Source organism: Streptomyces sp. NPDC096046, assembly GCF_040303285.1.
Taxonomy (GTDB): Bacteria; Actinomycetota; Actinomycetes; order Streptomycetales; family Streptomycetaceae; genus Streptomyces.
This window is the reverse complement of the sequence record NZ_JBEOSZ010000001.1, coordinates 110583-165657: the sequence shown is the minus strand read 5'-3', so window position 1 is coordinate 165657 and position 55075 is coordinate 110583. Positions and strand designations below refer to the sequence as shown.

General features: G+C 72.8%; 51 protein-coding genes and 4 pseudogenes (1 of these 55 running past the window's edge). 24 read left to right on the top strand and 31 right to left on the bottom strand.

What is annotated here, in order from left to right:
• The 5 genes from ABTX62_RS00805 to ABTX62_RS00785 all read right to left on the bottom strand — a co-directional run.
• Positions 1 to 365: the 5' portion of an LURP-one-related/scramblase family protein gene (locus tag ABTX62_RS00805; RefSeq protein ID WP_352114166.1), read on the bottom strand. It extends 127 nt beyond the left edge of the window; 365 of the gene's 492 nt are visible here — the first part of the coding sequence; its start codon is at positions 363 to 365; the stop codon falls past the left edge of the window.
• Between the two features lie 513 nt (positions 366 to 878).
• On the bottom strand, positions 879 to 1133 hold the full coding sequence (locus tag ABTX62_RS00800) for a DUF6458 family protein (RefSeq protein ID WP_283968321.1): 255 nt from the start codon (positions 1131 to 1133) through the stop codon (positions 879 to 881).
• An 88-nt stretch (positions 1134 to 1221) separates the two neighbouring features.
• Positions 1222 to 2568 (bottom strand): M18 family aminopeptidase, encoded by a 1347-nt coding sequence (locus ABTX62_RS00795; protein ID WP_352114165.1) that lies wholly within the window; start codon positions 2566 to 2568, stop codon positions 1222 to 1224.
• A gap of 76 nt (positions 2569 to 2644) precedes the next feature.
• A complete protein-coding gene (locus ABTX62_RS00790) occupies positions 2645 to 4471 on the bottom strand; it encodes an acyl-CoA dehydrogenase (RefSeq protein WP_283968319.1) in 1827 nt (608 codons plus the stop codon).
• 134 nt (positions 4472 to 4605) lie between these two features.
• Positions 4606 to 5430, bottom strand: a complete 825-nt coding sequence (locus tag ABTX62_RS00785) for an intradiol ring-cleavage dioxygenase (RefSeq protein WP_352114164.1) — start codon at positions 5428 to 5430, stop codon at positions 4606 to 4608.
• A 179-nt stretch (positions 5431 to 5609) separates the two neighbouring features.
• Here ABTX62_RS00785 and ABTX62_RS00780 point away from each other — a divergent pair, with 179 nt between their 5' ends.
• On the top strand, positions 5610 to 6077 hold the full coding sequence (locus ABTX62_RS00780; protein WP_283968317.1) for an SseB family protein: 468 nt from the start codon (positions 5610 to 5612) through the stop codon (positions 6075 to 6077).
• A gap of 248 nt (positions 6078 to 6325) precedes the next feature.
• Positions 6326 to 7303, top strand: coding sequence for a pirin family protein (locus ABTX62_RS00775; RefSeq protein WP_352114163.1), 978 nt, complete (start codon positions 6326 to 6328; stop codon positions 7301 to 7303).
• 6 nt (positions 7304 to 7309) lie between these two features.
• Here the strand turns inward: ABTX62_RS00775 and ABTX62_RS00770 are convergent, their stop codons facing one another.
• Positions 7310 to 7951 (bottom strand): hypothetical protein, encoded by a 642-nt coding sequence (locus ABTX62_RS00770; protein WP_352114162.1) that lies wholly within the window; start codon positions 7949 to 7951, stop codon positions 7310 to 7312.
• Complete coding sequence (locus ABTX62_RS00765) at positions 7948 to 10086, bottom strand: SpoIIE family protein phosphatase (protein WP_352114161.1); 2139 nt, start codon at positions 10084 to 10086, stop codon at positions 7948 to 7950. The genes ABTX62_RS00770 and ABTX62_RS00765 overlap by 4 nt, the downstream gene beginning before the upstream one ends.
• 180 nt (positions 10087 to 10266) lie before the next feature.
• Here ABTX62_RS00765 and aspS point away from each other — a divergent pair, with 180 nt between their 5' ends.
• Positions 10267 to 12030 (top strand): aspartate--tRNA ligase, encoded by a 1764-nt coding sequence (aspS, locus tag ABTX62_RS00760; RefSeq protein WP_352114160.1) that lies wholly within the window; start codon positions 10267 to 10269, stop codon positions 12028 to 12030.
• Between the two features lie 191 nt (positions 12031 to 12221).
• Here the strand turns inward: aspS and ABTX62_RS00755 are convergent, their stop codons facing one another.
• Positions 12222 to 12530, bottom strand: a complete 309-nt coding sequence (locus tag ABTX62_RS00755) for a hypothetical protein (RefSeq protein WP_352114426.1) — start codon at positions 12528 to 12530, stop codon at positions 12222 to 12224.
• A gap of 263 nt (positions 12531 to 12793) precedes the next feature.
• A pseudogene (locus ABTX62_RS00750) lies at positions 12794 to 13285 on the bottom strand (ATP-binding protein); the annotation flags it as partial.
• An 87-nt stretch (positions 13286 to 13372) separates the two neighbouring features.
• Between ABTX62_RS00750 and ABTX62_RS00745 the strand changes: the two are divergent.
• Positions 13373 to 13681 (top strand): annotated as a pseudogene (locus tag ABTX62_RS00745) (Scr1 family TA system antitoxin-like transcriptional regulator); the annotation flags it as partial.
• Entirely contained in the window at positions 13678 to 13929 is a 252-nt protein-coding gene (locus tag ABTX62_RS00740; protein ID WP_352114158.1) for a DUF397 domain-containing protein, read from the top strand. The pseudogene ABTX62_RS00745 and the gene ABTX62_RS00740, both read left to right, overlap by 4 nt.
• Here ABTX62_RS00740 and ABTX62_RS00735 read toward each other — a convergent pair.
• The 3 genes from ABTX62_RS00735 to ABTX62_RS00725 form a co-directional block, all read right to left on the bottom strand.
• Positions 13887 to 14252, bottom strand: a complete 366-nt coding sequence (locus ABTX62_RS00735) for a PH domain-containing protein (RefSeq protein WP_221758613.1) — start codon at positions 14250 to 14252, stop codon at positions 13887 to 13889. The genes ABTX62_RS00740 and ABTX62_RS00735 overlap by 43 nt on opposite strands.
• Positions 14253 to 14398: 146 nt before the next feature.
• Entirely contained in the window at positions 14399 to 16114 is a 1716-nt protein-coding gene (metG, locus tag ABTX62_RS00730; protein WP_352114157.1) for a methionine--tRNA ligase, read from the bottom strand.
• Positions 16115 to 16283: 169 nt separating this feature from the next.
• Positions 16284 to 18401 carry a VWA domain-containing protein gene (locus ABTX62_RS00725; RefSeq protein WP_502997882.1) on the bottom strand — a complete coding sequence of 706 codons (2118 nt, stop codon included), beginning with the start codon at positions 18399 to 18401 and terminating at the stop codon, positions 16284 to 16286.
• 279 nt (positions 18402 to 18680) lie between these two features.
• On the opposite strand from ABTX62_RS00725, the gene ABTX62_RS00720 reads away from it, so the two are divergent.
• The gene (locus ABTX62_RS00720; RefSeq protein WP_352114156.1) at positions 18681 to 20774 is read left to right on the top strand and encodes a PhoX family protein; all 2094 of its coding nucleotides are present in this window, start codon (positions 18681 to 18683) and stop codon (positions 20772 to 20774) included.
• A 239-nt stretch (positions 20775 to 21013) separates the two neighbouring features.
• Here ABTX62_RS00720 and ABTX62_RS00710 read toward each other — a convergent pair whose 3' ends face one another.
• Positions 21014 to 22015 carry an endonuclease/exonuclease/phosphatase family protein gene (locus tag ABTX62_RS00710; RefSeq protein ID WP_352114155.1) on the bottom strand — a complete coding sequence of 334 codons (1002 nt, stop codon included), beginning with the start codon at positions 22013 to 22015 and terminating at the stop codon, positions 21014 to 21016.
• A 41-nt stretch (positions 22016 to 22056) separates the two neighbouring features.
• Positions 22057 to 22866 (bottom strand): alpha/beta fold hydrolase, encoded by an 810-nt coding sequence (locus ABTX62_RS00705; RefSeq protein ID WP_352114154.1) that lies wholly within the window; start codon positions 22864 to 22866, stop codon positions 22057 to 22059.
• Between the two features lie 79 nt (positions 22867 to 22945).
• Between ABTX62_RS00705 and ABTX62_RS00700 the strand changes: the two genes are divergently transcribed.
• A complete protein-coding gene (locus ABTX62_RS00700) occupies positions 22946 to 24295 on the top strand; it encodes an aminotransferase-like domain-containing protein (RefSeq protein ID WP_352114153.1) in 1350 nt (449 codons plus the stop codon).
• On the opposite strand, the gene ABTX62_RS00695 is transcribed toward ABTX62_RS00700, so the two are convergent.
• Complete coding sequence (locus ABTX62_RS00695) at positions 24192 to 25136, bottom strand: hypothetical protein (protein ID WP_352114152.1); 945 nt, start codon at positions 25134 to 25136, stop codon at positions 24192 to 24194. The two genes, ABTX62_RS00700 and ABTX62_RS00695, sit on opposite strands and share 104 nt — an antisense overlap.
• A gap of 174 nt (positions 25137 to 25310) precedes the next feature.
• Positions 25311 to 25751 (bottom strand): hypothetical protein, encoded by a 441-nt coding sequence (locus ABTX62_RS00690; RefSeq protein ID WP_352114151.1) that lies wholly within the window; start codon positions 25749 to 25751, stop codon positions 25311 to 25313.
• 361 nt (positions 25752 to 26112) lie between these two features.
• Between ABTX62_RS00690 and ABTX62_RS00685 the strand changes: the two genes are divergently transcribed.
• On the top strand, positions 26113 to 27318 hold the full coding sequence (locus ABTX62_RS00685; protein ID WP_502997881.1) for a PP2C family protein-serine/threonine phosphatase: 1206 nt from the start codon (positions 26113 to 26115) through the stop codon (positions 27316 to 27318).
• A 65-nt stretch (positions 27319 to 27383) separates the two neighbouring features.
• A complete protein-coding gene (locus ABTX62_RS00680) occupies positions 27384 to 28445 on the top strand; it encodes a serine/threonine-protein kinase (protein WP_352114150.1) in 1062 nt (353 codons plus the stop codon).
• Between the two features lie 86 nt (positions 28446 to 28531).
• On the opposite strand, the gene ABTX62_RS00675 is transcribed toward ABTX62_RS00680, so the two are convergent.
• The gene (locus tag ABTX62_RS00675) at positions 28532 to 28684 is read right to left on the bottom strand and encodes a hypothetical protein (protein WP_283968298.1); all 153 of its coding nucleotides are present in this window, start codon (positions 28682 to 28684) and stop codon (positions 28532 to 28534) included.
• A gap of 128 nt (positions 28685 to 28812) precedes the next feature.
• Between ABTX62_RS00675 and ABTX62_RS00670 the strand changes: the two genes are divergently transcribed.
• The 4 genes from ABTX62_RS00670 (at position 28813) to ABTX62_RS00655 (ending at position 33121) form a co-directional block, all read left to right on the top strand.
• A complete protein-coding gene (locus tag ABTX62_RS00670) occupies positions 28813 to 30156 on the top strand; it encodes a helix-turn-helix domain-containing protein (RefSeq protein WP_352114149.1) in 1344 nt (447 codons plus the stop codon).
• A 70-nt stretch (positions 30157 to 30226) separates the two neighbouring features.
• Positions 30227 to 31234, top strand: coding sequence for a permease (locus ABTX62_RS00665; RefSeq protein ID WP_352114148.1), 1008 nt, complete (start codon positions 30227 to 30229; stop codon positions 31232 to 31234).
• A complete protein-coding gene (locus ABTX62_RS00660; protein ID WP_352114405.1) occupies positions 31231 to 31977 on the top strand; it encodes a TIGR03943 family putative permease subunit in 747 nt (248 codons plus the stop codon). The genes ABTX62_RS00665 and ABTX62_RS00660 overlap by 4 nt, the downstream gene beginning before the upstream one ends.
• Positions 31978 to 32329: 352 nt before the next feature.
• The gene (locus ABTX62_RS00655; RefSeq protein ID WP_352114147.1) at positions 32330 to 33121 is read left to right on the top strand and encodes a GAF and ANTAR domain-containing protein; all 792 of its coding nucleotides are present in this window, start codon (positions 32330 to 32332) and stop codon (positions 33119 to 33121) included.
• 15 nt (positions 33122 to 33136) lie between these two features.
• Here the strand turns inward: ABTX62_RS00655 and ABTX62_RS00650 are convergent, their stop codons facing one another.
• On the bottom strand, positions 33137 to 33934 hold the full coding sequence (locus ABTX62_RS00650) for a hypothetical protein (RefSeq protein ID WP_352114146.1): 798 nt from the start codon (positions 33932 to 33934) through the stop codon (positions 33137 to 33139).
• Between the two features lie 443 nt (positions 33935 to 34377).
• On the opposite strand from ABTX62_RS00650, the gene thrS reads away from it, so the two are divergent.
• A complete protein-coding gene (gene thrS, locus ABTX62_RS00645) occupies positions 34378 to 35598 on the top strand; it encodes a threonine--tRNA ligase (RefSeq protein ID WP_502997880.1) in 1221 nt (406 codons plus the stop codon).
• A 17-nt stretch (positions 35599 to 35615) separates the two neighbouring features.
• Here thrS and ABTX62_RS00640 read toward each other — a convergent pair whose 3' ends face one another.
• Complete coding sequence (locus ABTX62_RS00640) at positions 35616 to 36161, bottom strand: pyridoxamine 5'-phosphate oxidase family protein (protein WP_352114145.1); 546 nt, start codon at positions 36159 to 36161, stop codon at positions 35616 to 35618.
• A gap of 525 nt (positions 36162 to 36686) precedes the next feature.
• Here ABTX62_RS00640 and ABTX62_RS00635 point away from each other — a divergent pair.
• Positions 36687 to 37661: a nucleoside hydrolase gene (locus tag ABTX62_RS00635; protein WP_352114144.1), complete on the top strand. Its 975-nt coding sequence runs from the start codon at positions 36687 to 36689 to the stop codon at positions 37659 to 37661.
• 81 nt (positions 37662 to 37742) lie between these two features.
• Here ABTX62_RS00635 and ABTX62_RS00630 read toward each other — a convergent pair whose 3' ends face one another.
• Positions 37743 to 38678 carry an LAETG motif-containing sortase-dependent surface protein gene (locus ABTX62_RS00630; protein WP_352114143.1) on the bottom strand — a complete coding sequence of 312 codons (936 nt, stop codon included), beginning with the start codon at positions 38676 to 38678 and terminating at the stop codon, positions 37743 to 37745.
• 309 nt (positions 38679 to 38987) lie between these two features.
• On the opposite strand from ABTX62_RS00630, the gene ABTX62_RS00625 reads away from it, so the two are divergent.
• Positions 38988 to 40649, top strand: coding sequence for a glycoside hydrolase family 13 protein (locus tag ABTX62_RS00625; protein WP_352114142.1), 1662 nt, complete (start codon positions 38988 to 38990; stop codon positions 40647 to 40649).
• 300 nt (positions 40650 to 40949) lie between these two features.
• Here the strand turns inward: ABTX62_RS00625 and ABTX62_RS00620 are convergent, their stop codons facing one another.
• Positions 40950 to 41438: a hypothetical protein gene (locus ABTX62_RS00620; protein WP_352114141.1), complete on the bottom strand. Its 489-nt coding sequence runs from the start codon at positions 41436 to 41438 to the stop codon at positions 40950 to 40952.
• A gap of 41 nt (positions 41439 to 41479) precedes the next feature.
• Positions 41480 to 41854, bottom strand: coding sequence for a DUF6479 family protein (locus ABTX62_RS00615; protein ID WP_352114140.1), 375 nt, complete (start codon positions 41852 to 41854; stop codon positions 41480 to 41482).
• Between the two features lie 365 nt (positions 41855 to 42219).
• Here ABTX62_RS00615 and ABTX62_RS00610 point away from each other — a divergent pair, with 365 nt between their 5' ends.
• The gene (locus ABTX62_RS00610) at positions 42220 to 42633 is read left to right on the top strand and encodes a DUF5994 family protein (protein WP_352114139.1); all 414 of its coding nucleotides are present in this window, start codon (positions 42220 to 42222) and stop codon (positions 42631 to 42633) included.
• A gap of 2 nt (positions 42634 to 42635) precedes the next feature.
• Here the strand turns inward: ABTX62_RS00610 and ABTX62_RS00605 are convergent, their stop codons facing one another.
• Entirely contained in the window at positions 42636 to 42998 is a 363-nt protein-coding gene (locus tag ABTX62_RS00605; protein ID WP_352114138.1) for a DUF1304 domain-containing protein, read from the bottom strand.
• A 411-nt stretch (positions 42999 to 43409) separates the two neighbouring features.
• Between ABTX62_RS00605 and ABTX62_RS00600 the strand changes: the two genes are divergently transcribed.
• The 4 genes from ABTX62_RS00600 to ABTX62_RS00585 all read left to right on the top strand — a co-directional run bounded on the left by ABTX62_RS00600 (position 43410) and on the right by ABTX62_RS00585 (position 46119).
• The gene (locus ABTX62_RS00600; protein WP_352114137.1) at positions 43410 to 43961 is read left to right on the top strand and encodes a tellurite resistance TerB family protein; all 552 of its coding nucleotides are present in this window, start codon (positions 43410 to 43412) and stop codon (positions 43959 to 43961) included.
• 151 nt (positions 43962 to 44112) lie between these two features.
• Entirely contained in the window at positions 44113 to 45087 is a 975-nt protein-coding gene (gene bla / locus ABTX62_RS00595; RefSeq protein WP_352114136.1) for a class A beta-lactamase, read from the top strand.
• Positions 45084 to 45446 carry a DUF952 domain-containing protein gene (locus ABTX62_RS00590; protein ID WP_352114135.1) on the top strand — a complete coding sequence of 121 codons (363 nt, stop codon included), beginning with the start codon at positions 45084 to 45086 and terminating at the stop codon, positions 45444 to 45446. Before bla ends, ABTX62_RS00590 begins: the two co-directional genes overlap by 4 nt.
• A 4-nt stretch (positions 45447 to 45450) precedes the next feature.
• On the top strand, positions 45451 to 46119 hold the full coding sequence (locus ABTX62_RS00585) for a DUF4328 domain-containing protein (RefSeq protein ID WP_352114134.1): 669 nt from the start codon (positions 45451 to 45453) through the stop codon (positions 46117 to 46119).
• A gap of 104 nt (positions 46120 to 46223) precedes the next feature.
• Here the strand turns inward: ABTX62_RS00585 and ABTX62_RS00580 are convergent.
• The 5 genes and pseudogenes from ABTX62_RS00580 to ABTX62_RS00560 all read right to left on the bottom strand — a co-directional run.
• Positions 46224 to 46455 (bottom strand): annotated as a pseudogene (locus ABTX62_RS00580) (right-handed parallel beta-helix repeat-containing protein); the annotation flags it as partial.
• Positions 46456 to 46503: 48 nt separating this feature from the next.
• On the bottom strand, positions 46504 to 47034 hold the full coding sequence (locus tag ABTX62_RS00575) for a hypothetical protein (RefSeq protein ID WP_352114133.1): 531 nt from the start codon (positions 47032 to 47034) through the stop codon (positions 46504 to 46506).
• The gene (locus ABTX62_RS00570; protein ID WP_352114132.1) at positions 47018 to 47509 is read right to left on the bottom strand and encodes an RNA polymerase sigma factor; all 492 of its coding nucleotides are present in this window, start codon (positions 47507 to 47509) and stop codon (positions 47018 to 47020) included. Before ABTX62_RS00570 ends, ABTX62_RS00575 begins: the two co-directional genes overlap by 17 nt.
• The gene (locus tag ABTX62_RS00565; RefSeq protein ID WP_352114131.1) at positions 47506 to 48120 is read right to left on the bottom strand and encodes a class F sortase; all 615 of its coding nucleotides are present in this window, start codon (positions 48118 to 48120) and stop codon (positions 47506 to 47508) included. Before ABTX62_RS00565 ends, ABTX62_RS00570 begins: the two co-directional genes overlap by 4 nt.
• Positions 48117 to 48542 (bottom strand): sortase-dependent protein, encoded by a 426-nt coding sequence (locus ABTX62_RS00560; protein ID WP_352114130.1) that lies wholly within the window; start codon positions 48540 to 48542, stop codon positions 48117 to 48119. Before ABTX62_RS00560 ends, ABTX62_RS00565 begins: the two co-directional genes overlap by 4 nt.
• A gap of 97 nt (positions 48543 to 48639) precedes the next feature.
• Here ABTX62_RS00560 and ABTX62_RS00555 point away from each other — a divergent pair, with 97 nt between their 5' ends.
• Positions 48640 to 48888 carry a hypothetical protein gene (locus tag ABTX62_RS00555; protein WP_352114425.1) on the top strand — a complete coding sequence of 83 codons (249 nt, stop codon included), beginning with the start codon at positions 48640 to 48642 and terminating at the stop codon, positions 48886 to 48888.
• 67 nt (positions 48889 to 48955) lie between these two features.
• Here ABTX62_RS00555 and ABTX62_RS00550 read toward each other — a convergent pair.
• Both ABTX62_RS00550 and pip read right to left on the bottom strand, forming a co-directional pair.
• Positions 48956 to 49192: pseudogene (locus ABTX62_RS00550) on the bottom strand (glycoside hydrolase family 97 C-terminal domain-containing protein); the annotation flags it as partial.
• 48 nt (positions 49193 to 49240) lie between these two features.
• Positions 49241 to 50203 carry a prolyl aminopeptidase gene (gene pip, locus ABTX62_RS00545; protein WP_352114129.1) on the bottom strand — a complete coding sequence of 321 codons (963 nt, stop codon included), beginning with the start codon at positions 50201 to 50203 and terminating at the stop codon, positions 49241 to 49243.
• 94 nt (positions 50204 to 50297) lie between these two features.
• Here pip and ABTX62_RS00540 point away from each other — a divergent pair, with 94 nt between their 5' ends.
• Positions 50298 to 50777: a MarR family winged helix-turn-helix transcriptional regulator gene (locus ABTX62_RS00540; RefSeq protein ID WP_352114128.1), complete on the top strand. Its 480-nt coding sequence runs from the start codon at positions 50298 to 50300 to the stop codon at positions 50775 to 50777.
• 469 nt (positions 50778 to 51246) lie between these two features.
• On the opposite strand, the gene ABTX62_RS00535 is transcribed toward ABTX62_RS00540, so the two are convergent.
• Complete coding sequence (locus tag ABTX62_RS00535; RefSeq protein ID WP_352114127.1) at positions 51247 to 52233, bottom strand: LacI family DNA-binding transcriptional regulator; 987 nt, start codon at positions 52231 to 52233, stop codon at positions 51247 to 51249.
• A gap of 306 nt (positions 52234 to 52539) precedes the next feature.
• Between ABTX62_RS00535 and ABTX62_RS00530 the strand changes: the two genes are divergently transcribed.
• Positions 52540 to 54597: a glycoside hydrolase gene (locus ABTX62_RS00530; protein WP_352114126.1), complete on the top strand. Its 2058-nt coding sequence runs from the start codon at positions 52540 to 52542 to the stop codon at positions 54595 to 54597.
• The last annotated feature ends 478 nt before the right edge of the window (positions 54598 to 55075 follow it).

Here is a 55075-nt window from a genome sequence, read left to right as displayed (position 1 = left end):
GAGATCACCGCCAGCAGTTCCCCGTCGTACTCGACGGCGAACTCCCGGTCGAGGATCTTCCCGCTGACGTCGAGTTCGTTGCCGTCGGCCAGGGACACCCGGTAGTGGTTGCGCAGCAGGGACAACCGCTTCCTGCGGATCGTCGCCAGCGGCTCCCCGCTCCGCTGGAGCACCATCGTGTCCCGCAGAGCGAGCATCTTCTGGTGGATGTCGACGAGGACGCGGCCCTGGACGTCCTTCAGCTCCCACGTGTCCCGCAACCGCAGCGCCTTGCCGTCGACGAGGAACACCTTGCTGCCGTGGTCGTCCTCGATCCAGTAGTCGTCACCGAAGCCGAGGAGCCGGTCGTACACGAGGAATCTCATGAGACCAGGGCTTCCCCGCCGTGCGGTGTCAAACGCGGTCTGTAGGCCGACGGGCTGAGCCGCGCGGCCCTCTGTGAACGGCTGGACATGGCACATCGCGCACGTGTCCGATTCCCCGGGCGTATGGGCGGGGGCGGCTGGGTCAACACGGGGGCAGGGCGGGCGCCTCCGGGTGGACGGTGCTCTTCCCGGCCCCGGCGGAACGGAAGCCCGGCCTTCGCCACGGTCCCTTCGGCCCGCCTGCTCATCTCCTCCACTTTGCCGAAGCTGCCGCGCGGCGGTGAGGGCGCGGGGACCGATCCGTCCCCGCGCCCTCGACCGTGACCCCTCCGTTCCGGAGGGCGTGCCGCACCTCTCGTGATGGCCGCCACCGGCGACGACGATCCGTCGAACCCCTGCCTCGCCTGCCATGTCCACCGGCAGGGCCGGGACATGCCCGTCCGCCTCACCGCGGCGAAGACGGACCGGCTGCTCCTGGTGCCGGCCCGGCCGGGCGTGTGCGAGCTCCGGGCGTCACACCCCGTATCCGTCGCTGTAACCGTCGCGGCGGTGGTGATGTGCCGCCGGGTCTTCGACGACCGGCGTCGTGGGGGGCACGAGCACGCGCCGGCGGCGCGCGATGCTGCTGAACGTGGTGACGCCGATCAGTCCGACGATCATCAGGATGATGCCGACCAGGTCGAGGTTGACCCCCTGCATGTCCCAGTCGGTCGCGAACGTGAGGATGGCTCCCACGGCGATGAGGATGATGCATCCGCCGAGGCCCATGTGTGTCGCCTCCCTGTACGGTCCGGTCGTTCCGGTCCCGGAACACCGGGTACCCCGGCGGCGAACGCCCATGCGGTGGGGGTCTGTTCTACCTCTCCAGAAAGGCCGTCAGCGCGTTGGCGAGGAGGAACGGATCGTCGGCGCCGCACAGTTCGCGGACGCTGTGCATCGACAGGATGGCCACGCCGATGTCGACGGTCCTGATGCCGTGCCGGGCGGCGGTGATCGGGCCGATCGTGGTGCCGCAGGGCATGGAGTTGCTGGAGACGAAGGACTGGAAGGGCACGTCGGCCGCTTCGCAGGCCGCCGTGAACTCGGCGCGTCCCGAACCGTCCGTGGCGTAGCGGTTGTTGACGTTGACCTTGAGGATCGGGCCCCCGTTGACGCGCGGGTGGTGTGTCGGGTCGTGCCGCTCCGCGTAGTTGGGATGGACGGCGTGACCGGTGTCGGAGGACAGGCAGACGGTCCCGGCGAAGGCGCGGGCCCGGTCCTCGTAGGAGCCGCCGCGGGCGAACACCGAGCGTTCCAGCACGTTGCCGAGCAGCGGTCCGTCCGCGCCGGTGTCCGACTGGGAGCCGTTCTCCTCGTGGTCGAACGCGGCCAGGACCGGGATGGAGGCCGCCTGCGACGAGGAGGCGACGGCCGCGAGGGCGGCCGTGCCGGCGTGCACCGACAGCAGGTTGTCCATGCGCGGCCCGGCCAGGAGCTCGCGGTCGCGGCCGAGGTAGGCGGGCGGTTCCACGGAGTGCGTCATGAGGTCCCAGCCGGTGACCTCGCCCGCCGGGACGCCGGCCGTCTCCTCCAGGAAGGCGATCAGGTCGCCGTCGCGGACGTCGCGGCCGAGACCCCACACCGGCTGCATGTGCCGCTGCTTGTCGAGCTTGAGGCCGTCGGCCGTCACCGAGCGGTCCAGGTGGATGGCGAGCTGCGGGACGCGCAGCAGCGGCCGGTCGACGTTGACCAGGCGCGTCGAGCCGTCGCGCAGCGTCAGCCGGCCCGCGAGGCCCAGATCGCGGTCCAGCCAGGAGTTGAGCAGCGGTCCGCCGTAGATCTCCACGGCCACCTGGCGCCAGCCGTGCGCCCCGCTGTCGGGGAGCGGCTTGACGCGCAGGTTGGGGGAGTCGGTGTGGGCCCCGACGATCCGGAACGGTGTGTGGGGCGCGGCGCCCTCCGGCACGTACCAGGCGACGATCGCGCCGCCGCGCAGCACGTACTTGCCGCCGCTCGTCCCGTCCCACGCGTCCGTCTCGGCGACCTGCCTGAAGCCCGCCTTCTCCAGCCGCTCGGCGGCGGTGGCCACGGCGTGGTACGGCGTGGGGCTCGCCGCCAGGAAGGTCATCAGGTCGTCGGTGTGGCCGCGGTCGAACGTAAGGGGTGCGCGCGAAGCGCCCGCTGCGAGGGCGGCGGTGGGAGACGGGCGGGCTGGTTCGGTCATGGGTTCACTTTAACGACGGACGAGGGCCCGTTCCCGGCGTAGGGGAACAGGCCCTCGAACAGCGGACGTGAGAGATCTAGAACGCGGCCTCGTCCAGCTCCATCAGGTCCAGCTCGACGCCCTCGGCGATCTTGCGGGCCAGGGTGACGCCCGGCAGGACGTTCGCGGCGAAGAACTTCGCGGCGGCGATCTTGCCGGTGTAGAAGGCCTTGTCCTTGGCGGAGGCGGTCTCCAGCTTTTCGGCGGCGACCGCGGCGCCCTTGAGCAGCAGGTAGCCGACGACGACGTCACCGGAGGCCATCAGCAGGCGGGTGGTGTTCAGCCCGACCTTGTAGATGTTCTTGACGTCCTGCTCGGTGGCCGCGAGGTCGGTCAGCATCAGGCCGACGATGGCCTCCAGCTCGACCGCGGCCTTGGCGAGGTGCTCGCGGGCACCGGCCAGCTCCTCGCCGCCCGTGCCGAGGGCGAGGAACTTCTTGATGTCCTCGGCGAGGGAGTTCAGCGCGGCGCCCTGGTTGCGGACGATCTTCCGGAAGAAGAAGTCCTGGCCCTGGATCGCCGTGGTGCCCTCGTAGAGGGTGTCGATCTTGGAGTCCCGGATGTACTGCTCGATCGGGTACTCCTGGAGGAAGCCGGAGCCGCCGAACGTCTGGAGCGACTGGGCGAGCAGCTCGTAGCCCTTCTCGGAGCCGTAGCCCTTGACGATCGGCAGGAGCAGGTCGTTCAGCGCGTTCTCGGTGGAGGCGTCCTCGCCGGCGGCCTCCTTGATCTGGATCGCGTCCTGGATCGAGGCGGTGTACATCACCAGGGCGCGCATGCCCTCCGCGTACGCCTTCTGGGTGATCAGCGAGCGGCGCACGTCGGGGTGGTGGGTGATGGTGACCTTCGGCGCGGTCTTGTCCATGAAGTTGGCCAGGTCGGGCCCCTGGACGCGCTCCTTGGCGTACTCCAGCGCGTTGAGGTAGCCCGTGGACAGCGTGGAGATCGCCTTCGTGCCGACCATCATGCGGGCGAACTCGATGATGCGGAACATCTGGCGGATGCCGTCGTGCTTGTCGCCGATCAGCCAGCCCTTGGCGGGGTGCTGGTCGCCGAAGGTCATCTCGCAGGTGTTGGAGGCCTTCAGGCCCATCTTGTGCTCGACGTTGGTGGCGTAGACGCCGTTGCGCTCGCCCAGCTCGCCGGTCTCGAAGTCGAAGAGGTACTTCGGGACGAGGAACAGGGACAGGCCCTTGGTGCCGGGGCCGGCGCCCTCGGGGCGGGCCAGCACGTAGTGGAGGATGTTCTCCGACATGTCGTGCTCACCGGAGGTGATGAAGCGCTTCACGCCCTCGATGTGCCAGGAGCCGTCCTCCTGCTGCACGGCCTTGGTGCGGCCGGCGCCCACGTCGGAGCCCGCGTCGGGCTCGGTGAGCACCATCGTGGAGCCCCACTGCTTCTCGGTGGCGATCTTGGCTATGTGCTTCTGGACCTCGTTGCCCTCCTCGAAGAGGATGCCGGCGAAGGCCGGGCCCGAGGAGTACATCCACACGGCCGGGTTGGCGCCCAGGATCAGCTCGGCGTACGCCCAGATCAGGGAGCGGGGCGAGGTGGTGCCGCCGATCTCCTCGGGCAGGCCGAGGCGCCAGTACTCGGAGTCCATGAAGGCCTGGTAGCTCTTCTTGAAGGAGGCCGGGACCGGCGCGGTGTTGGTCTCGGGGTCGAAGACCGGCGGGTTGCGGTCGGCGTCGATGAAGGACTCGGCCAGCTCGTTCTCCGAGAGGCGGGTCATCTCCTCCAGGATGCTCTTCGCGGTCTCGACGTCCGTCTCCTCGAACGGGCCGGTGCCGTACACCTTGTCGCGCCCGAGTACTTCGAAGAGGTTGAACTCGATGTCGCGGAGATTCGACTTGTAGTGCCCCATGGCGACGGCTCCCGGCTCCCTAGAGAGATCGGCGAGGCACTGGATCCTCGCGCTAGTTCACGTACCAACAAGTAGCTACGATGATGCTACCCGTCGGTAATAAGAAGCAACCCCGATCCGCCATCTGTGACAGGTCACACCGGAACCGCCAGTGTCGCCGTGTAGCCCTCCGTCGTACTGCCCTTCATCGTCGCCAGCTGCTGACCGTAGCCGTCGCTGAAGATGTTGTCCGTCTCCAGGGAGACCCGGTCGAGGTTCGTCACACTCTGGCTGTAGCCCTCCGTGGCGTACACCTCCTCGCAGGTGTCCTTCGGGAAGGCGAGCTGCGAGGTGTTCGTGAGGGAGTCGGCCGCCGTGGCGTCGGCCAGGCTGCCGTAGACCTCGAAGTGGACATGCGGCCAGCGGCCGTCGTAGCAGCCGGGGAAGACGCTCTTGAACGTGACCTGGCCCTTGTCGTCCGTCTCCTGCACACCCCGCAGGTAGTTCTCGTCCGTGACACCGTCCGAGTACAGGGAGTACTTGCCGTCCCGGTCGGCATGCCACAGGTAGACGGCAGCGCCCTTCTTCGGCGTGCCGCAGCCGGAGGCGGCGTCCACGACCGTCAGCGTGACCGTCAGGGGCACGCCCTCGGCGGTGCCGCCCGCGGAGTCGCCGAAGCTCTTGGTGATGTCGCCGCGGACGACACCGCTCTCCTTCAGGACGTTCACGCCGTTGGAGCCGTCGCCGGGGTAGGGGCCCGCGGTCTCGTCCGGAATGGCCGCGCACGCGGCGGATGAGGCGGAGCCGCCGGAGGAGGCGGACGAGGATGCCGAGGTGCCCTCGTCCGAGGTGCAGCCCACCAGCGGGACCAGGCTCGCGCCGGCCAGCAGCCGGATCATGCGGCGACGGGCGAGGACGGGAAGGTCGTAGGAGAGGCCTCTGTCGTGCTCGTGGACCTCGTCGCCGTGGTGCCGGTGCATCGCTGTCTCCTCGCTGGTGTGCTGACGTGTCAGGTGCTCGCCCGTGCACGACTGACGCTAGGAGCGCGGACTGTGGGAGGCCAGGGTGACTGCTGTCGGTTCGCTGTCAAGTCACTGTCGGTTTCGCCAGGGTGCCCGTCCCGGCCCGGCGCCCGGCCGCTCTCGGTACGCTTGCGCCCATGTACGGCTACGACCAGACAGCGGGCCCGCAAGCGCAGTACGCCCCTCCGCAGCAGCCGATGTCCGGCGGGTACGGGCAGCAGCAGCCGCTGTACCCCGAGCCGTCCCCGCCCTCCCTCACGGACGCGGTGCGGGCGTTCACCACCGGGCAGATGGCCGCCGAGGACTTCCAGCAGGTCTTCGCGACGTCGAAGGTCTACTGCCCGCGCGGCGACAACCCCGGCTTCCTCGCGCTGCACAACACCCAGCAGCCGGTGATCCCGATGTTCAGCACCCTCAAGGAGCTGCGCCGGTACGCGGGCAAGGAGTCCAAGTACTTCGTGATCACCGGTGCCGAGGTGCTGGACCTGCTGCCGACCGGCTACGGCTTCGTCCTCGACATGGAGGGCGATCACCGCATGGTGTTCGACGCGAAGGCAGTGGAACAGATGGTCGAGTTCGCCATGCGCCGGATGTACGGCGGATGAGGCGCGGCGGCCGTCCCTTCGGCAGGCGTGGCGCCAGGCCGTCCAGGACGACCTCCAGGCCGTAGGCGAACGTCGTGTCGTGACGGTTGGCCGTCACCCCGCAGCGGGGTGACGGCCTTTCGTCATGTCGGTCTCCCGTGGTTCGCTGCGCCGTCGCCCGGTCGGGAATGCCCTCCCGTACTTCGCTGTTCCGGGTGGCAGAAAGTTCAACGCTCAACTAAACTGGGTGTACACGAGGAGGAACCGACATGCCTGCAGTGACCGTCGAGAACCCGTTGACGCTGCCCCGCGTGACCGCGCCTGCCGACGCCGTGGCACGTCCCGTGCTCACCGTCACGACCGCTCCGAGCGGTTTCGAGGGCGAGGGCTTCCCGGTGCGCCGGGCGTTCGCGGGGATCAACTACCGCCATCTCGACCCGTTCATCATGATGGACCAGATGGGTGAGGTGGAGTACGCGCCGGGCGAGCCCAAGGGCACGCCGTGGCATCCGCACCGCGGCTTCGAGACCGTCACGTACATCATCGACGGGATCTTCGACCACCAGGACAGCCAGGGCGGTGGCGGCACCATCACCGACGGGGACACCCAGTGGATGACCGCGGGCTCGGGACTGCTGCACATCGAGGCCCCACCCGAGCATCTCGTGATGTCCGGCGGGCTCTTCCACGGCCTCCAGCTGTGGGTGAACCTCCCGGCCAGGGACAAGATGATGGCCCCGCGCTACCAGGACATCCGTGGCGGCTCCGTCCAGCTGCTCAGTACCCCCGACGGCGGCGCGTTGCTGCGGGTCATCGCCGGTGACCTGGACGGGCACGCGGGCCCCGGCATCACGCACACCCCGATCACGATGGTCCACGCCACCCTCGCGCCGGGCGCGGAGCTCACGCTGCCGTGGCGCGAGGACTTCAACGGCCTGGCGTACGTCCTCGCCGGGCGTGGCTCGGTCGGTGCGGAACGGCGCCCGATCCACCTGGGGCAGACGGCCGTCTTCGGCGCGGGCTCCTCGCTGACGGTGCGCGCGGACGAGAAGCAGGACTCCCACACGCCGGACCTGGAGGTCGTCCTGCTCGGCGGGCAGCCCATCCGCGAGCCCATGGCCCACTACGGCCCGTTCGTCATGAACACCAAGGACGAGCTCATGCAGGCCTTCGAGGACTTCCAGAAGGGCCGCCTGGGCACGGTTCCGGCGGTGCACGGCATGACAGCGAGCGGTCCGCAGGGCTGACGCGGGTCACCCCGCCTCGGAGTTCTCCCAGGTGGTGACGTCCATGGTGATGGACGACAGGCCCTCACCGTTCTTCTGCCAGCCGAGGACGGTGAGGGCGGCGACCCGGTTCTCGTCGGTGAGCACGCACGCGGTGAGTTCCCTGCGGATGTTCTTCTGATCGATGGTGAACCCGAACCGGGTGGCCGCGGCGCAGCTCTCGGCGGTCGCCGGGCCGTCCACGGTGGCGAGGTCGCCGCCGGCGCCGGCGAGGGTCCAGCCGTTGCCGTTCGACGGCATGGTGAAGGCGATGTCGGAGTACTGCTTGGTGAAGTCGAGGTCCACACTCGACGCGGACCGCAGCACCACCTTGCGGTGCTCCCGCACCACCGCCGTTCCCGCCCCGCCGTCGGCCGCCCGGGTCGCGCCGCCGGGCGGTGCAGCGGGCGGGCCGGACGCCGTGGGCGGCGGATCCGTCGTGCCGTCCGTGGTCGCGGCCGACGTGCTCGTGTCCGACGTCGCACCGGCGCCGGACGTCACGCTCGTACCCGGCCCGGCCCCCGTGCCGCCGGCACTGCCCTGACCATCGAGCAGCCGGTAGGCGACCACACCCCCGGCGGCAGGCGCAGCGACCGGGGGAGGCGCAGCGACCAGGAACGGTACGGTCACAGCGACCGGGCACCGGCGCCCGAGCCGTCCACCGACTCGTAGAGCTCGAACCAGATGCTCTTCCCCTCGCCGCGCGGCTCCACCCCCCAGGCGTGCGCGAGCAGTTCCATCAGCACCAGGCCCCGGCCGGACGATGCCAGTTCCCCGGGGCTGCGTTTGTGCGGCAGGTCGTCACCGGCGTCCGCGACCTCGATCCGCAGGCGCCGCTCACCCACCCCACCCGTGATCTCGACGACCAGCAGCGCGTCGGAGTCGGTGTGCACGAGGACGTTGGTCAGCAGCTCGGACAGCAGCAGCACGGCCGAGTCGACCTGGTCCGGCGAGGTCCAGTCGTGCAGCAGCTCGCGCATCTGCTGCCGGGCGACCGCGACCCGCTCGGGCTCGGCCTGCGCGACGGTCAGCACCGAGCGGCGCACCGGAGGCCGTACGACCATCGAGTCCCCGCACCCGCAGCCGTCGCCGTCCCGGCTCAGCAGCAGCATCGCGATGTCGTCCTCGCGCCGGTCAGCGAGCGGGCCGGTGGTGTGGTGCGAGAACGGCCCGTGCACGGCCTGCACCAACGCGTCGGCGAGTTCCTCCAGGTCGCCCTTGTGGTCCTCCAGGATCACGCGCAGCCGCCGCCAGCCGCTGTCCAGGTCGTGGCCGCCGGTTTCGATCAGGCCGTCCGTGCAGATCAGCATCGTCTCGCCGGCTTCCAGCGTGAGCCGGGTCGTGGGGTAGTCGGCGTCCGGGTCGATGCCCAGCGGCAGGCCGCCCGATGTCGGCCGGGTCAGCACCGTGCCGTCGGTCATCCGGATCGCCGGGTCAGGGTGCCCGGCGCGGGCGATGTCCAGCACCCCGGTCGCCGGGTCGACCTCGACGTACACACAGGTCGCGAAACGCGGGTCGGCCGGGTCCTCGTCGCTGATGCCGTGCAGGAAGCGGGAGGCCCGGGAGAGAACGGCGTCGGGACGGTGCCCCTCCGAGGCGTAGGCCCGCAGGGCGATGCGGAGCTGGCCCATCAGGCCCGCCGCCCGTACGTCATGGCCCTGGACGTCGCCGATGACCAGCGCGAAGCGCCCGCTGGGCAGCGGGATCACGTCGTACCAGTCGCCGCCGACCTGGAGCCCACCGCCGGTGGGGACGTAGCGGGCGGCGACGCTCATGCCCGGGATGCGCTGCGGGCCGAGCTTCGGCAGCATCGTGCGCTGGAGCCCGTCGGTCAGCGCCCGCTCGCTCTCGGCCACACCCGCCCGGGTCAGGGCCTGGGCCAGCATCCGCGCCACCGTCGCCAGCACGGACCGCTCGTCCGGGGTGAACGCGACCGGGTAGGTGAACGCCGCCATCCACGCGCCCATCGTGCGCCCGGCCACGGTCAGCGGCAGGAACGCCCAGGAGCGGCGTCCGAAGCGCTCGGCGAGCGGCCAGGTCAGCGGATAGCGGGCCTTGTACTGCTCGGCGGAGGACAGATAGACGGCCCGGCCGGTCCGCACCACCTCGGCGGCCGGGTAGTCCGTGTCCAGCGGCATCTCCGAGAAGGGGCTCTCGGTGCCCCGCTGCTGCCCGTGGTGGCCGATGATCGTCAGGCGATCGCCCGAGACGCCGAACACCGCCAGTCCGTCCGGCGAGAAGCCGGGCATCGACAGGTTCGCCGTGACCCGCAGGACCTCCTGCGTGGAGCGCGCCTCGGCCAGCGCCCGGCCCGCGTCCAGCAGGAACGCCTCCCGCGAGCGCCGCCAGTCCCCGGTGACCGCGCTGCGCCCGGCCGGGGTGCCCGGCGTCGGCTCGGTGACCTCCTGGAGCGTGCCGATCAGCCGGTACGCCTTGCGCGCCCGGTCGAAGGACGGCTTGGAGCGGCTGCGGACGACGCGGACGACCAGGCCCTGCTCGTCCATGATCCGGATCCGGACCTCCGCGAGGGTGCCCTCGGCGACGGCCAGCTGGATCACACCGGTGATCTCGTTCCAGTCGACGGGGTGCAGCCGGGCCCGGGCCTGGGCCTCCGTGAGGCTGACCTGCTCGGCGGGCAGCCCGAGCAACCGGGCCGCCTCGGCGTCGACCGTGACCAGCCCGGTGGCGGTGTCCCAGTGCCACAGGCCGGTCGCGAGGGCGGCGAGAGCCTCCCCCACGGCGGGCAGAGGCTCGCCAGTGCGCATTGCCCTACTTTAAGAAGACGCGATCGAACACTGCCACCCACGGCAGACGTGTGCCCGAACGACGGTGTGTGCGCGATCGATCGAATAACTGTGGAGAGCCGATCTTCGCCTGCCCGGTACGCTGGGGACCAGTTTCACGTGAAACACAGACCCCGATCAGCGAAGACTGGATGAACGACGATGCATCGGTACAGGTCCCACACCTGCGGCGAGCTCCGCTCCTCTGACGTCGGCAGCGACGTCCGGCTGAGTGGCTGGCTGCACAATCGGCGCGACCTGGGCGGCATCCTCTTCATCGATCTGCGCGATCACTACGGCATCACGCAGCTCGTGGCCCGCCCCGGCACGCCCTCCTACGAGGCCCTCGACAAGCTCTCCAAGGAGTCGACGGTCCGTGTCGACGGCAAGGTCGTCTCCCGGGGCGCCGAGAACGTCAACCCCGAGCTGCCGACCGGCGAGGTCGAGGTCGAGGTGGGCGAGGTCGAGCTGCTCGGTGCCGCTCAGCCGCTGCCCTTCACGATCAACACCGAGGACGGGGTCAACGAGGAACGGCGCCTGGAGTACCGCTTCCTGGACCTGCGCCGCGAGCGCATGCACCGCAACATCCTGCTGCGCACGTCGGTCATCTCGGCCATCCGCCACAAGATGACGGCGCTGGGCTTCAACGAGATGGCCACGCCGATCCTCTCGGCGACCTCCCCCGAGGGCGCCCGCGACTTCGTCGTCCCGTCCCGCCTGAACCCGGGCAAGTTCTACGCCCTTCCCCAGGCGCCCCAGCAGTTCAAGCAGCTGCTGATGATCTCCGGGTTCGACCGCTACTTCCAGATCGCGCCCTGCTTCCGTGACGAGGACGCGCGGGCCGACCGCTCGCCGGGCGAGTTCTACCAGCTCGACATCGAGATGAGCTTCGTCGAGCAGGAGGACGTCTTCCAGCCCGTCGAGAAGCTCATGACCGAGCTGTTCGAGGAGTTCGGCAAGGGCCGCCACGTCACCTCGCCGTTCCCGCGCATCCCGTTCCGCGAGGCGATGCTGAAGTACGGCTCCGACAAGCCCGACCTTCGTGCCCAGCTCGAACTCGTCGACATCACCGACATCTTCGAGGGCTCGGAGTTCAAGGCGTTCGCCGGCAAGCACGTACGGGCCCTGCCCGTGCCGGACGTCTCCGCCCAGCCCCGCAAGTTCTTCGACCAGCTCGGCGACTACGCCGTCTCGCAGGGCGCCAAGGGCCTGGCCTGGGTCCGCGTCGGCGAGGACGGCTCGCTGTCCGGCCCGATCGCCAAGTTCCTCACCGAGGAGAACGTCGCCGAGCTGACCAAGCGCCTCTCGCTCGCGGCGGGCCACGCGGTCTTCTTCGGCGCGGGCGAGTTCGACGAGGTCTCCAAGATCATGGGCGCGGTGCGGGTGGAAGCCGCCAAGCGTGCCGGGCACTTCGAGGAGAACGTCTTCCGGTTCTGCTGGATCGTCGACTTCCCGATGTACGAGAAGGACGAGGAGACCGGCGCGATCGACTTCTCGCACAACCCGTTCTCCATGCCGCAGGGCGGTCTGGAAGCCCTGGAGAGCCAGGACCCGCTGGACATCCTCGGCTGGCAGTACGACATCGTCTGCAACGGCGTCGAGTTGTCCTCCGGCGCGATCCGGAACCACGAGCCGGAGATCATGCTCAAGGCCTTCGAGATCGCCGGATACGACCGCGAGACGGTCGAGGAGAAGTTCGCCGGCATGCTGCGCGCCTTCCGCTTCGGCGCCCCGCCGCACGGCGGCATCGCCCCGGGCGTCGACCGCATCGTCATGCTGCTCGCCGACGAGCCCAACATCCGCGAGACCATCGCCTTCCCGCTCAACGGCAACGCCCAGGACCTGATGATGGGCGCGCCGACGGAGCTGGAGGAGGCGCGGCTGAAGGAGCTGCACCTGTCGGTGCGCAAGCCGCAGCCGAAGTAGGCGATCCCTCGGGAGTGGCTCGGAACCGGCGCCGGTTCCGAGCCGCTTTCATACCCAGGGCTCTTGCCCAGCTCTCACCCAGGCCCCGCACAGCCGCGCTCCCTGGCTTCCCTTCCCATGACGGGACATGAGAAGGCCCGGGTCGGTGATCACCGGCATGTTGTGCGCTCCGGCGACGAACGGCCGCAGGGTCAGCAGGGGCCACTGGCGAGGACCGAAGCCGACCGTTCGCGGCAGTCCCGGCAGGTGTGTGGGTCGGGGCCGCGATAGCCGCGGTCGCAGGTGTCGCAGTTGCGGAGTGGGTGCCGGACGGGCGGGGGCGGCTCGGGCGTGCGGAACGGCGGCAGGGGCGGGAGCTGGGTGAGGTGGTTGCCGATCACCGTGAAGCGGGTGGTGTGGCGGGTGTTGTCGTGGATGACGCCGCCGGGGCGCCCCTTCGCGCGGGCGTGCCTGGAGGGGTGGTTTTTCCCGCTGTTACGGGACTGAGCGTGCGGGCGCACGCTAGGGCTTGGGTGTCCATCGGGAAGGTGCTGCTTCCTTGGTGGTCAGGCCCTCGCACTGGGATGCCAGTCCCTGCGAGGGCCGTTGCGTGTCTGGGGTTGTTGTGCCGTGCCGCTTGTGCCGCAGGGCGTTGCGCTGAGCGTAGGGCAGGCAACCGGTGGCGAATCCAGCTCAGTTGGTGATGTTCACTCGGGCGAGTGAGCGTGTGCCGTGGGCGGGGGGCTTGGTGCGGTTTCTTTCCCTCTCGTGTTCCTTGGGGGAGATCACATGCGGTACCGGAACGCACGCGGTCGGGTTCCGGTTCCTGTGCCGTTTGCGCTGGTAGCGTGCGTGACAGGTCGAGTTCCGCCCATACGGTCTTGCGGGGGACCGGCCCGAGCTTCACGCCCCAGCGATCGGCCAAGGCCTCGACGAGGAGCAGGCCGCGTCCGGACTCGGCGTCGGGGGCAGGCGGCCGGCGGTGGGGGAGGTCGTCACCGCGGGTGTCCGTGACCTCGATGCGGAGGGCCGCGCCGCGGCCCAGGAGGGCGAGGCGGAAGTCGCGTCCGGGGAGTCGCCCGTGAGTGGCGGCGTTCGTGGCGAGTTCGGCGACGAGGTGCTCGGCGGCCACGGTGACGCGGTGGGGCAGGCCGCGGGTGCGCATCCAGTCCGTGGCGAGGAGCCGGGCGAGGCGGGCGCCGCGCGGTGTGGAGGAGAGCAGAACGCCGAAGTGGTCGGTGGACGAGAGAAGTTGAGTGGACTGTTCCTGGTTCACGTCACCGAGCGTGGCGGTGCGCGCTTGCCGTGAACAGTGAAAGCGTCGATACGTAGGGTGACTGTCCGAGGTGTGTCGGCCGTTGTCCGGACCGTCGGAAGCAGGCCTCGGGTAAGGGCGTTACGGCAGGCGGTACGACAGAGGGGTGCGGTAGTCGTTCTTCAGGTGATGCCGTTGAACTGCGAGACCCATTCCGGGATGGACGGCAAGATCGAGCTTCTGAAGTTCGCGGATGGTTCGGCTGTGGGCCGCTCCGACGGCGCGTTCAGCGGTCGGCCGACCTCCGATCCCAAACACCTGCGCATCCTTGAGCTGCGGTATGGCACCATCCGGGCTCAGGCGCTCTCCCCACGGGAGTCGCTGGCCTTCGTCGAGCAACTGCTGGGAGAGACATGATCCGCGAGAGCACCGCCGGGGACACCTCCGAACTGGCGTGGTTCAAGAGCAGCTACAGCGGCGGAAACGACGGCAACTCCTGTGTGGAGCTTGCCGTCACCCCCGGCACCGTGCACGTCCGCGACTCGAAGAGTGTCGAGGGCCCCCGGCTGGCGCTCACGCCCAGGGCGTGGGCGGACTTCGTGCCCTACGCCGCGAAAAGCCGTCAGCGCGCCACGAACTGCGTCAGGATCGCCTGGACCTCGTAGATGTCGACGCCCTTGGTGAAGGTCTTCTCGATGGGGGTCGGGGTGCCGGAGATCCAGATCTTCAGTTCGGCGTCGAGGTCGAAGGTGCCGGCCGTCTCCACCGCGAAGTGGGTGATGCTGCGGTAGGGGACCGAGTGGTACTCGACCTTCTTGCCGGTGATGCCCTGCTTGTCGATCAGGATCAGGCGGCGGTCGGTGAAGAGGATCGTGTCGCGGATCAGGAGGTAGGCCGCGTGGACTTGTTCGCCGTGACCCAGGAGACGGGCGTAGTCCTGCTGGGCGGACTGCGGGTTCACGGTGTGCGCGTTGCCGAAGAGTGCCATCGGTGATCCCCCGTTCGGTTGGCCGGATGCCTCGCTCATCCTACGAACAGAGACCTCCGTGGGGCGACAGGCCCAAGGGCGAGCCGATCGGGAAACGGGTCCGCCCCCAGGAGGAGGTCCCCCTAGGGGCGGGTGCGGGGCGGTGGTTACGCCGGCTCGCCGCCGAAGCGCTCCTTGTACGACTCCAGGTCCTCGTCCGTGAGCTTGGCGAACAGGACCGGCGGGATGGTGAAGGGGGTGCCGGCCGGGACGGCGGTGAGGGAGCGCGCCTCGTCCGCGGTGACCCACAGCGCGGTGTCGTCCTTCAGGGAGAACGCCTCGCGCATCTTCTTCGCCGAGGTCGGGATGAACGGCTCGGAGACCACGGCGTAGAGGTGGATCAGGTTCATCGCCGTGCGCAGGGTGAGCGCGGCGCCCTCGGGGTTGGTCTTGATCTCCAGCCAGGGGGCCTTCTCCTCCAGGTAGGAGTTGCCCGCCGACCACAGGGCGCGCAGCGCGGCCGCCGCCTTGCGGAACTGGATGGCCTCCATCTGGGACTCGTACTCCGCGAGCAGGCGGGCGATCTCCTCGCCCAGCTTCGTCTCCGCCTCGCCGGGTTCGGCGCCTGCCGGGACCTCTTCGCCGAAGCGCTTCTTGGAGAACGACAGGACGCGGTTGACGAAGTTGCCGAGGGTGTCGGCCAGGTCCTTGTTCACCGTGGCGGTGAAGTGCTCCCAGGTGAAGGACGAGTCGTCCGACTCCGGGGCGTTCGCCATCATGAAGTAGCGCCAGTAGTCGGCGGGCAGGATGTCGAGGGCGTCGTGCGTGAAGACGCCCCGGCGCTGGGACGTGGAGAACTTGCCGCCGTAGTAGTTCAGCCAGTTGAAGGCCTTGATGACGTCGACCTTCTTCCACGGGGTGCGGGTGCCCAGCAGGGTCGCCGGGAACATCACGCTGTGGAAGGGGACGTTGTCCTTGCCCATGAACTGCGTGTAGTGGACGTTCGCGTCCGACTCCCACCACCAGGAGCGCCAGTCGCGGTTCTCCGGGTCCTGGTCCGCCCACTCCTTCGTCGCGCCGATGTACTCGATCGGGGCGTCGAACCAGACGTAGAAGACCTTGCCCTCGGCGGCGAGGTCCGGCCAGGTGTCGGCCGGGACCGGGACGCCCCAGTCCAGGTCGCGGGTGATCGCCCGGTCGTGCAGGCCCTCGGTGAGCCACTTGCGGGCGATGGAGGAGGCGAGGACGGGCCAGTTGTCGGCGCGCTCGTCGACCCATGCCTCGACCTCGCCGGCGAGGGCCGACTGGAGGAGGAACAGATGCTTGGTCTCGCGGACCTCCAGGTCGCTGCTGCCGCTGATCGCGGAGCGGGCGTCGATCAGGTCCGTCGGGTCCAGGACGCGCGTGCAGTTCTCGCACTGGTCGCCGCGGGCCTTGTCGTAGCCGCAGTGCGGACAGGTGCCGATGATGTAGCGGTCGGGCAGGAAGCGGCCGTCGGCGTTCGAGTACACCTGGCGGATCGCGCGCTCCTCGATGAAGCCGTTCGCCTTCAGCTCGCGGGCGATCTCCTGCGTGATCTCGTGGTTCTGCGGTGAGGAACTGCGGCCGAAGTAGTCGAAGGCCAGGCTGAAGCCGTCGTAGATCGCCTTCTGCTGGTGGTGCGCCTCGGTGCAGAACGCGTCCACCGGGATGCCCTGCTCCTTGGCCGCGAGCTCCGCGGGGGTGCCGTGCTCGTCCGTCGCGCAGATGTAGAGGACCTCGTGGCCCCGCTGGCGCAGGTAGCGGGAGTACACGTCCGCCGGGAGCATGGACCCCACCATGTTGCCCAGGTGCTTGATCCCGTTGATGTACGGAAGGGCGCTGGTGATGAGGTGTCGAGCCATCGCGGGCTGCTCCCAAGTCGCTACGTGGGGTGACGATCTCGTGGTCGGGGTCGTCTACGAACCTTGAAATCGTAGCTGACACGGGTACGCCGCCCGCCTCCCCTTTTGCGGGGTGGGAGCGGGCGGCGTCGGGGCCGGGTGGGCCCGGGGTGGAGCCCCGGGTGAGGGGTCAGGGGCGCCAGTTCGCCAGGACGCCCTCGTAGAGCTCCTTGTCCGTGAGCTCGCGGGGGGTTTCGCCGGCGAGGAAGTGGGACGTGTTCGGGGTCTTGAGCTTGCGGAGGTAGTCGAAGGCCTTGTTCTCCGGGTCCCCGAAGGCGACGAAGGAGAAGAAGACGGCGGGGTGGGTCTTGGCGGCCTCGGTGAGGGCCTGGGTGGCGGGGGTCTTCGCGTCCGGGGCGCCGTCGGTCTGGAAGACCACCAGGGCGGGGGCGGCCGGTTCGGCCGTCTTGTCGTGGTGGGCGAGGACGGCTTCGACCGCCGCGTGGTAGCTGGTGCGGCCCATACGGCCGAGGCCCGCGTGCAGGTCGTCGATCTTGTTCTCGTGCTCGGCGAGGGTGATCTCGCCGGTGCCGTCGAGTTCGGTGGAGAAGAAGACGACCGGGACGGTGGCCTCGGGGTCGAGGTGTGCCGCGAGCGCGAGCGTCTGCTCGGCGAGGGCCTGGGCGGAGCCGTCCTTGTAGTACGGGCGCATCGAGGCGGAGCGGTCGAGGACGAGGTAGACCTTGGCCCGGCTGCCGGTGAGGCTGTGGGCCTCAAGGGTGGCGGTGGCGGCCTTGTAGGCGGTGGTGAGGCCCGGGGCGCGGGTCTTGACGCGGGTGAGGGGGAGGGCGGGCCCGGCCTCGGCTGCGTCGTCGGCGGCCGCGGGTTCGGAAGCCGCATCGACCTCGGCCTTCGGGTCGGCTGCCTTGGGGGTGGTCTTGGCCGTGGTCTCGACCTTCGGTTCGGCTGCCTTGGGGGTGGTCTCGGTCTTTGGTTCGGCTGCCTTGGGGGTGGTCTTGGTCTCGGCCTTCGGTTCGGCTGCTTTGGGGGTGGTCTTGGCTTCGGCCTTCGGTTCGGCTGCCCTCTGCGTGGCCTCGGACTTCGGCTTGGGCTTGGCCGGTGCCTTGGCGGCGGGTGCGGCGTCGGCTTCGGCCTCGGGGGCCGTCTTGGACTTCGTCCCTGTGCCGGACTCGCCCTTCGGCGCGGCCTTCCGCTTGGTGCTGGGGTCGGCCTTCGGCTCCGGGGCGGCCGTGGACTCGGCTTCGGCCTCCGGCTTCGCGTCGGCCGTAGGCTCGACCTCGACCTCGACCTCGACCTCGGCTTCGGGCGCCGGTTCCGCCTCGGGCTTCGAGTCCGCCTCGGGCTTCGAATCGGCCTTCGGAGCGGGAGCCCCCGAAGTTGCCGGTTCCGCGGCCTCCGGCTCCGCCGGGGTGGGCTCGGGCTTCGGCTCGGCGGGCGTCTCGGACTTCGGCTCGGGCTCGGCCTCCGCCTCGACGTCTGCTTCTGCTTGAGCTTCCGCTTCCGTCGTGTCCGCAGGCGCGTCCGCCTCTGCCGATGCCTTCGCGTCGGTCGTCGCGGTGGGCTCCGACTGCGCCTCTTCCGCCGGTGCGGCCTCCGTCTTGACCGGCTCCTCTGCCGGTGCGGCCTTCGTCTTGACCGGCTCCTCTGCCGGTGCGGCCTTCGTCTTGACCGGCTCCTCTGCCGGTGCGGCCTCCGCCTCCACCGTCTCCGCCGGAGTCGCCTCGGCCTCGCCCGGCTCCTCCGCTACGGCCCGTTCCGGCGCCTCGGTCGCCTTCTCCGCCACGGCCGGCTGCGAAGCCTCCGTCGGCTCAGCAGCCTCAGCCGGCTCGGCAGCCTTCCCCGGCTCCTCCGGGGTCTCCCGCTCCTCAGCCCCTGCCGGTCGGTCCTCGACAGCCGTCTCACCGACAGCCGTCTCCTCGGCGGACGGCGGCTTCACCGTCGGCTCCTCCTCCGCCGACCGTGCGGGCCTCGGGACCGCCACATGGTCGAAGGCCGCCGACACCAGGTCGTGGTGGTCGGAGGACGACGGGCGGGGCTCGGGGACGCTCGCCGTCGGTGCGGGCTTCGGTTCCGGGGAGGGGGACGGGACCTTCGGGTCCGCGGAGGGGGCCGCGGCCGGTGTCCCTTCCGCAGGTGCGAGAGTGTCGGGGCCGGTGTGCTCGGCGGTTCCGCCGTCGGTCCCGCTGGTCTCACCGGCGGTCGTCGTCCGCGCCGCACCCTCGGCCTCGACGGTCCGTGACTTGCGTGACCGTCCGAACGCGTTCCGCAAGAGAGTGAGAATGCCCATGTGCGCGCAACCCTTCGCGTGAGTTGAAGCCCGTCAATCCCTGGCCAGGACGGACACGTAAGGTTAGCGGCCCTCCTGTGTGATCTTGGGCAGGGTCTGTTGTGCCAGGTCCATCCTGTCAAGAGGGCATCCGGCCTGTCCGGGTGTCGCGATGCTGAAGGGCGGCAACCCCCGTACGGCAGCGACGGGTTCACTCGCTGTTCATCAGGGCGCCCGGCTACCGCACATATGTGCCCCTACGGTCTCGCTGACACCTAGGGCATCCATGGGGAGAGTAAAGTGCGCAAACTGCTGCCGTTGATCGGAACGCCGTCCGGTTCGCACCCTGGCGGCCGGTCCGCCATGACCTGTCGTTTCCGGTGTGGTGACGCCTGCTTCCATGAGGTGCCCAACACCAGCTCCAACGAGTACGTCGGTGATGTGATCGCCGGTGCGCTCAGCCGCCGGTCGATGATGCGGGCCGCGGCCGTGGTGACGGTGGCCGCCGCCGGAGCGGGTGCCGCGGGGGTCGCCCAGGCCCCGCAGGCCGCCGCCGCACCGGCCGCCGGCCCGGCCTCCGCCGCCGCCTCCGTGGCCGGCCGGCGCAAGAACAAGGGTGCGCGCGGGCTGCGCTTCGCGCCCGTCGCGCCGAACACCGCCGACGCCGTGACCGTGCCGGAGGGGTACCGGCAGAACGTCGTCATCCGCTGGGGCGAGCCCATCCTGCGCGGGGCGCCCGCCTTCGACCCGGAGCGGCAGACCGCCAAGGCCCAGGCCGGTCAGTTCGGGTACAACTGCGACTTCCTCGCTCTCCTGCCGCTGCGCGGGGAGCGGAACAGGCAGCTGCTCGTCGCCAATCACGAGTACACCGACGAGATCCTGATGTTCCGCGGGTACGACTCCGCCAACCCCACCCGTGAGCAGGCCGAGATCGCCTGGGCGGCGCACGGCCTGTCGGCGGTCGTGGTGGAGGAGGACCGCAGGAGCGGCAAGCTCACCGCCGTCTCCCGGCATCGGCTGAACCGGCGGGTCACCGCCACCACCGAGTTCCGGCTCACCGGGCCCGCCGCCGGGTCCGACCTCGTGAAGACCTCCGCCGACCCGACCGGCACCAAGGTGCTCGGCACCCTCAACAACTGCTCGGGCGGTGTCACCCCGTGGGGCACGACCCTGCACGGCGAGGAGAACTTCAACCAGTACTTCGCCAACAGCAGCCGGGCGACCGACAAGCGGTACGGGATCGGCACCGGCGCCACCGAGCGCAAGTGGGAGAGGTTCGACAAGCGGTTCGACGTCGCGCAGGAACCGAACGAGGTGCACCGGTTCGGGTATGTCGTCGAGTTCGACCCGTACGACCCCACGTCGACGCCGCGCAAGCACACCGCTCTCGGGCGGTTCAAGCACGAGGCCGCGACCGTGCGGCTGACGCACGACGGCCGGCCGGTCGTGTACTCCGGTGACGACGAGCGGTTCGACTACTTCTACAAGTTCGTCGGCAGCAAGCGGATGCGGCACGGGTCTTCGCGTGCCGTGCGCGAGCACAACCTCTCCCTGCTCTCCGAGGGCACGCTGTACGTCGCCAAGCTCACCGGGGACTCTCCCGCCATCGAGATCGACGGCACGGGCAAGCTGCCGGGCGACGGCGAGTTCGACGGCAGCGGCGAGTGGATTCCGCTGGCCACCGCGACCGCGAAGGGCGCCGTCTCGCACGTGCCGGGGATGAGCGCCGAGGAGGTGTTCGTCTTCACGCGGCTCGCCGGTGACAAGGTGGGCGCCACCAAGATGGACCGGCCCGAGGACATCGAGCCCAACCCGGTGACCGGCAAGGTGTACGTCGCCCTGACCAACAACTCCGCCCGTGGCGTCGGCGCCAACGCCACGGCGGACGAGGCCAACCCGCGCAACGCCAACAAGCACGGGCACGTGCTGGAGCTGACCGAGCGGTGGAACCGGCCGGAGAGCACGAGGTTCGCCTGGTCGCTGTTCCTCGTCGCCGGTGACCCGGAGGACCCGGCGACGTACTTCGCGGGCTTCCCGAAGGACGGCGTGAGCGCCATCTCCTGCCCGGACAACCTGGCCTTCGACTCCTACGGCAACCTGTGGATCTCCACCGACGGTTCCGCGCTCGGCTCGCACGACGGCCTGTTCGGTGTGGCGACCCGGGGTGAGCGGCGCGGTGAGCTCAAGCAGTTCCTGACCGTGCCGAAGGGCGCCGAGACGTGCGGCCCGATCATCCAGGACCGGCGCGTCCTGGTGGCCGTGCAGCACCCGGGCGAGGTCGACGGCGCGTCCGTGGAGGAGCCCGCCAGCACCTGGCCCGACGGACCGGGGACGTACGTCCGCCCGGCCGTCGTGACCGTGTGGCGTGCCGACGGGTGTGACATCGGCGTCTGAGCCGGGTCGTCACCGGCAGGCCGGCCGACGGGCGGTGACACGCACCGCGGCCCCGGCCCGTCCCGCACCGGCGCCGTCCCGGACGCGACCGAACGGTCCCGCGTCAGCCGGCTGTGGGCCGGCGGTCCGGCGGCGGCGATGAACAAGGCCCTGGAGACGTCCGCCCGTTGAGACCCCATGCCGATACGGCCGTCCCGCTGCGCGGGGCGGCCGTATCCGTGTGCGCGCACCGGGCCCGGTCAGCGGCCCTCGTGGAGCGTGAGGTCGGTGACGACCGCGCGGTGGTCGGTGTCGGACAGGTCCAGGACGCGGGTACGGCTCGCTCCGAAGTCCTCCGACACCAGGACGTGGTCGATCTGCGCGCCGAACGTGGGGGCCGTGACAGCCGGCCAGGTGGCCGTGCGGTCGGCGCCGTCCAGGCGGGCGGCGTCGTGCAGGCCGGTGTCGAGGATGCGGCGGAAGGCCGCGTGGTCCTGGGTGGCGTTGAAGTCGCCCGCCAGGACGAGGGGGGTGCCGGGGCCGGCGGCGGCCGCGTCGCGCAGGGCGCCCAGCTCCCGGCGCCAGACGTCCACCTGGCCGGGCAGAGGGGGCATGGGGTGGGCGAGCTGGAGGCGTACGGCGTGCCCGTCGACGTCGGCGACCGCCCCGGGCATGCCCATCGTGCCGCGCACGCCCTCGGCGGGCCGGAGTGGGAAGCGGCTGAGGATGACGGAGCCCTCGGAGCCGCCGCCCTCCACGGCCCGGCGGTGCGGGAAGTCCTGGGCGAGGTCCCGCTCGAGCAGGGCGTCGCACGCGGGGTCGCACTCCTCGACGAAGACCACGTCCGGCTTCTCGCGGCGGACGGCGGTGACGAGGGAGGCGGTGCCCTGGCCGAACTCGACGTTGGAGGTCAGCACCCGCAGTTCGGCGACCGGACGGCCCACGGGGTCGCCGACCTTGCCGTACGGCTCGATGTACCAGGCCAGCAGGCCGAGCAGGACCACTCCCCAGACGGTGCCGAGCCACCGGCGGGACAGCAGGGTGAGCAGCAGTCCCGCGCCGGTGGGCACGAGCAGCCAGGGGAGGAAGGCGAGGAGCTGCGGGACGGGGGTGATGCCGTCGCTGTCGGCGGCGCGGAAACCGACGACCACGCTCACGCAGGTGAACAGCAGGCCGGCGCACCAGGCGCCGAGCCGCCGTCGGGGCGGACGGTCCTCGCACCCGTCGTCCCTGGCGGTCCACTCGGCAGCGGCGGTGTCCAAGGCCCGGCCTTCCGTTCGGGGTGGGTTTCCCGCATCCTCCCTCAGAGACGGGGTGGGGCGGTGGAGGGTTGCCGGGCGTCGACCCGGGCCAGGAACGCCTCCAGCGCCTGGTCGAACACCTCCGGGCGTTCCAGGTTCGGCATGTGGGCCGCGCCCTCGATGACGTGCAGTTCCGCGTCCGGGAGGGCCGCGTGCATGGCCCGGGCGTCGGAGACCGGCGTGAAGGTGTCGTCGGCTCCCACGACGACCAGGGCCGGGACGGTGACGCGGGTCAGCAGGGTGTCGTAGCCGGGGCGGCGGGCCCGGGCGCGCAGGGCCGCGGCGGCACCCTCGGGGGCGGTGGCGGTCATCATGCCGTGGACGTGCGCCTTGACCGCGGCGGACGCGTACGGGGCGACCATCCGCTCCAGGACCTCGTCGGCGTAGCCGCGCATGCCCTCCGCGAGGAGGCGGTCCGCCGCCGCGTCCCGGGTGCGCACGCCCTCGGGGGTCTCCGGCGACGGGAAGGTGTCCGCGAGGACCAGGCCGCGGACCCGCTCGGGGAACAGGCGGTAGCAGTCCATGACGATCTGGCCGCCCATCGACAGGCCCGCGAGGACGAACGACTCGACCTCCAGCTCGTCCAGCAGGGCCTCGATGTCCCGGGCGAACGCGGAGAAGTCCGGGACGGCCGGGGTCGTCGGGGAGGCGCCGTAGCCGCGCAGGTCGGGGGCGATGACGCGGCGGGTACCCGGGAACCTGTCGAGCTGGGGAGCCCACATCGTGTGGTCGAAGGGGTGGCCGTGGACGAGGACCAGGGGCACCCGATGGGTATCGGGGCCTTTGTCCTCGTATGCGAGGAAGGGTGCCATGGCGTCGACCCTAGGCCGCCCAACTACTCGGTGCAATAAGATCTTTGCTCTCGGTGCAATCCAAGGGGGAGACCGGCCGATGAGTGACTACCGGCGTATCGCCGACCGCATCGCCGACGACATCGCCACCGGACGGCTGCGGCCGGGCCAACGGCTGCCGACCCAGCGGGCGTTCGCACGCCGCCGCGGCGTCGCCCCGTCCACGGCGGGGCGGGTCTACGGCGAACTGGTGCGGCGCGGGCTGGTCGTAGGGGAGGTCGGGCGGGGCACCTTCGTACGGGCCGCCCCGGCGGTGGGCCGGGCGGGGCGGACGCTCACCGAGGCCGCTCCGGGCGCCGCACACGTCAACCTGGAGCTCAACTACCCCTCCGCCCCGGGCCAGGCGGAGCTTCTCGCCCCCGTGCTCGCCCCGCTGCTGCGCCCCGACGTGCTGGCCGAGGCGCTGTTACCGGCCGCCGCCACCGGCACCGAGGCCGCGCGGGAGGCCGCGGCGGCGCTGCTCACCACTCCCGGCTGGCGCCCCGCCCCCGAGCGGCTGCTGTTCACCGGCAACGCCCGGCAGGCCATCGCCGCCGTCCTCGCCTCGCTGGTCCGGCCCGGCGGCCGGGTCGGGGTGGAGCAGTTGACGTATCCGCTGGTCAAGGAGATCGCGGCGCGGCTCGGCATCAGGCTGGTGCCGCTGGCCGGGGACGCGGCCGGACTGCTCCCGGAGGCCGTCGCCGCGGCGCACCGCACGGCGCCGCTGTCCGCCCTCTACGTGCAGCCGACGCTGCACAACCCGACGTCCCTCACGACCGGCCGGCCGCGGCTGCTGCACCTCGCCCAGCTGGTCCACGACCTGGACCTGCCCGTGGTGGAGGACCGCATCTGGTCCTTCCTCCGGGAGCCGGGCGATCCCTTCGCCGCGCACGCCCCGGCCCTCACCCACGTCGTCGACGGGCTCTCCAAGCGGGTCGCCCCGGGGCTCACCGTCGGATTCCTCGTGGTGCCGCCGCACCGGGTCGCCGCCGTGGCGGGAGCCGTGCGGTCGGGCGGCTGGAGCGCGGGGCGGTTCGCGCTGGAGGCGGCGGTGCGGTGGGTTGGGGAGGGAACGGTGGCGCGGCTGGTGGAGGCCAAGCGGGCGGACGCGGCACGGCGGCAGCGGATCCTCGCCGAGGAACTCGCGGGCTTCGCCGTACGGTCCGACCCGGGGGCCTGCTTCGCCTGGTGGGAGCTGCCCGCCCCGTGGCGCGCCGACACCTTCACGGCCGCCGCCGCGGCGCACGGCATCGCCGTCACACCCGGCCCCGACTTCGCCGTCGCCCCCGGGCACACGCCCGACGCCGTCAGGATCGGGCTCGCGTCGGCTCCGGAGCCGGATCTGCGACGGGCGCTGCGGACGCTCGCGCGGGTCGCCGCGCGGCGAGCCGGGGAGCGTACCGGCCCGTGACCCAGGCGACGGCCGCCACGGTCAGGCCCAGCACGCACAGCAGCCACGACACCCCGCGCAGGGTGGAGGTGAGGGCGTCGTAGACCGCGCCCGCGGCGGGGCGGTGCGGCGCGTCGGGCAGGTCGGCCAGGGTGAGGCGGCGGCCGATCGCGACGGCGAGGACCAGCAGGGCCCCGCCCAGGGCCGTACCCAGTCCGAGGGCGGTGACCGCGCGGCGGCGGCACGCGGCGACGGCGATCCCGGCGACCGCGAGGACGCCGGTGGCGAGCGGCAGCCAGAAGGCGGCGGTGTCCAGCACGTGGTACCCCGTGCGCAGTCGGTCCACGTCCGCGGCCGTGAGCACCGGGATCCGCGTGTGCGTGACCGGGATGCGGTGGGCGAACGACACGTGGTCGTCGGCGAGTCGCTGTTTGATCCGGGCGATGACGGGGGCGGGGTCGACGGTGACCGGGGCGCCGTGGGCGCCGTCGTCGCGCAGGGCGCGCAGCACCGCGTCGTGCACGGCCAGGTTCGACGCGTCCCAGGCAGCGCGATAGGCCTCGGTGCGGGTGAAGGAGCGCGCCGCGTCGTGCACGAAGGGCCCGACCGCCCCGCGCAGCGGACCGGTGTCGAGCTTGTGCCCGGCCTCCCGCATCACGCCCTCCCCGACGGCGTCCGCGACCGCCCGCCGCACGTCCGGGTCGGTGGCGAGCGGCGCCATCGTCCGGACGTAGCGGCCGGTGTCGGTCATTCCGTGGGCGGCCCAGGACGCGAGCGCCCCGAAGGGCAGGAGCAGGCACGCCAGGACGAGCAGAACGGCCGACAGGACGTTCCGCGATCGTGGGGGCGCCTTCTCGGACACGGGCGCCCGGTTGCGCCGGGACACCCTTCCAGGCAAGGTGCCCCGGCCCCGCCCCGCGAGCGGTGCGACGGCGTCCGGCCGCCCGCCCGCCGCGTCGAACGGCCTCCCCACCTGCGAAGAGCGACGCCTCCCCGGTCCGACGGCGGGCTGCTCCGAACGGGGGTCCCGCACACCTCAGTCGAGGCGCCGGCCCGCGGCGTCCTCGTGTGTGTAGAAGCGGTAGAACACCATCGCCATGACGCCCGCCCCCACCAGCAGCCCCAGGCCGCTGGAGCTGAACACGGACGCACCGGTCTGGCTGTAGAGGAAGCCGACCGCACATCCCGTCAGGACGCCCCAGCTCAGCGCGTGCAGTTCGCGGGGCAGCCGCGGGGACAGCTGCCACACGGCGGCGAAGGCCACGGCGAACACGAGCGCCGTGACGAAGCCGAACAGCAGGTTCCAGCCCGTGATGGGCCCGCCGTGGCGCTGGTTGGCCGCGGCCCAGAAGCCGTAGACCAACCCGAGGACGACGGGCAGCGCGACCTTCGCGGCGGCGTGGGTGCGCGCACTGAAGACATCGGGCCTGCGACGAGACGTGGTCAGCGTGCGTGAGGCGGGTGCCGCATGAGCCATGACAGCTCTCCTCTCTGTCCCCTGCCCCTGGATCCAGGGCACACCGGCCGGGGACCCCTGGCAAGTCGGCGGCGCCCGGGCCGGAGGTCGTCGGCAGGTCGGCGGCGCCCGGGCCGGGAGCCCCGGCAGGTCGGCGGAGTCTCGGCCGGGGGTCGTTGGCAGGTCGGCGGAGTCCGGGCCGGGGGTCGTTGGCAGGTCGGCGGAGTCCCGGCCGGGAGCCTCGGCAGGTCGGCGGAGTCCCGGCTGGAGGTCGTCGGCAGGTCGGCGGAGTCCCGGCCGGAGGCCCCCGGCAGTCGGCCGCATCCCGTTTCCGCGCGCGGAGCGGGATGCGGCCCGTCCCGCCCCGTGTTTCGCTGGGGCGGTGAGCCGCCACCGCCGGGCCCCCGGCCCGCTCGTCCGGTACGCCCGGGCCGGGGGCCCGGCGGCCGTGCGGCGGCAGGAGTTGCTGCGGGTGCGGGGCCGCAGCGTGGCCTGGCTGCCGCCGCTGCTGCTCCTCGTCGCCATCGCGGTGGCCGACTACCACACCATCGGCGAGTTCCGGATGATCTCCTGGATCGTGCTGGTACCGGCCATCGCCGCCTCGATCTGCGGGGTGCGGGGCACGGCCCTGTTCGCGGTCCTCTCCCTGGTGACGTACGTCGTCGCCGACAGCGCCTGGCCGCACGAATACCGGGCCGGGCGCGCCGACTTCGTCCTCGTCGCCCTCGGCGGCATCCTCGCCACCCTGGCCTGCGCGATCCGCGTGCGCGACGAGCGCCGCGCCCTGCACATGGGCGACGTCACCGACACCATCCGCCGCACGGTACTGCGCCCGCTGCCCGACGGCTGGGGCGGCCTCGACCACGCCGGTGTCTACCTCACCGCCGACGCCCACGCCCGTGTCGGCGGCGACTTCTACGACATCCAGCCCGGCCCGCACGGCACCCGCGTCCTGGTCGGCGACGTGCAGGGCAAGGGCCTGGGCGCGGTGGAGGCGGCGGCCGCGCTGCTCGGCACGTTCCGCGAGGCCGCGTACCACGAGGCGGACCTGGCGACGGTCGCCGAGCGGCTGGAGACACGGATGACCCGGCATCGCGGGCACACCGTCGCCCTCGGCCGCTCGGACGGCGACCGGTTCGCCACGGCCGTCCTGCTCGCCTTCCCCGACGACGACCAGGAGGCGGTGGACGTCCTGCTGTTCGGGCACGAACCGCCGCTCGCCGTCGGGCGGGGAGGGGTGCGTACCCTGTCGGCCGGTGCGGGGCTGCCGCTCGGCTTCCGGGGCCTCGCACCCGGGCCCGCAGAGATCCGGCGGTGGCGGATCAGCGGTGACGAGACGCTGCTGCTGGTGACGGACGGGGTGACGGAGACCCGGGACGGCACCGGGGCGTTCTACCCGCTCGCCGACGAGCTGGCCCGGGCGGTCGCCGAGGACCCGGGCACCGCCGGACCGGCCCGCTTGGCGGCCTTCGTCAGGGACGGCACGCTGCGGCACGGCGGCGGGCACCTCGTCGACGACACCACGGTGTTCGCCGTCCGCAGGAGAGCCCGGTGCGAAGCCCCCGAAGGGGGACGTTCGCGGCCCTGAGACCCCCCTGTGCGGCCGCAGCCGTTACGGTGCTGACGTACGTGATCGACACAGGGGGTGGGGCGATGCCCGGAACCGTGCTGCTGCTGGCGGCCTCGCCGGTGGGCAAGGGGCGCCTGGTGGACGCCGCCTCCGTGCTCCCCGTTCTCGCCGCCGTGGCGCCCGGCGTGCTGTCCGGCACCGACACCGCGAACGTCGTCGAACTCGCCGACCCGCTGGAGCCGCAGGCCGTCCTCACCCGCCTGCGCGCCGCCGCCGCGGCCCCCGGCCCCCTCACCGTGTACGTCACCGGCCAGCTCCAGCTCGACCGCCGGCAGCGCCTGCCCCACCTCGCACTGGCGCGCACCACCGCCTCCACCGCCCGCTACACGGCGTTCCCCTGGCACTGGTTCCGGGAGGAACTGCGGCTGCGGCCGGCCGGTGCCACGACCCTCCTGCTCGACCTGCACGCCGACGCCGAGACCTGGGAGCTGCTGCGCGGCACTCCGCTGGACTCGGGCCGCGGCAACGCCGTTCACGGTCGCATCGCCCCACCGCCCTCCCGGCGCACGGTCGCGCAGCCGGCGTACATGAAGGCCGTCGCGACGATCCTGCGCAGCGGGTTCCGGCCGCCGGCCGAGCAGTTGCACCAGCAGGCACTGACCCGGATCGCGCCGGAGAGCGCGGGGACGGACCTGGTGCTGAGCATCCCGGGCCCGACGGGCGGTGATCCGCACGCCGCGATCACCGCTGCCGTCCAGTCCGGCCGGCACGCCGACGCCGACGCGCTCGCCGCCCGGCACGAGCAGCTCGCCGTCGCCGCGCACGGACCCGCCTCCGAGGAGGCCCTGCACTGGGCCGAAGTACGCGCCGACCTGGCGATGTTCGCCGGGGACGCCGCCCGCAGCTGCCACACCTGGCTGTCGATCGCCACCGCCCGCCTGAACGCCGGGCAGGCGCCGGACGCCCCCGCCGTGGAGGCCGCCGTGGACCGGGCGCACCACCAGTGGGGGCAGGTCCGCGACACCGTCCCCGCCCGCGAACTGGGGTCCGCGCTCGCCGCGTTGCGCGGCAGGGTGCCCGGGCGGCGCGAAGGGGCGCTGGACCATGTGCAGCGGCAGCTCAGGCAGTTGCAGATCCAGGGCTGAGCCACGGGGGAACGGTGCCGTGGGCCGCTGGTGCGACGCGGCGGTTCGGGTCGGGTCAGCGGGAGTCTGCGACGGTTCGGGTCGGGTCAGCGGGAGTCCGCGACGGTTCGCGGGCCGTGTTGGGGTGCCTCGGCTCGTGCCGGACCCGCGTTCGCCGCGAGCAGCAGGGTCGCCACGGCGACGAGGGCGGCGGTGAAGCCTCGGGCGTACCGCTCGGCGGTGCGTGTGCGTTCGAGCACGGCGACCTCGCAACTGGGGCGGCGACTATGGCGGCGGCGTGTTAAGCGGGTTCGACAATCCGGCTTAACACTCCGTTTAACCTAGGGGCAGTTCAGGTCGAACGGCAAGAGGTGCAGGGGGAGTTGGCGTGGGGGAGCGTGACGATCCGGGGACCATCGGTCGCCGGGTGCAGCGGTTGCGTGTGGAACGCGGACTGACCCAGCGGCAGCTGGCGGAACCCGTGTACACACCGGCCTACATCTCCACCCTGGAGTCGGGCCGGGTGCGGCCCTCCGACGACGCCCTGCGGCATCTCGCGGAACGGCTCGGCGTCGCCTTCGACGAGCTCGCCGGCGGGCGCTCGGCCCGGCTCGTCACCGGACTGCGGCTGCGGCTGACCGAGGCGCAGCGCGCCCTCGCGCTCGGTGAGGCCGAGGCGGCGGCCGCACAGTACGCCGAGCTGCTCGTCGAGGCCGAGACGCAGGGGCTGGCCGGGGAGCAGGCCGCCGCGCTGCTCGGGCTCGGCGAGTGCGCCCTGGAGACGGGCGAGCTCGTGGCCGGCCGGCAGTACTTCGAGCGGGCCGAGGAGCGTCTGGCCGACGCGCCGCTGCCCGCCCGGGTCCCCGCCCTGCGCGGCCGGGCCGTGGCCCACTACCTCGCCGGTGAACTGCGCTACGCCGTCTACCTGCTGGAGACGACCCTCGACGAACTCAACCGCGGCGGACTGCACGACCCCGACGCCCTGCTGCTGCTCTACGCCAGCGCCATCGGCCCGTACATGGACATGGGCGCGCACGCCCGGGCCGCCCAGGCCGCCGAGTTCGCCCTGGCGCTGGCCCCGCAGTCCGGCGACCCCGCCCTGGTCGCCCGCATGCACCGGTCCGTCGCCCGCACCCTGGTCGCCGAGGGGCGCCTCGCCGAGGCCGACGCCTCCCTGGCCAAGGCCGCCGAACTGTACCGGGGTCTGCAACTGCGCACCGAACTCGCCAACTGCCACTGGATGCGCGGCTACGTCTACGCCCAGGACGGGCAACTGGAGCGCGCCGAGGCCGAGCTGCGGGAGGCCCTCGGCATGCTGTCGGCCCAGCGCGCCGCCTTGTACAGCAGCCAGGTCGCCGTGGAGCTGGCCGACGTGCTGCACAAGCGCGGCAGGTCCGACGAGGCCGCAGCCCTGCTGCACGACGTCCTCGGGCACCTGTCCCCCGAGCGCGGCGCCGTCCACTCCGCCGCCGCGCACCGGCTGCTCGGCATCATCGCCGAGGACGCCCGCCGTACAGAGGACGCCGAGGAGCACTACGTCCGTGCCCTGAGCCTGCTGGAACGGGCCGGCGCCGCCGGTGACCTGGCCGACCTGTGCCGGCTGCTGGGCGACCTGCTGCGGCGGACCGGCCGGGTGGAAGCGGCCCTGGACGCCTACCGGACGGGCCTCGGGCACCGTACGGCCCCCGGCACCACGACCCTCGGCCCCGCGCCCGCACAGCCTCCCCTGTGAGGGCACCGGGCCCTGACACCGCCGCACGGGTTAGCCTCCCTCCCTGGAAGTGAACGACCGGGGCGGGCGCGTGGAGAACCAACGAACGGTGGCCGACGGCATACGGCTCGGCCTGCGGGCCCTGGTGTACGCCGTGCTCGGCGGTGGCGCGCTGCTCGCCGTCGCGACGGTGGTGTCGGTGCTCGGGCCGATGCTGGCGCTCGACCTCTACACCCCGCCCGTCGCGGCCTGGTGGACGGTGTTCACCGCCATCACGGTCCAGGGCGTGCCGTTCCTGCTGCTGGGCACGGTCGTGTCGGCGGCGATCGGGGCGTTCGTGCCCGAGCGGGTGTTCCAGCGGTTGCTGCCCCGCCGTACGGTGCTCGCCGTGCCGGTCGCCGGGGCCGCCGGGGTCGTGCTGCCCGGCTGTGAGTGCGCGTCCGTGCCGGTGGCGGGGAGCCTGATGCGGCGGGGTGTCGCACCCGCCGCCGCGCTGGCCTTCCTGCTGTCGGCGCCCGCGATCAACCCCGTCGTCCTCGTGGCGACGTCCATCGCCTTCCCGGGGCAGCCGGAGATGGTTCTCGGCCGGCTCCTCGCCTCGCTCGGCACGGCCGTGGTGATGGGCTGGCTGTGGGCGCGCTTCGGGCGGGAGAAGTGGCTGCGGCTGCCGAAGCGGAACGGGGGGCGCACGCCGGCCGGCGGTCCGCGCGCCTTCGTCTCGGGGCTTCAGCACGACTTCCTGCACGCGGGCGGGTTCCTCGTCCTCGGGGCGGCGGCCGCGGCGACGTTCGACATCGTCGTGCCGCGGTCGGTGCTGGAGGTGTTCACCGGGTCGGCCTGGCTGTCGGTGCTGCTGCTCGCGCTGCTCGCGGTCGTGCTGTGCGTGTGCAGTGAGGCCGACGCGTTCGTGGCGGCGTCGCTGAGCGGCTTCTCCCCCACGGCGAGACTGGCCTTCATGGTGGTCGGGCCGATGGTCGACCTGAAGCTGATCGCGTTGCAGACGGGCACGTTCGGCAGGGCCTTCGCGGTGCGGTTCTCGGCGGCGACGTGGGTGGTCGCCGTGGGGAGCAGCGTCCTGGTGGGGTGGTGGCTGCTGTGAGGCGCTACGGACCGGCCGTACTGCTCGCGCTCGTGGGCGCGGCGATCCTGCGGGTGTCGCTCTTCGGCGAGCTGTACCTCCGGTACGTGCAGGCGGGACTGCGGCCGTACCTGGTGATCTCCGGGGTGGCGCTGGTGCTGCTGGCGGTGGTGGTGGCGGTGCTGACACGCGGTGCGGAGACCGACGAGGGCGTCGAGGCCGACGAGGGTGCGCCGGAGGCCGCGACGCACGAGCACGGCCACGGCGCCGCCGGACCCCGGGTCGCCTGGTTCCTCACCCTGCCCGCCCTCGCCCTCCTGCTGTTCCCGCCGCCCGCCCTCGGCTCCTACAGCGCGCAGCGTGAGGCGGACCGGCGTGCCATCCAGGGCGTCGGCACCTTCCCGGCCCTGCCGGCGGGTGACCCGGTCGATCTCGGCCTCGGAGAGTTCGGCTCCCGGGCGGTCTACGACAGCGGCCGCTCCCTGCACGGCCGTACGGTCCGGCTCACCGGCTTCGTCACCCGCGACGACGACGGCACCTGGTACGTCACCCGCCTCCTCGTCTCCTGCTGCGCCGCCGACGCCACGAGCGCGAAGGCCGAGGTGCGCGGCGCGCAGGCCCCGCCGGTCGACACCTGGGTGACGGTCACCGGCAGGTGGCATCCCGAGGGGAGCCTCGGCTCGGACGAAGCCTGGCCGCCGGTCGTCGACGTCCTCTCCGTACGGCGGGTTCCGCAGCCGGACAGCCCGTACGAGAGGCGCTGAGGCCGCCCGCCACGGCCACGGCCCCGCGCGCGGGTTTTGCCCCCCTGCCCACGGGTAGTCGGGGGCTCCGGGAGGGCTCGGAGCGATCCGGGCGGGTGTCGGGTGCGGTGCCCGGCGGGCATCGGGCGAGGTCGTGGGCGCTGATGCCGGCCCGGCGCCGGGCGGGGTGCCGCGCTGGCGGGTCGGCCGTCCCGGTCGGCCTCGCGCCCGGCCGTGCGGCCGCGCACCGGCGAACCGTGCGGCCGGTCCCCCGACGGACCGCTCGCCGGGTCGAGTTCCGGCGGCCTGCCCGGCTCGCGGTCCGCCCGGAAACGAACGGCGACGGTGGAAGCCGCGGTGATCGAAGGAGGCGGTGGCCGTGCGGCCCAGGGACGACCCGCGAGGCGCCCACGGCGGCGACCCGGGGCCCGGCCGTAGCGAGGGAGCAGGCCCGGACCCGGACGGAGTCCGGGCCGCCGACGTGATCGCCAGAGGGGTGCGGGGCGCGGCACCGGGAGAGGTGCCGGGGCGGCTGTGCGCGGTCGCGGTGGAACTGCTGCCGGTGACCGGCGCGAGCGTGTCGCTGCGCAGCCAGGGCATGCCCCTGCAGTTGAGCGCGAGCAGCGCGCAGGCCGCGCGCCTGGCGCAGATCCAGGCCACTCTCGGTGACGGCCCCTGCCAGAGCGCACTGGAGGCGGGCGCCCCCGTACTCGCCTGCGACCTGACCACGGGCCGTGACGCGGGACGCTGGCCGGTCTTCGCCCAGCAGGCGACGGAGGCCGGGGTGCGGGCGGTGTACGCGGTGCCGCTGGGCAGCGGCGCGGTGTGCGTGGGCACCCTCGACCTGTACCGCGACCGCCCGGGCGGACTCAGCGACCGCCAGCTGCACGTGGCCCGGATCGTGGCCGGTGTCATGACCGTGGCCCTGATGGCACTGCCGCACGGGGACGAGCCCGGGACACGGGGCGGGGAGGACTGGCTGAGCGGGCTGGCCGCGGACCACGACGAGGTCTACCAGGCCGTCGGCATGATCATGGCCCAGCTCGGCGTGGGCGCGGACGACGCGCTCGCGCGGCTGCGGGCGGACGCCTTCGCGCACGGGCGCACGGCTCTGGACGTGGCACGGGACGTGACCGCCCACCGCACGCGTTTCGACCGCTACTGAACCCGGCCGGGGGCGTCAGATCTCGGCCCTGCCCCGCTTCGTCAGCTCGGCCAGGCGCTGCGCCCCGAGCTGCGCGACCTGCTGCGTCACCTCGGTGTACACCTCGCCGAGGCCTCCGTTGGTGAGGGTGATCGCCTCCTCGCCGACGCGGACGGCGGCGAGGTCCATCGTGAGGTACGTCAGCTCCCCCTCCTCCGACTCGCCGGCCAGCGTGACCCGCAGGGCCTGCCGGGCGTCCCCCACCGCTGACAGCGGCAGGTCGTGGACCTCGACGTTCTGGATGCCGCCGCGGGTGGTCGCGGCCGTGAACCGGCCGCACCTGCCGGGCAGCGACTTCATCCAGCCCAGCGCGCGGTCCACGTCCGCCGGGCGATGGGCGGCGACCCGGTAACGCAGCTGGGCGTCGGTGTCCCCGTCGTCGAGCGCCGAGGTCGCCTGCGGCCCCTTCGGGGCGCCGAAGGGCTCCTCCGTGTACAGGACGTCCAGCAGCCGCTGGCAGTCCCGCTTCTCCGTGGTCGCCTTCAGCAGCCCGTCCCGCCAGGTCCGCGCGCCACGGGTCGGCCCCCACGGCTCCCCCAGATCGGTCTCGGTGACCAGCGCCGCCCGGGCCTGCGCCTCGGTGAGGGCGGCCCCGGAACCGGCGGGCTGCTCGTCGGCGGGTGACGCGGCCGTGGCCGACGCGGAGACGGCCGGGGAGGCGGAGAACCACCGGGGCCGTGGCTCGTCCCCGACGGAGCAGCCGGCCGTGGCCAGCAGGGCGGTCACGGACAGCGCGGAGGCGAGGAGGGCACGGGGGGCCGGAGGGTGCGTCATCGGGGTGCCTCCTGCGGGGGTCATGGAGGCGCCGCCGGGCGGGGCGGGCTCTCCACGATCGGGTACGTGCTCTTACGGCACCACCGCGACCGCCCGCCCACCAGCGATACGGTCCGTCCGGGTGAACGGACCGGGACGGCACCGACGGTCTCGCCCCGGCCACCCGGGAGTTCGCGCGGTACGTGGCCCTGCCGACGCAGCGCCACCCGCCGAGTGGACCGACCGTGCGGGGTCCGCACCCGCCCGCCGGAAAACCCGTCGCCCCGCCCCGGGCCTGCCTGTTACGGTCACGCCCATGCAGCGCGTCCAGCCGTTCCCGTCCGCCACGACGACGCCGGAGAGTGTCCCGGCGCGCTGACAGCTGACCCAGATGTCCGAAGCCCCGGGGCGAGTGCCCCGGGGCTTCGCCGTGTGGTGCTCGCCTCCGAAACCGAGGAGCCACCATGCACGACCACCGCCGACTCGGCCGTGAACTGGACCTGTTCGACACCGATCCGCTGATGGGCGCGGGGCTGCCGTACTGGCTGCCCGACGGCGCGGTCGTGCGGCACACCCTGGAGGAGTACATCCGCGACGCGGAACGGCGGGCCGGCTACCGGCACGTGTACTCGCCGGCCCTCGGCAAACGCGAGCTGTACGAGATCTCCGGGCACTGGGACCACTACGGCGACGACATGTTCCCGCCGATGGACGTGGGCGCCGAGCAGGTCCTGCTGCGCCCCGGTCTCTGCCCCCACCACGCCCTGATCTACCGTTCCCGCTCCCGCAGTTACCGCGAACTGCCCTTTCGCATGGCCGAGTTGGGCGGGATGTACCGCTCGGAGATGTCCGGCGTGCTCGGCGGTCTGACCCGGGTGCGGGCCATCACCCTCAACGACGCGCACATCTTCTGCACCCTGGAGCAGGCCGTGGAGGAGGCCCGTGCCGCGCTGGAGCTGATCGGCCGTGCCTACGCGGACCTCGGCATCCGCGCGGCCCGCCACCGGCTGTCCCTGCCCGGCGAGGGCGGCAAGTACGTGGCCGATCCGGAGCTGTGGCGGCGCGCCACCGCCCTGCTGAGGGAGGTCCTGGACGGCTCCGGCGTCCCGTACGAGGCGGCCGAGGGCGAGGCGGCCTTCTACGGCCCCAAGATCGACGTGCAGATCACCGACCCGGCCGGCCGGGAGGCCACCCTCTCCACCGTCCAGATCGACTTCCACCAGCCCGAACGGTTCGACCTGCACTACATCGGCCCCGACGGGGCGAAACACCGCCCGGTCATGGTGCACCGCAGCATCATCGGCAGCGTGGAGCGCGCGGTCGCCCACCTCCTCGAGGAGCACGGCGGCGCCTTCCCGCCATGGCTGGCCCCGGTGCAGCTGGCCGTCCTGCCGGTGGGGGACGAGCAGTACGACGCCGCCCACGCCCTGGCAGGGCGCGCCCGGGAGCTCGGCCTGCGCGCCGAGGTCAGCGGCCCCGAGCAGGGCACCCTCGCCGCCCGGATCCGCGCCGGCCGGCTGATCCCCTACCAGGCGGTGATCGGCGGGCGGGAGGCCGCCACCGGTCTCGCGGCACCCCGCCTGCGCGACGGCACCCGGCCGGACGCCCTGCCCGGCGCCGAGCTGCTGCGCCGGATCGGCGACCGGGTGGCGGCCCGGGGCACCGAGCTGTGGGACCCGTCGTAGGACGGGTCCACCGAGGCTCAGAACGTCCAGCGCGTGTGGCTGTAGACCCCGTTGTCCCGGCCGAAGCCGTACGCGGTGTCCGGGGACACCGCGAACACGAGGTCGTCGCCCTCGCGGATCGTGTCCCCGATGCCGTGGAAGGTGCCCTCGGGGGAGGTGATGTGCGGCCCGTACTTCGTCTCGAACGCCGTGATCACCTCCTCCAGCGCCACCGGGTCGTCGACCGGCCGCGCCCTGCCCTCGACCACGACGTCGAACCCCTCGGTGAGCGAGTTCACCCCGGTGGTCAGGGCGCAGTGGGCGTCGTGTGCGAGGTTCTTCGCCTTCTGCTCCCGGCGGCCGGTGGAGAAGTACAGCACTCCCTCGTGCCAGGCGGCGATGCAGGGCGTGACGTGCAGCCGGCCGTCGGGTCGCACCGTGGACACCCAGAAGACCTCGGCGGACCCCAGGTGACGTTGCGCCTCGTCCCATTCGGTGGCCGTGACCTCCGAAGAACCCGGGCGGGGGTTGAGTGCGGAGCTGTAGCGGGCGTCGAGTTCGGTCGTGGGTCGTTGTGCGGGCATGGCGGTCTCCTTCCGTCTCCTGCCGGTAACGACGGGCCGCCGGGTTCGGAATCATCGCCGCGTCCGTTCGCGGGTCCGGGGCGGTGCCGGCCCGTGTGCCGTCCAGGGCCGGAGCGTGCCGGGGTGGAACACGGCCCGGACGGGAATCGGGTGGAGCGCGGCCGGCACGAGTCCGCCGCCGTCGCCGGTCGCGGTCGTGCCGGGCGGGACCCGCTGCCGGGTCACGGGCGACCTGACCGTGCGCGGCGCGACCGGGCAGGTCACCGAGGACTTCGAACCGACCGGCGTCGGCGACGACCCGCAAGGCGCCTTCCAAGTCGCCTTCACGGGCCGGACGCGGTCATCGACCGCGAGGAGTGGGGCGTCAGCGGGGCTCGCGGCACGGTCGGCCGGAAGGCGACGCCGGACTTCGGCGTCACGGCGGTACGGCGGTCCTGACGCCGCGCGCCCGCGGTGGGCGCTCCCGCGGGCCGTAGGGTCGCTGCCACGGAGCTTTCCCGCGGACCACTGGAAGGAGTCCCCGCCGTGACGGACGGTCAGCGCATCCCGGTGATCATCGACTGCGACACCGGCGTCGACGACGCCCTCGCCCTGCTGTTCGCCGTACGGCACCCGGCGCTCGACGTGCGGGCGATCACCTGCGTGGCCGGGAACACGGACGTGGACGGCGTCGTCCGCAACACCCTGACCGTGCTGGAGCAGGCGGGCGCCCCCGAGATCCCCGTGGCCCGGGGCGCCGAGCGGCCGCTGATCGAGGCCCCCCGGTCCGCGCGGCACGTGCACGGGCACGACGGCATGGGCGACCTGGGCCTGCCCGAGCCGACGCGGGGGCCCGTCGACGTCGACGCGGTGACGCTGCTGCGCCGCGAGATCCTGGCCTCCCCGCGCCCGGTCACGCTCATCCCCACGGCACCGCTCACGAACATCGCGCTGCTCCTGCGTACGCATCCGGAGGTGGTCCGCAACATCGAGCGGATCGTCTTCATGGGCGGCGCGGCGGCCGTCGGGAACGCCACGCCGGTCGCCGAGTTCAACGTCTGGCACGACCCGGAGGCGGCCGCGATCCTGCTCACCGCCGGGGTGCCGATCACGATGTACGGGCTGGACGTGTTCACGCGGGTCGTGGTCCCGGCGGCGCGGGTGCGCGGGCTGCGCGCGAGCGGCGAGCCGGGGGCGCGGCTGGCCGGGGAACTGCTCGCCCACCGGCCCGCCCACCCGGACAGCCGTCCCGACGACCCCTCCGAGACAGCCGGCGGCCTCGGTGACGCGGGTGCGGTGTGCGCGGTCGCCGACCCGGAGGGCCTGACGACCCACCGCCTTCCGGTGGACGTCTCCCTCGCGCCCGGACCGACCCGCGGCATGACGATCGTGGACCGCCGTGCCCGGCCCGGAGAGTCGGAACTCCACGAGGGCACGCGCGAACAGCCCCTGGTCGACGTGGCGTTGGACGTGGAGGTGGAGCGCTACGTGAAGCTGTACCTGGCGACGGTCGGGGGGTGATCGCCGCCGGGGCATGAGAGCGCCCGGTGTGCCGTCGCCGCCGGACGACAGCACACCGGGCGCTCTTCAGGCCCGGGCGTCCTACGCGCCGCGGTTGGCCGCACGGCGGCGGGTCATGACGACGAGGGCCGCGCCGCCCGCCAGCAGGGCCGCCGCGCCGAAGGCGATCGGGCCGGTGCTGCTGTTGGCGCCGGTCTCGGCGAGGTCACCGCCACCGCCGTTCGGCTTGGGAGCGGTGGGCGTCGACTCGGAGGCGCTCGGGGTGGGCGTGTCCGTGTCGGAGGACGGCGGCGTCGAGGGCTCGGCCGGCTCGGACGGGGACGCCGGAGGGGTCGTCTCCTCGGCCGGCTCGGAGGGGGACGCGGGCGGCGTGGAGGCCGGGGGCTCCTCCTCCGCCGGCGGCGGGGTCGTGCAGTCCTTCGTGCCGCCGTTCCAGGCCGCGATCAGCTTGTCCTTGATGACCGGGCGGTCCGGGCCCTTGGGCAGCTCGCCGTGCTCGAAGCCGTCCTTCGCGTCGAGTTCGCCGTCGAACCTCACGGCGCCCCGGTAGAGGTCGATCTGCCCGAAGCAGCCCTTGTCCGGGATGGCGATGTCGAGCGAGTCGGTGGCGCCCGGCTTGACCGTCACCGTGTCGAAGTCGACGAAGACCTGCTCGCCGGAGGTCGCGAACGTCGCGCCGTGCGCGAGGTAGGACGCGAGGGAGGCCGTGCAGGTGACGGCGTCACCGGCGGCGCGGACCGTGATGTGGATCTTGCCGTCCTCGGTCGGCTTCAGGTTCTGGTCGTCGACCTTGACCGAGTCGTGGAAGTTCGTGCCGTCGAGCGAGAACTGGCAGCGATCGGTCCCGGTCTCCGTGCCCGCACCGGTGCCTGGCTGGTAGCTGCCCCCGGACGACCAGCCGTCGCCGCCGGGCGTACCGGTGGCGAACGCGGTGGTGGCGGAGGCGGCGCACAGGGCGAGGGCCGCGGCGCCCGTCCCCAGCAGGCGGCGCGCGGTGACACGTCTCGCTATGGACATACGTATCCCATTTCTTGGCGTGTGCAGAACCCGGGTGGCGGCATGCGGGCAGCGCGCGGCCGCCGAGGCCGCACCGGGGGTGAGTGGTCTGAGAAACACTGGGCTCATAGGTCACATGCGCCTCAGTGAGCCCCCATCGTGGCGCTGCCGCAGCACGCTGTCAACCTGCGCTGATGCAAAGGGAATTGGTCTGCCATCACACTTTCATCACAGCAGGAATGGATCACTCCGATCAACGCGATGGTTCCTTTTTCCGGCATTCTGGACAGATTCAATGCTGTCGCCCGTATGCCCTTCGAAGGAGACCGCGTGACCGATCGCTCCACGCTCGACCTGTCGTCCAGGGATCCGGACTGGTGGCGTCAGGCCGTCGTCTACCAGATCTACCCGCGCAGCTTCGCCGACGCCGACGGTGACGGACTCGGTGACCTGCGCGGCATCACCCGCCGCCTCACCCACCTCGCCGCCCTGGGCGTGGACGCCCTGTGGCTGAGCCCCTTCTACCCCTCCGAACTCGCCGACGGCGGCTACGACGTCGCCGACCCCCGGGGCGTCGACCCGCGCCTGGGCACCCTCGACGACTTCGACGCCCTGGCCGCCGAGGCCCACCGCCTCGGTCTGAAGGTCATCGTCGACATCGTGCCCAACCACTCCTCGCACCGGCACGCGTGGTTCCAGGAGGCCCTGTCCGCGGGCCCCGGCTCGTCGGCCCGCGACCGCTACGTCTTCCGCGACGGCCGCGGCGAGCACGGCGAACTCCCGCCCACCGACTGGCAGTCCGTCTTCGGCGGCAGCGCGTGGAAGCGGGTGCCCGACGGCCAGTGGTACCTGCACCTGTTCGCGCCCGAACAGCCCGACCTCAACTGGGAGAACCAGGAGGTCCGCGCCGACTACCGCACCACCCTGCGCTTCTGGTCCGACCGCGGCGTCGACGGCTTCCGGGTCGACGTCGCCCACGCCCTCGTCAAGGACCTGAGCGAGCCGCTGCGCGACCTCGGCCGGCCCGAGCTGAGCCGTGAGGAGGCCCTCACCGCACTGCCGCCCGGCACCCACCCCTTCTACGACCGCGACGACGTGCACGAGATCTACCGCGACTGGCGCAAGATCCTCGACGCCTACCGCCCACCCCGCATGGCCGTCGCCGAGGCGTGGGTGCCCGGCGCCCGGCGCGCCCTGTACGCCCGCCCGGACGAACTGGGCCAGGCCTTCAACTTCGAGTACCTGCAGGCCGGCTGGGACGCCGACGAGCTGCGGCAGGTCGTCACCGACTCGCTCGCCACCGCCCGGGCCGCGGGCGCCTCGGCCACCTGGGTGCTGTCCAACCACGACGTGATCCGGCACGCCTCCCGCCTGATGCTGCCGCCGGGCACCGACCTCAACGCCTGGCTGCTCTCCGGCGGCCACGCCCCGGCGGTCGACCGGGCGGCCGGGCTGCGCCGGGCCCGGGCGGCCACCCTGCTGATGCTGGCGCTGCCCGGCTCGGCCTACGTCTACCAGGGCGAGGAACTCGGCCTGCCCGAGGTCCCCGACCTGCCCACCGAAGTGCTCCAGGACCCGATCTGGGAGCAGACGGGCCACGTCCGCAAGGGTCGCGACGGCTGCCGGGTGCCCCTGCCGTGGACGCAAGCCGGACCCTCGTACGGCTTCGGGCCCGGCGGCGCCTGGCTGCCGCAGCCGCCCGGCTTCGCCGCCTACGCCGTCGAGGCGCAGGACGGAGTCGAGGGCTCCACCCTGGAGCTGTACCGCACCGCCCTGCGGCTGCGCCGCAAACTCCTCGACGGCGAGGAGCTGACCTGGGCGTCGGACGCCCCGGACGGCGTGCTCCGCTTCGACCGCTGCGAGGGCTGGCGCTGCGTCACGAACCTGTCCGACGCGCCCGTCGGGCTGCCGGCCGGTGAGGTCCTGCTGACCAGCGCGCCCCTGGAGGACGGCCTGCTCGGCCCGGACACGACGGCGTGGCTCGGGCGCTGAGCGCTCCGCGGGCGGCGCCGTGGGGGTCGTCCTTCGGGTGCGGCGCCGTCGTGGCCGGTCGCGCGGTTCCCCGCGCCCCTTCGGGGGCGCGGGAGGTCTGGAACACCGGCGTCTACGGCACCGCCGCGGTTCACATCGGCGGCGAGAACCGTCACTGCGGCGGGGGAGGCCGGGCAGGTGTCGAAGGCCCGGCTTCCAGCCGGGGGTGCTGACCGGCTTCACCCAGGACGCGGTGAGGTTGGGCTGGGCGCCGCCGGCCCACCCGGACGCGGACCGGGAGCCCCGCCCGTGATGAACGGGTCAGTGGCGCAGCGCCCGGGCCACCTCCGCCCGGACCTCCCCGGACAGGTCGTGGGTGCTGCGGGCGGTGGCCGTGGCGGAGTGGCCGGCCTGCACGTGGTCCACCGTGACGATGACCGTGTCGACCAGTTCTCCCCCGGCGTTCCGGAAGTCGACCTGGACGGCGAAGGACCGGGGCGCGTCGTCGGTGTTGCGGACGGTGACCTCGGCGCGAGCCCGGCCGTCGGACCCGATCACGGGCGAGCCGGTCCGCACGTCGTCCTCTACGTCGGTGCCGCCCTGGATGGCGTCGAGCCGGCGTCCGGCCTCGGCCGTGGCGGACTCGATCGCCCCGGGGGCCTGCGAGGCGATGGACTCCACCGCGGACTCCGCCTTCCGCGCGGTGTCCGCCGGGCTCTCGGCACCACCGCAGCCCGCCAGCACGGCGGACACGGCCAGCACCAGGGCCGCACCTTCCGTCGCCCGGCGCTTGCGGTGACGGGCGGCCATGTCGCCTCCCTGAGGGACCGCCGGCCCTCGGGCCCACGGCCTCACGTGCGTCCGAGTCCGCCGCCGCCGAAGGACCCGCTGGATCCGGGCGACCAGCGGCGCGGATGCTGGTCCTTGCCCGTCCTGGTGCTCGCGCGATGCAGCTCGTGCGGCATGATGCGCTGACCGTCGCGCGCCACGACCGGCACGTCGTCGGGCTCCCGCATCTCCCGTGTCTCGCGGACCGGCCCGGTGTCCGGCAGATGCGGCTGTTCCTCCGGGGCGGGGTGATGGGTGTCCGTGTCCATGACCCGCATCCCGACCCGCACGGCCCAGATCAGCGCACAGGCCACGATCAGCCCGCCGACGAAGGCGAGGGCCACGGCGACCGCGTGATCTGACGAGGCCGCCAGTTCTGCGTACGTTGCCGTCTTCATGCCCCAAGTATCACCGACGGAATGCGATAAAGCGCCCGGAATGTTCCACAGTGAAACCCTGACTGCCTCGGACGCCACGCCCGGCGGGGTGTCCCTGGCGTGGCGCAGGCCGCCGACGACCGGGACCCGCCCGTCCCCCTCGTCCGGCCCCCGCACGAGGGGGAGGAACGACGTCTCGTCGCGGTGCGGGCGGCACCGGCTCCCGCACCGCCCGCGGGGTACCGTGGAGGAACCGGGGGTATGCCGCAACCGGTGTCCGAACCGGTCCCGCCCTCGGCGTCCCACGCACTCCCAGGACCTCCCCAACGGGCCCGCGGCCTCGCCACCTCCTCGCCACGCACCCCATCCGCAGCAGGAGCCCCTCGATGACGTCCGCCTCTTCGCCCCCACCGTCCGTTCCCGCGCCGTCCGAGGTCCGGCTACGGCTCGCGGACCAGCCGGGCCAGGGGCCCACCGCCCGCCGGATCGACGGGGCGTGGTGGCCCCGCTCGTACGACCTGGCCGCCGAGCTTCCCGGGCTGCTCGGCGGCCTGCCGGATGCCTGGGGCCGGATCAGCAGCGTCCTGGTCAACGGGGACACCTGGCCGGCCTGCCCGGAGCGGCTGGTCGTCGCGGGGCAGGCGGTGCACGTCGGCCGCACGGACTCGCCGTCCGCCCCGCACACCGTCTGCCTGCTGGCCCCCGGCCGCGGCCGCTGGGACCTGCTGGTGGTGCCGCCCGCCACGGAGGAGGCGGAGGCCGTCCGGCTCATGGAACAAGCCGTCGCACAGGGTGTCTGACGTCAGCGCGCGAGCAGCACCAGGGCCAGGGCGGCCAGCGCCGGGACGGTCTGGACGAAGAGGATCTTCCGGCTGGCCGTGGCGGCGCCGTAGAGCCCCGCGATCGCCACGCACACCAGGAAGAACACCGAGACCCGGAAGCCCACCGGGTCGGACGCCACCGCGCCCCACACCAGGCCGGCGGCGAGGAAGCCGTTGTAGAGGCCCTGGTTCGCCGCCAGGGCCTTCGACGCGGCGGCGAACTCGGCGCTGGTGCCGAAGGCGGCCCGGGCCCGTGGCGTGGTCCACAGGAACATCTCCAGCACCAGGATGTACACGTGGAGCGCGGCGAGGACCAGTACCGCGAGCGTGGCGAGGGTCGACATGCGCTCATCATCACAGGCCCGCCCCGCCCGTCCTCGTTCGGGCCCTCCCCGGAGGCGGCGGGCCGCGCCGGGTGGCAGATTGCGGCCAGAGGAAGGCCGGGCCCGGCCGTCGCGTCCCCGCGTGTGCCGCTCGGGAGCCGGGTCCGGCCTTCCCGCCCGCGCCCGCTCCGCGAGGTCGCCCCGGTGTCCGGGAAGCGGTGGGCTTCGCGGCCTTCCGCAACACCCCGAGCCTGAAGCTCCCGCTCCCGCGACGACGCCCGACGTTCTTCACCGCGACCCCCGCACTCGGCTTCGGGGTGCGGGCGGTCGCCTTTCGTTTTGCGGAACCTTTGCCAGGGGCCGGGCGTTGGGTGGGTGTGCGCGCGTGAGCTCGTGCGGTAGGTGATGCCGACTAGTACCGAGGTGACCTCAATGGCAGTGTGGGACCGGCTCAAGGACCAGGCCAAGGCTCTCCAGCAGGGGCAGGGCGGGCGGAGTGCGCCGGCCGGCGGGCACAGCGGTGGGACGAGGTCCGGTGGTGGCGGCAAGGCCCAGCTGGTCGGCCTGTTCAAGACGCAGCTCGGGTCGCTGAAGAACGAGCTGAAGAGCGGTGCGTACCGGGACGCGAGCATGGCGATGTGCGCTCTGGTCGCGGCGGCCGACGGGAATGTGGACCCGGCCGAGCGCCAGCAGGTCGAGTCGATGATCCTCAGCAACGACGTGCTGCAGAACTTCCCGCCGGAGCAGCTCCGCCAGCGTTTCAACAAGCATGTGGACCAGCTGACCGCCAACTTCCTGCTCGGCAAGTCGGAGGCCATGCAGGAGATCGCCAAGGCCGCCAAGAAGCCCACCGAGGCCCGGGCCGTGATCCAGACGGGCATGGTCATCGCCGGTGCCGACGGCCACTTCTCCCAGGCGGAGGCGACGGTCCTGCGCGAGGCCTGCGCGACGCTGGGGGTGTCCCCCACCGAGTTCCAGCTCTGACGGTGGGACAAGGGGGCGGCTCCGACGGTCCGGTCGTCCAGGGCGTGCCGGCCGTCGGCTCGGGAGGCTCCGAGCGACGGATACCCCGCATGACCACTCTGCCGGGAGCACCGGAGCCTTCCCCGGCCGACGCCGTGAAGGAGCCCGCCGCATGACCCCCCACCGGACCGCCCCCTCGCGCCGCGCCCTCCTGGCCGCCTCGGCCCTGCTCCCGCTCACGGCCTGCGGGACGGACGACCGCCCCGCCGGCGATGCGAGGCGGCGAACCCCTGCGCCCACCGGTACGCCGACCGGCGGACCCCCGGTCCACCGGCCCCGGCTGGCGGACCTGGAGCGCGCGTACGGCGCCCGCGTCGGCGTCTACGCCCTCGCGACCGGCACCGGCGCCACCGTCGTCCACCGCGCCGATGAACGCTTCGCGTTCTGCTCGACGTTCAAGGCGCTGGCCGCGGCGGCGGTCCTGCACCACCGCTCTCTGAGCGGCCTGGACCGCCGTGTCACCTACACCGGCGCCGATCTGCGCTCCACCTCACCGGTCACCGGAAAGCACGTCGCGACCGGGATGACGCTCCGTGAGCTCTGCGACGCCGCCGTCCGCTACAGCGACGGCACGGCGGGCAACCTCCTGATGCGCGACACCGGCGGCCCCGCCGGGCTCACCGCCTATCTGCGCCGGCTCGGCGACTCCACCAGCCGCATGGACCACTACGAGCCCGAACTGCACGACGTACCACCGGACGACCCCGCCGACACCACCACCCCGCGAGCGATCGCCACCGACTTCCGCACGCTCCTGTTGGGCACCGCCCTGCCCGCCCGGGAGCGCGGGCTCCTCATGCACTGGCTGACCCGCAACGCCACCGACGTCGCCGCCCGCCGTATCCGGGCCGGGCTCCCCGGCGACTGGAAGGTGGCCGACAAGACCGGGACGGGCGACTACGGCCGGGCCAACGACATCGCGATCGTCCACCCGCCCCGCACCGAGCCGCTCGTCCTGGCCGTCATGACCGACCGCCCCGGCCGCGACAGCGAGCCCTCGGACGCCCTGATCGCCGAAGCGACCCGGCGGACCATCGCCGCCCTGAAGCTCCCGGGGCTCTCGTCGGCGTCTATAACGGGGCCATGATCTATCACGTCGTACCGCTCACCGTCTGGAGCACCGACCCCGGTCAGGCGTACGCGCCCGACTCCCTCACCGAGGAGGGCTTCGTGCACTGCTCCCCGGACGAGGCGACCACCCTGGCCGTCGTCAACGCCTTCTACCGGGACGCGCCCCGGCCCCTGCTCGTGCTCGCCCTGGACGAGGCGCGGCTCACCGCCCGGGTGGAGTGGGAGGCGGCGGCCCCGGCCCCGCCGCCCGGCGTCTCGGGGGACACCCTGTTCCCGCACGTGTTCGGCCCCCTCGACCGGGACGCAGTCGACCACCTCCTCGAGGTGCGGTGGGACGAGGAGGGCCGGGCCGCGGAGCTGCGTACGGCAGGATGACCGGGTGATCGAACAGAAGTCCACATCCGCCGCCCCCGCCCCGCACCCCGTCCGGGGAGCGGCCCTCTGCGCCATCGGGGCCCTCGCCCTCGCCGCACTGGCCTGGGTGACCCGGGCGGTCTGGCACCTCCGGCTCGCAGCGGCCGGAGAGCCGGCGTCCGGCCCGCCCGACCAGGGCGGCGGCGTGCACCGCCCGCTGAACACGCTGGAGGACTCCTACCACCTGGTCGACTCGGTCGGCAGCACCGTCACGTTCGTGTGCGCCCTCGCGTTCCTGTTCTGGCTGGACCGGATGCGGGACAACGCCAAGGCCCTCTCGGGCGCGGACCCGCGTTACAGCTACCCCTGGCTGTGGCTGGGCTGGATCGTGCCCGTCGTGAACCTGTGGATACCCCGGGGCATCGTCGCGGACGTCCACCGCTCGGCCTTCCCCGAGCGGCGGCTGCCCGCCGTCGTGAACTGGTGGTGGGGCCTGTGGCTGGCCGGTCTGGCCGGCGGCGTGGGGCTCATCTACGCCGACGACACGGACGAGGTCATCGCCCGTGCCTACGACGGCGTCCTGCCCCTGCTCGCCGCCGACCTGATCATCGTGGCCGCCGCCGGGACCGCCGCCCTCATGATCCACACGCTCACGACGGCGCAGCGGGAGCACATCGCCGGCCAGGGCCACTGACCGGGCCGCAGCGGCCGGTACACCGACACGGGCCAACGAGACCGTCACCGACAGCGGCGTCCGCGACCCCGGGGTGCGCCGAGGACGGCGACGTGACGGATTCACGTCGTTGTTGTGGGCCACGGTGTGGCGGAAGACGTTCCCGGGGCCGACGGTGAGCTTCGGGGCGAAGCCGTCGGCGTCCTCACCGTCGGAGTCGACGTTGTCGTGCGACTCCGCGCTCAGGACGAGGTTGTGGGACGGCCACTGGTCCTTGGGCGTGCTGGAGAGCGTCCGCGAGAGCTGCAGCCCCGAGCCACGGTTGTGGCGCGTCACCGTGCGCTCGACGATGTTGTTGCCGCTGAGCAGGGGCGAGGTGGCTGACCCGGTCCCGCGCGGAGCCGGTCAGCGGCTCTCGGCCGCCCTCCGGTCCGTGCTCGGGCGGGCCGCCGACGGGGCGGGGTGTATCGAGGCGGGGGTGGCCGACGGGGAGCGGGAGGGGGCCGCCGGGCCGGTCGGCTCCGCCGTGGGGCGGGTGCCGGGGACGGACGTACGGGGAACGTCGGTGGCCGGGCGGCGCGTGCCCGGGGACGAGGGGCGCGACTCGTACGGGGACGGCACCGGGGTGGCGGGCGCCGAAGGGGCGGGCGGTGTCACCCGTGGGGTCGGCGGGGCCATGGGGATCGTCGGAGCGGTGGGGCGTTCGGGTGCCGTGAGGCGCAGTGGGAGGGCGATGAGCGCGGCGGCGACGCAGCACAGGCCCGCCCCGGCCGCGGCGCGCAGCAGGCGCCGGCGGGTCGCACGGCGGCGGATCGCCTCGTACTGCCCGGCGGGCGCGCCCAGGTAGTCGGGGGAGGAGGGGCGCAGGATCACGGCGAGCGGGTCGTCGGGAGCGAACTCCTGGTCGCCCGGGTCTCCGTCAAGGCGTGTGGTCAAGGCTTCTCCTCAGGTGGACGCGGAGCAGTTCCCGGGCCGCGTGCAGGTCGGCCTTGACGGTTCCTTCCTTGCGCCCGGTCAGTGCGGACACCTCCCGGATCGGCATGTCAGCGTAGTAGTGGAGCAGGATCGGGACGCGCAGTCGTTCCGGCAGTGACTGCACCAGCAGCCGCACCGACGGGTCGGCCTGCTCGGCGTGGGGGCGTACGGCGGCTTCCGAGGTGACGCGGTGCATGGCCCGGCGCTCGCGCTCCAGTTTGCGCCAGTGGTCTCGGACGAGATTGGCCGCGGTGACGTAGAGGAACCCGCGCGGTTCCTCCACGGACGTCCAGCGGGCCCAGAGCCGGGTGAACGCCTCGGAGGCGATCTCGTGGGCCGTCCCGTCGTCGTCGACGAGGCGGCGGCACCAGCCGGCGAGGCGCGGGTAGAGGGCGGCGAACAGCTCGGACGCTGCCTTCTCGCGGGACCGTTTCAACGCTCTCCAGGGGTGGGGGGCTCGGAGCCGCTCAGCGCCGCGAACACGATGACGTTGTCCGCGTAACCGTCGCCGGTCCGCGCACCCCCGCACGTGATCAGCCGCAGCTCCGGGCGGTTCACGTTCCCGTAGACGTCGTCCGCCGGGAAGTCGGTTTTCGGGATGGTGCGTACGGCCGTGACGGCGAACTCCGCCGCGGTGCCGTTCTCCAGGCGCGCCACGATCCGGTCGCCCCGGTGCAGCCGGGCGAGGTGGCGGAAGACGCCGTCGCCGTACGGGCCGACCGTGACATGGCCGAGGAGCACCGACGGGCCGGTCCGGCCGGGCGTCGGTGAGTGCCGGTACCAGCCGGCCCGGTCGTGGGCCGTGACCGGCGGCACCCGCACCGTGCCGTCGGCCGCCAGGCCCAGCCGGATGACCGGGGTGTCGACGCCGATGGCCGGGATCAGCAGCCGTACCGGGACCGAACGGGCCAGAGGGCGGGCCCGCTCGGCCGAAACCGGCCGAGCGGTGGTCTTCGACCGTGGCGCGGTGCTCCCGTGGCTCCCGCACGCCGTCAGCACGGACGCCAGCGCCCCGGCCGTGAACGCGCGCCTGGAGAACGAGCTCATGCCCCGGTCGCCCGGCGGCGGCGTACGACGAAGACGGTGCCGCCGCCCAGGGCGAGCACCGCGGCGGCGCCCGCGCCGATCGCCGTGCCGTCGCTCCCGGAGGCCGGGGACGCCGCCGTCACCCCGGTGTCGGGCGCGCCGCTCGGCCTGACGGAGACCTGGTCGTCGGCGGGCGCCCGGGTCGGTTCGTCCTCGGCCGGCGCCGGCGTCGGTGCGGCCGTCCGGGGCGACTCGTCCTCGGCGGGCGCCGGGGTCGGTGCGGCCTCCCGGGTCGGTTCGGCGCTCTCCGCGGGCTGGGTGGTGGGCGCGGCGGGCGAGGGGACCGGGCTCGGGGTGGTCGCCCCGTCCGCGAACGCGGGGCCCGTGCCCATCAGTACGGCGGTGGCCGTGAGGGCCAGGGCACTGAGGACGGTTCGGCGCATGGAATCGCACTCCTTCATCGGTCCGGCCCGATGGTCGGCGGGCCGGATGACAGATCGTGCGGAGAGACGAGGCGGCGACGGGCCAGGTTGTAAAGAGATGGCAAAGTCGCCGCTGGGGCGGCACCGGACGGGCTGGTCGACGGCGAACCGGCCGCGCGCGACCACGATCCGGCCGAGCTCCGGCGGGAGGAACTGCTCGCCGCCCTGGCCGGACACCAGGCCGCCGTGCCGCACGGTGGTGGGCCTGTTTCCCCGCCGGTACGAGAACCACTCCTACGACGAGTCCGACCCGGAGTACGTCCCGGACTCACCCCCGAAGTGGGCCCGGGTGGTGGACATCGGCTGAACCGCACGCCGGCCCGGCTGCGGCACGATCGCCTGGTCCGCGCCGAGGCCGGCGTCACGTCCAGGGTGCCGTCGCGGGTCACCGTCCGGGCGCCGACCACGGCCGGGTTCCGGTACGGGCTCGCGCCGGGGGTGCCGCGGGCGCGGACCGTCGCCGTGTTCGTGCCGCCGCCGAGAAAGGACAGCGGCAGCGACAGTGCCTCCGGCGTCTCGTTCGTCAGCGCGCCGGGGTACCGGGTGGAGTCGTCGCGCCGGGCGACGGCGACGTATCGGGTGAGGCCGGTCCTGTAGGCGCGGACCCGCACCCCGACCCCGGCTGCCCCGGACGTTCCGGGCAGCCGTCCCGAGGTCCGCTACGCCGTCCGGAAGCGATCCGTCGCCGCCAGTACCGCCGTCGTCATGGAGGTCCCCGACAGCCCGTGTCCCTCGTCGTCGATCAGGACGAGTTCCGCGTTCGGCCACACCCGGGCCAGCCGCCACGCGATGTCCACGGGTCCGCTGATGTCCATCCGGCCGTGGACCAGCACGCCGGGGATGCCGGCCAGCTTCCCGGCGTCGCGCAGCAGCGCCCCGTCCTCCAGGAAGGCGGCATGGCGCCAGTAGTGCGTGACGAGCCGGGCGAAGCGCATCCGGAAGCGCGGGTCCGCGTACCGGGGATCGGGCCGGTGCCCCGGCAGGGTGGAGACGTGCACGTCCTCCCACCGGCACCACTCCCGCGCGGCCCGCTCCCGTACGGCCGGGTCGGGGTCGGCGAGCATCCGGGCGTAGGCGTCCACCAGGCTGCCGTCGCGCTCCGCCCGCGGTACGGCGTCCCGGAACCGGGCCCACTCCGCGGGGAAGATCCGCCCCATGTCCCGGGTCACCCACTCCACCTCGCGGCGCGTGGTGGCGGTGACGCTGAAGAGGACCAGCCCGGACACGGACCCGGGGTGCCGCTCGGCGTAGGCGAGGGCGAGGGTCACGCCCCAGGAGCCGCCGAGGACCAGCCACTCCCCGATGCCGAGATGCTGTCGCAGCCGCTCGATGTCGGCGATCAGATGGTGCGTGGTGTTGGTGGCGAGGGAGGTCTCCGGGTCGGCCGCGTCGGGGGTGCTCCGACCGCAGCCGCGCTGGTCGAGGAGTACGACGCGGTAGGCCGCGGGGTCGAACAGCCGGCGCCAGAACGGCCCCGCCCCCGACCCCGGCCCGCCGTGCAGCACGAGGGCGGGCCTGCCGGCCGGATTCCCGCAGGTCTCCCAGTACACGCGGTTGCCGTCACCGACGTCGAGCATGCCGTGGTCGTACGGCTCGATGCCGGCGGGATACAGCTCGGCCATGCCGGAGGTCCTCTCCTGACCTGGCTGCCTCGGGTCAACCGCGGATGCGACAGCAGATGTGACAGCAGATGTGACAGCGCTGTTAGATTACAGCGTGAGCAATCAACCCGATCCGGTCGCCGTGGGGACGCTGCTCCGTCACGTGCTGGACCTGCTGGACGGCGAGGTGGCCGCGTTCTACGAGGAGCAGGGCCTCCCCGAGTACCGGCCCCGCTTCTCCCCGGTCGTCCGGGCACTCGTGGCCGAAGGCCCGCTTTCGGTACGCGCGTTGGCCGCGGCGGTCGGCGTCACGCACTCGGCCGCGAGCCAGACGGCGGCCCAGATGGCCCGCGCGGGCCTGGTCACCCACACCCCCGACCCGCTGGACGCCCGCCGCCGGCTGGTCGGCCTCACCCCCAAGGCCCGGGCGCTGCTGCCGCTGATCGAGGCGGAGTGGGAGGCGACGAAGGCGGCGATGGCGGAGCTGGACGCGGAACTGTCCATGCCGCTGGGCAAGTTGCTGACCGAGGTGGTGCAGGCGGTGGGCAGGCGGCCGTTCGGGGAGCGGGTGGCGGCGGCTCGCACGACTACCTGACCTCGGCCCATCCCGCCGGGGGTCACCCGGTAGTGGTCCCCTGCAGGCCGTCCCCTCACAGCTGCGTGATCACGGCAGCGCGCCAACCGACCCGGTTCGGGGCGCGGAGGACGGCGAGGGCGGGGAGGCCGCCCCCGGCCCGCCGGGGTACCCACCTTTTTGTGGGGACCTGGCAGGGCGCCGTGGCCGGGCGAACCTGGTGATGGGCGGTCGGTGAGGCACAGCATCCGGAAGAGACGGAGGTGGCGTCCGCGTCAGGAGGCCGAACGGGCGGCCCCGGCGAGCTTCTCCGCCCGTCGGCACCGGGCGGGCAGCTCGCGCACCGCGGGACTCCGCCCGCTCCGCCGGACCAGGGCGGCAGAGCCGGTGTCTCGACGTCGTCGACGACCCGGACGACGAGCCGGTCCCGGCGGCCGGCCATCGACTCGCTGAGGGCGGCGCCCGGTCGCCCCGGCCCCGTCCGCGTCCGTCACCCTCGTCTCCGTGCCGTGCTCGCCCGCCGGACCAAGCGGGTGGGCACCAGCGTCGTGCCGTGTTCCGTCCCGGCCTCCCGCATCTTGCTGAGCACCCCCGCCACGCACAACCGTCCCACCTCCGCGAAGTCCTGGTGGATGGTGGTGAGGGGCGGGAGGAAGGACGCGGACTCGGGGATGTCGTCGAAGCCGATGACACTGACGTCGTCGGGGACGCGGCGGCCGCGTTCGTGCAGGGCGCGGAGCAGGCCCAGGGCCATCTGGTCGTTGGCCGTGAACACCGCCGTGCACTCCGGCTCGTCGGCGAGGAGCAGACCCGCCCGGTAGCCGGACTCGGCCGACCAGTCGCCACGGACCGGGGGCGGCGGGGTCCGGCCCGCCTCGGTGAGTGTGGCGCGCCAGGCGTTGGCGCGGCGCTGGGCGGCGAAGGAGCCCTCCGGGCCGGCCAGGTGCCACACCGTGTCGTGGCCGAGCTCGAGGAGATGCCGTACGGCGTCACGGGCGCCGCCCGCCTGGTCGGTGTCGACGACGGTGTAGCGGTCACCGGCGTCGGAATCGGCCACCACGACCTGCACCCCGGGCGGGAGGGAGACCGTCGCCGCGTCGAGGAGGTGGATCTCCATGATGACGATGACGGCGTCCACGGCGAGTTCGCCCAGCCGGGAGAAGGCGCCGTTCACCTCGTCCTGGGTGGGGACGGCCACAGGCAGCAGGGTGACGGCGTAACCGTGCTCGGCGGCGGAGGTGGCGATGGCCTCCAGGGTGCGGATGTTGCCCATGGTGGAGAGCGAGAAGGTGATCACGCCGAGGGTGCGGAACTCGCCCCGGCGCAGCGCCCGGGCCGCGCTGTTGGGCCGGTAGCCCAGCTCCCGCATGGCCGCCAGGACCTGCGCCCGGGTGTCCTCGGTGACGCCCGGGAAGCCGTTCGAGACGCGGGAGACCGTCTGGGAGGAGACCCCGGCGAGCTGTGCGACGTCCGCCATGGACGCACCCTGGCGGGGCCGGGCCGCGCGTCTTCTCGTCCGGCTCGTGCCTCTCGACTCGCTCTCGCCGTCCACTGTGCCCACATTCCCCTCCCTACGCGACCGGCGCGCGAGTTTCGGTCCGGAACGAGTCCTTGACCCCTGAGATTCGGACAGTGTAGACATCCCGCCAGTGGATGTTTACGTAAACATCGCCTAGCCGAAACCGTATGAGAAGCCGTCGAATCCGTACCAGTCGCACCACGTAGGCCCCGATCTCCGCGTCCGCCGGGACACGCGGCACGCAGAAGAGCTGGAGTACTCGAGATGGCACACCGCACCCGCAAGAGAAGGCTCCTCGGGGCCATCGGCGTCACCTTGGCGACCGGAGCCGTCCTGGCCACCGCCACCCTGCCCGCCGCGCACGCCGAGACGACGGCCGCCGAGGCCGCCGCGGCCGGGGTCACCGTCCGGCCCGACCCCTCGTACGCGGGGGAGAGGTTCGAGGGCTGGGGCACCAGCCTGGTCTGGTTCGCCAACGCCACCGGCGACTATCCGCCCGCGATCCGCGAGAAGCTCTACCGGCTCCTCTTCGGCGACGAGGGCCTCGCCCTGAACATCGCCCGCTACAACATCGGCGGCGGCAACGCCCCCGACGTCAAGGACTACCTGCGGGCCGGCGGCGCGGTCGAGGGCTGGTGGAAGGCCCCGGCGGGCACCACCCGCGAGGACGTCGACTGGTGGGACGCGGACGACCCGGCGGACTGGAACAAGAAGGCCGACAAGACCCAGCGCTGGTGGGTCGACCGCATCAAGAAGGACATCACCCACTGGGAGACCTTCAGCAACTCCCCGCCCTGGTTCATGACCGAGAGCGGCTACGTCTCCGGCAACTTCGACGCGGGCGCGGACCAGCTCAAGACCGAGTCCGTCGACGACTTCGCCGAGTACCTGGTGGGCGCGACCGAGCGGCTGGAGAAGGCGCACGGCATCAAGGTCGACACGCTCGACCCGTTCAACGAGCCGAACACCGACTACTGGGGCACCAAACTCGGCCCCGACGGCGAACCGACCGGCGGCCGCCAGGAGGGCGCCCACATCGGCCCCGAGCTCCAGCAGAAGGTCCTCCGCGCCCTGGCCCCGGTCCTGAAGAAGTCCCGCTCGGACGCGGAGATATCCGCGATGGACGAGACGAACCCGGGCACGTTCGCGACGAACTGGAACTCCTACCCCCAGGAGGTCCGCGACCTCGTCGACCAGATGAACGTCCACACCTACGGCACCGGACAGCGCACCACCGTCCGCGACCTGGCCAAGGCCGCCGGCAAGCCGCTGTGGATGAGCGAGGTCGAGGGCGACTGGGGCGACGGCCAGAGCTTCACGGACATGCGGCCCGGCCTGGGCCTGGCCCAGCGCATGGTGGACGACCTGCGCGAACTGGAGCCCAAGGCCTGGGTGTTCTGGCAGCCCGTCGAGGACTACGACAACATGAAGCCGGGCGGGGAGTCCGCCAAGGGCGGCAACTGGGGCGAGATCCAGCTCCCCTTCAGCTGCACCGCGAAGGACACCCTGAAGTCCTGCCCGATCCACACCAACACCAAGTTCGACACGGCCCGCAACTTCACGCACTTCATCAAGCCCGGCGACCGGCTGATCAAGACGAACGACACGTCCAGCACCGCGGCGGTCTCCCGCAAGGGCGACGCGGCGACCGTCGTCCACGTCAACAGCGCCACCGAGGCCCGCGAGGTCACGCTCGACCTGTCGAAGTTCGGCCGGGTCTCCTCCCGCGCCACGGTCACCCCTGTGGTGACCAGCGCCGACGGCAAGCTGGAGAAGCGGAAGGCCGTCCGGGTCACCGGCGAGCAGGCCACGCTGACCGTGCCCGCCCAGTCGGTGACGTCCTTCCTCGTCAAGGGCGTCTCCGGTGTCGCGAAGGACGCGGCCGAACTGCGCAAGGGGCACACCTACCGCCTCACGGGCGTCCAGAGCGGCAAGGACCTCACCATCGCCGGGAACGGCACGGGCCTGGTCATCAGGACCCCGAACCCCGCCGACCCCAGCGGCCGGCAGTGGCGGGTGGAGCAGATCCGCGGTGACGGCAACCGCAAGCGCTACGTCCTCACCGAGACCGGCACGGACAAGCGCTTGGCGATCCGTGAGGGCGCCCTGGTCGCCGAACCCGACGAGGGCCGCCGCGACGCCGCCGCGCAGTGGATCGCGTCCACGACCGGCGACGGCACGTGGACGTTCGTGAACGCGGCGACCGGCCGGCTCCCGGACGTCGGGGGCCAGTCCACGAACGACGGGGCCTCCGTCGGCGTCTGGCAGCCGAACTCCGGGTCCAACCAGCGCTGGAAGGTGACCGAGGTGACGGGCGGCTGACCCTCGCGCCGCGTCCGTCCCACGACGCCCCCGGCTTCCGCGCCCCTACCGGCGGCGGAAGCCGGGGGCGTCGTACGTCACCACCCGGCCCCCCGGGTGCACCGCCGGTCGCCCGCGGCCCCGGACGGCCTACCGCCCTTGTCGCCGAACGGGGAGCCGGCCGGTCTCGTGGCCGGCGCGCCCGGGCTCCGGCTCGACGGACTGATGACCGTCGCGCCGCTCACCGGGAAGTACGCGGGTGTCGCGGCCGGCGCCGGCTCCCGGGCCCTGTCGTGTGGACCGGGTCGCGGACGACAGGCCCTGGGACCGGCGGGCCGGTTCAGCGGCGGCGGCCTCGGGGCGGCCTGCTCCGTCGTCCGTTCGGAGCGGAACCCGTGCGCGACGCGGACGACAGGCCCTGGGACCGGCGGGCCGGTTCAGCGGCGGCGGCCCCGGGGCGGCCTGCTCCGTCGTCCGTTCGGAGCGGAACCCGTGCGCG

Excerpts from the sequence above, each read along its gene's own strand:
- ABTX62_RS00800 (WP_283968321.1), bottom strand. The coding sequence starts at position 1,133 with ATGGGCCTCGGCGGATGCATCATCCTCATCGCCGTGGGAGCCATCCTC.
- ABTX62_RS00795 (WP_352114165.1), bottom strand. The coding sequence starts at position 2,568 with ATGACCGAACCAGCCCGCCCGTCTCCCACCGCCGCCCTCGCAGCGGGC.
- ABTX62_RS00790 (WP_283968319.1), bottom strand. The coding sequence starts at position 4,471 with ATGGGGCACTACAAGTCGAATCTCCGCGACATCGAGTTCAACCTCTTC.
- ABTX62_RS00785 (WP_352114164.1), bottom strand. The coding sequence starts at position 5,430 with ATGCACCGGCACCACGGCGACGAGGTCCACGAGCACGACAGAGGCCTC.
- ABTX62_RS00780 (WP_283968317.1), top strand. The coding sequence starts at position 5,610 with ATGTACGGCTACGACCAGACAGCGGGCCCGCAAGCGCAGTACGCCCCT.
- ABTX62_RS00775 (WP_352114163.1), top strand. The coding sequence starts at position 6,326 with ATGCCTGCAGTGACCGTCGAGAACCCGTTGACGCTGCCCCGCGTGACC.
- ABTX62_RS00765 (WP_352114161.1), bottom strand. The coding sequence starts at position 10,086 with ATGCGCACTGGCGAGCCTCTGCCCGCCGTGGGGGAGGCTCTCGCCGCC.
- aspS (WP_352114160.1), top strand. The coding sequence starts at position 10,267 with ATGCATCGGTACAGGTCCCACACCTGCGGCGAGCTCCGCTCCTCTGAC.
- ABTX62_RS00740 (WP_352114158.1), top strand. The coding sequence starts at position 13,678 with ATGATCCGCGAGAGCACCGCCGGGGACACCTCCGAACTGGCGTGGTTC.
- ABTX62_RS00735 (WP_221758613.1), bottom strand. The coding sequence starts at position 14,252 with ATGGCACTCTTCGGCAACGCGCACACCGTGAACCCGCAGTCCGCCCAG.
- metG (WP_352114157.1), bottom strand. The coding sequence starts at position 16,114 with ATGGCTCGACACCTCATCACCAGCGCCCTTCCGTACATCAACGGGATC.
- ABTX62_RS00725 (WP_502997882.1), bottom strand. The coding sequence starts at position 18,401 with ATGGGCATTCTCACTCTCTTGCGGAACGCGTTCGGACGGTCACGCAAG.
- ABTX62_RS00705 (WP_352114154.1), bottom strand. The coding sequence starts at position 22,866 with ATGGCACCCTTCCTCGCATACGAGGACAAAGGCCCCGATACCCATCGG.
- ABTX62_RS00700 (WP_352114153.1), top strand. The coding sequence starts at position 22,946 with ATGAGTGACTACCGGCGTATCGCCGACCGCATCGCCGACGACATCGCC.
- ABTX62_RS00690 (WP_352114151.1), bottom strand. The coding sequence starts at position 25,751 with ATGGCTCATGCGGCACCCGCCTCACGCACGCTGACCACGTCTCGTCGC.
- ABTX62_RS00680 (WP_352114150.1), top strand. The coding sequence starts at position 27,384 with ATGCCCGGAACCGTGCTGCTGCTGGCGGCCTCGCCGGTGGGCAAGGGG.
- ABTX62_RS00650 (WP_352114146.1), bottom strand. The coding sequence starts at position 33,934 with ATGACGCACCCTCCGGCCCCCCGTGCCCTCCTCGCCTCCGCGCTGTCC.
- thrS (WP_502997880.1), top strand. The coding sequence starts at position 34,378 with ATGCACGACCACCGCCGACTCGGCCGTGAACTGGACCTGTTCGACACC.
- ABTX62_RS00640 (WP_352114145.1), bottom strand. The coding sequence starts at position 36,161 with ATGCCCGCACAACGACCCACGACCGAACTCGACGCCCGCTACAGCTCC.
- ABTX62_RS00630 (WP_352114143.1), bottom strand. The coding sequence starts at position 38,678 with ATGTCCATAGCGAGACGTGTCACCGCGCGCCGCCTGCTGGGGACGGGC.
- ABTX62_RS00620 (WP_352114141.1), bottom strand. The coding sequence starts at position 41,438 with ATGGCCGCCCGTCACCGCAAGCGCCGGGCGACGGAAGGTGCGGCCCTG.
- ABTX62_RS00615 (WP_352114140.1), bottom strand. The coding sequence starts at position 41,854 with ATGAAGACGGCAACGTACGCAGAACTGGCGGCCTCGTCAGATCACGCG.
- ABTX62_RS00610 (WP_352114139.1), top strand. The coding sequence starts at position 42,220 with ATGACGTCCGCCTCTTCGCCCCCACCGTCCGTTCCCGCGCCGTCCGAG.
- ABTX62_RS00605 (WP_352114138.1), bottom strand. The coding sequence starts at position 42,998 with ATGTCGACCCTCGCCACGCTCGCGGTACTGGTCCTCGCCGCGCTCCAC.
- ABTX62_RS00600 (WP_352114137.1), top strand. The coding sequence starts at position 43,410 with ATGGCAGTGTGGGACCGGCTCAAGGACCAGGCCAAGGCTCTCCAGCAG.
- bla (WP_352114136.1), top strand. The coding sequence starts at position 44,113 with ATGACCCCCCACCGGACCGCCCCCTCGCGCCGCGCCCTCCTGGCCGCC.
- ABTX62_RS00590 (WP_352114135.1), top strand. The coding sequence starts at position 45,084 with ATGATCTATCACGTCGTACCGCTCACCGTCTGGAGCACCGACCCCGGT.
- ABTX62_RS00565 (WP_352114131.1), bottom strand. The coding sequence starts at position 48,120 with ATGAGCTCGTTCTCCAGGCGCGCGTTCACGGCCGGGGCGCTGGCGTCC.
- ABTX62_RS00560 (WP_352114130.1), bottom strand. The coding sequence starts at position 48,542 with ATGCGCCGAACCGTCCTCAGTGCCCTGGCCCTCACGGCCACCGCCGTA.
- ABTX62_RS00555 (WP_352114425.1), top strand. The coding sequence starts at position 48,640 with ATGGCAAAGTCGCCGCTGGGGCGGCACCGGACGGGCTGGTCGACGGCG.
- pip (WP_352114129.1), bottom strand. The coding sequence starts at position 50,203 with ATGGCCGAGCTGTATCCCGCCGGCATCGAGCCGTACGACCACGGCATG.
- ABTX62_RS00535 (WP_352114127.1), bottom strand. The coding sequence starts at position 52,233 with ATGGCGGACGTCGCACAGCTCGCCGGGGTCTCCTCCCAGACGGTCTCC.
- ABTX62_RS00530 (WP_352114126.1), top strand. The coding sequence starts at position 52,540 with ATGGCACACCGCACCCGCAAGAGAAGGCTCCTCGGGGCCATCGGCGTC.